This window comes from Colwellia sp. KS18-150, from assembly GCF_057551365.1.
This window is the reverse complement of record NZ_BAAJMC010000007.1, coordinates 115,344-170,727: the sequence shown is the minus strand read 5'-3', so window position 1 is coordinate 170,727 and position 55,384 is coordinate 115,344. Positions and strand designations below refer to the sequence as shown.

Below are 55,384 nucleotides of genomic sequence, written 5' to 3'. Positions count from 1 at the left end.
CGTCAACACTTCATCAAAATTTCAATCATAAGGCCAATAATGAAAACTATTAGTGATTTAACAACTTCTCCTAAACCTTGGCTACTTCTTGGAGTATCAGCATTAGGTTTAGAGTTTTGTGCGTTATTCTTTCAATACGCAATGGATTTAGCACCCTGCATTATGTGTGTATATCAACGCCTTGCTATTATGGCGATTATTGCAGCTGGCGTTATTGGCTTTGCTGGTCATCGTTATATGTTTACTAGAGTTATTGGTTATGGCCTATGGGGTACTGGCGCTGTTTGGGGATTTATAATTGCCCTTGAACATATTGAAATGCAGGCTAACAGTGGCTCACTGTTTTTTAGCTGTGAATTTATTCCAAACTTTCCAAGTTGGGCACCATTACATCAATGGTTTCCAGCTATATTTGAAGCTACAGGCGATTGTGGAGAGATAAGTTGGCAGTTTTTAGGTTACAGCATGCCACAATGGATGTTAGTGGTGTTTGGTATTTACAGTGCTATTTTTGTACTTGTCATTATCAATAGACTTGTACATGAAAAAAAATTATAGCAAAAATTGTTTGAGCGATAAGTTAATAATACTTACCGCTCAAATATAAAGGCTAGACTAAGATTGGCGCCGCAACACCTGCTGCAACATAAGGGATTACTTGCTTGATAACACCGGCAATATCAACCTGGCGATCAAAATCATTTTGAGCAATATCAATTAATGCATCGCTTGAAGACATAGTAAAAACAATAGTTCCCATGGTAAAATGTAAGCGCCAAAACATCTCTTCTGCGCTTAATTCTGGATAGGCTTTTTGTACTGCAACGGTAAAGTTCGCAAATACATTAGGGTATTGTGTGGTTAGAAACCAACGTAAAAAACCTTGGCTGTCTGTATAGCCTCGGCCTAATAATTGTAAAAAAGTACTAGTGCCATTCTCTTTAAATTCATTTAAGTATAATAATGGCTCAATGAAAGCAGAGAAAACTTCAATCAAAGTCGGTTGAACGTCGTCCTGGCACAATGCACTTAACGCTGACTCTAATCGTGGTGATAATTCATTCATGTACCGTGACATCACAGCTTTAATCAATTCTTTTTTAGAGCCAAAGTGATAATTTACTGCCGCTAAATTAACTTCCCCTAAACTTGTTATTTCTCGTAGCGATGTACCATTAAAGCCATTATCAGCAAAGAGTAGCTCTGCAGCATCTAAAATTTTATTTTTTGTACTCATGCTTATTGTTACCAGTAATCAAACGTCAAATTCAAACAGTTGTTTAAAATAACGTATTTATCCTCATTTGGTCAAGTGGATTCCAACGTTAAACAATTATATACCTACCTAACGGATAATTTTTGAACTAATTATAATATTAACACTCAAATCTTTTGTACATGAAAACTCCCTGACTCAGTGGCCTGATCTGTCAATCTGCTCTGAGTCTTTTTTTATCTCATTCTCCCAACTAGTACGTTACCTCATCTTACTTCATTAATTGGTTAGTAAATTACAAATTATTACTTAATCTCAACAGTTAAAAACAGGAAATACCGATATGATTGTTTCACTTTTCAAAGGTAGAAGCTTGAAATGTACTCCCTTGTTATTATGTTTTTTCATGTTGTAACTTTAGCTCATTCACCTTGAATGAGCTTTTTTTTGTCTTTAATTTCTAAACAATACTTGTCTTTGTATTTTTACAAACTGTTACTGACTCGTAACAGTAAAAAACAGTCGGATTGGATATGATGGTTTCACGTTTTAAGAATAAACACTTAAAACATCCCCCCTTTGTTATTATGTTTTTCATGTTGTAGTTTGGCTCATTCACTTTGAATGAGCCTTTTTTTATCCTTATTTTCTTAACTATCTAGTCAGAAATTACAAACTGTTACGGATCCTATACAGTAAAAAACAACCATTTTGGCTATTATAATCGCATGTTCAACGCTTAGCTTCCCCGAGCAAAAGCGCATGAGCATTAGTTTTACACTCCCTTGTAAACATTGTATTTCATGTTGTTTATTTTGCTCATTCATCTTTGAATGAGCTTTTTTTTGCCTATAATTTAATTAACCGTGCCCACTTTGAATTATTAACGAGTTTCAATATACTGATTTATCCTTTTAACAGTCTTTTGAACTCAAATGAAAAAAATAACAAATACCTTTAAGTTTACCGCTATAGCTCTAGTTGTTGCAGGAGCTTTATCAGCCTGTAGTCAAGATGCAAAAAAAACGACCACTGACGAAAACAAGCAAACAACAGCCACTAAAGTATTATCTAGCCAAGATGCCCAAGTATTTTTAGATGCTGTTGAAAAAGAAATGGTCGCTTTAGGCAAGTCTGGCGCCAGAGCCGCTTGGATTTACGCTAACTTTATCACAGAAGATACCGCTTCACTCGCTGCAGAAGCCGATCAGAAATCAACTGAAGCAGGTGTTCGCTTTGCAATGCAGGCTGCTAAATTTGATAATGTTGATGTGAGTGAAACTCAACGTCGCAAGCTGAATATTCTTAAGCAGTCACTAGTATTGCCCGCACCACAAGACTCAGAAAAGTCAGCTGAGCTTGCGACAATTGGCGCAGAGCTTGGCAGTATTTATGGTAAAGGCTCGTACACCACAGCAGCGGGTGAAAAACTGAGCCTTGGAGATATGACATCAACCATGGCTACCTCTCGAGATTACGATGAGTTACTAGATATGTGGCAAGGGTGGCGACAAATTAGTCCACCAATGAAAACCTTATATACACGCCAAGCAGAATTGGCTAACGAAGGTGCCAATGGTCTAGGTTATAAAAATTTAGGGGCTATGTGGCGTTCAAACTATGATATGCCAGCTGATGATTTTGCCAATGAATTAGACAGATTATGGGGACAGGTAAAACCTCTCTATGATGATTTGCACTGTTATGTTCGTAGCGAGTTAGGTGAAGAATATGGCACTGATAAGGTGCCACAAGACAAACCAATTCCTGCGCATTTGTTAGGTAATATGTGGGCACAATCTTGGGGAAATATTTATGATGTGGTTGCCCCAGAAAATGCAGATCCTGGTTATGATGTAACTAAGCAATTAGCTGCTCATGATTACGACGAAATAAAAATGGTCAAAGGTGCTGAGAAGTTTTTCACTTCACTGGGATTTGATGCTTTACCAGAAACATTTTGGACTCGCTCACTATTTACTAAACCAGAAGATAGAGACGTTATCTGCCATGCCTCGGCATGGGATTTAGATGCCAAAGATGATTTACGCATAAAAATGTGTATTCAAAAAACCGGCGAAGAGTTTTCAGTTATCCATCATGAGTTAGGTCATAACTTCTACCAACGTGCCTATAAAGATCAACCCGTCTACTTCCAGAATAGTGCTAATGATGGCTTCCATGAGGCTATCGGTGACACAATTGCCTTATCTGTAACGCCTAAATATTTAAAAGAAATAGGCTTAATTGATTCAATACCTGATGAATCAAAAGATATCGGCTTATTAATGAAAATGGCATTAGATAAAGTTGCCTTTATTCCATTTGGATTGTTAGTTGATCAATGGCGCTGGAAAGTATACTCAGGCGAAATTACACCTGAAAATTACAACACGGCTTGGTGGGAGCTGCGTGAAAAATACCAAGGTGTTGCAGCACCAATTGCTCGTGATGCTCAAGCATTTGACCCTGGTGCTAAATACCACGTTCCTGGTGGCGTTCCGTATAGCCGATACTTTTTAGCACATATTCAGCAGTTTGAATTTCATCGTGCTTTATGTGAAATATCAGGCAATACTGATCCAATACATCGCTGTTCTATTTATAACAATAAAGAAGCAGGTACAGCTCTTAATACCATGTTAGAAATGGGCTCAAGCCAACCATGGCAGCAGGCTTATAAAGTATTAACTGGTAATGAACAAATGGATGCTAGCGCTATTTTAGATTACTTTGCTCCACTACACGTGTGGTTAAAAGATAAAAACCAAGGTAAACAATGTGGTTTCTAGAATAATTTAGGGTTAATTCATTAATCTTTTGAAAAGCAAAGGCCTAATATTCCAGATATTAGGCCTTTTTAGTATATTAGAACCTTAAATTTTAAATGGTCTGATATAAACTTAACGCTCTATGCCATATAACCTTAACTTCATCGCTATTTTGTTGTGTGAAACATTTAATCGCTGCGCTAATTTTCGTGTTGTTGGAAATAGTGGCAAGAGCTGCCTTAATAAATTTTCCTCGAAATCAGCTTGAGCACATGCCCAGTCTTTTACTGATATATTAGTCGTAGACAGTGTTGTTCTTTGATTTAAATTTTCATCACCACCAGCTGAAAATTTAGCTAAGGCCTGAGTGATATCTTGCTCGTCAATAACGTCCCCAACGGTAAGTGCTACAACCGAAAATAAAATATTTTGTAACTGACGTATATTTCCTGGCCATTGATATTGCTGTAATAACGCTAATGCTGACTCGCTTAATGTTATCGTTTGAGATCTTGCATGAGGTAGGTGTTTTACTTGCATTGAGGCATTTTCAATAAAGTGATTAGCCAATAAGATAATATCGTCAGCTCGTTCTCTTAACGGAGGCAAATGTAAATTAAGTACATTTAAACGATAAAATAAATCCTCTCTAAACGTTTGATTTTTTAATCCTTGGCTTAAGTCTTGATGGCTCGCGCTGATGATCCTAACATTTGCATGGAGTTCACTAGTGCCACCAACACGACGATAAGAGAAGTCTTGCAAAAAGCGTAATAGTTTTGCTTGCAGATAAATAGACATTTCAGCGATTTCATCGAGAAATACACTACCTCCTTCAGCTAGTTCAATTAAACCCGGCTTTCCGGATTTCTTTGCGCCAGTAAACGCACCACCGCTATAACCAAATAATTCACTTTCTAATAAATGTTCGGGCAATGCAGCGCAGTTTATCGCTAAAAATGGTGCTTTAGCGCGATCACTTTTTTGATGTAAAGCACGAGCAACCAGCTCCTTTCCGGTTCCTGTTTCACCGGCAATTAATATCGGTAAATCCAACTTTGCGAAGCGCTCACCCTGCTCTTTAATTTTTTGTATTTGAGCTGAGCAACCAATTATATTTTCAAAACTATGCTCTTGATGGCTTTGCATTAACGAAAGCTGTCTACCAACAATCGTCATAGAGCGTAATGTTATCATAGCGCCTGTTAATTGCTTATTATGACTGATAACTGGGCTGATATCGGCCATATAAGTCTTACCATTAAATGACAATGAGTGTGTACTGGCTTTATCGGTAAGTAAATTCTGAACTTCTTGGTCAATATAGTGAGCTATTGGTTGCTCAATCATGTTAGCAGCATCTTTTTGACCATGAGTTGCTAACAATTTTCTTGCCGCTAAGTTAACGGCTAAGATGATCCCTTGATGGTCAATATCTATCATGGGATCAGGTAACCTATCTAACAAAGATTGTAGGTGATTCTCTCTTTGTTCAATGGGTAATAAACTAATTTCTTTAATACTGATAATACCTGAAATCGTCTCTAAACAATTACTGATATTAGCCAGTTCAATACCATCTTGGTCTATGTGGACATAAGTATAAAAACTTGTCACTTCAACAGCAGTCAAGTTCCACGCTTGCATAGCAAATGCTGTTAATATTTCTTGGCTAATACCAATTCTATCGCTAGATTGAATTTCAATTCTCATGGCAGACGTCACAACTAATGTAATAAATATATTACTAGTAATAATATTAGTACAATCAAACTAAGTCCAATAAAAATAGGTAATTACCAGTAATTACAGCTTTTCATCATATTCCACAGTTACATTCGTAATAAATTTATTACAACCCAATTGGTATTCAAACACATAAACAAGATAAGTAATTGTTAAATAAACAAAAATCATTATTGGCAGTTAATTTGCAATTATCAAATTACACTTGAATTCAGTCGAGACCTTAATGAAAAATAATAACAATGTTTTTAGCCAGAAGCCTGCCATAGAAACACAAGCCATCCATGCTGGGCGTATTAATGACGAACAGTTTGGCTCATTAGCTACACCGCTATATCAAACTTCTACCTTTATATTTGATGATGCCCAGCAAGGCGCTGATAGATTTGCTGGAGAAAGTGAAGGTTACATTTACACACGACTAGGTAACCCTACTACACGTCAATTAGAAAGGCGCGTTGCCAGTATGGAAGGTATGGAAGATGCCGCTGCGACGGCCACTGGCATGGCTGCTGTTTCAGCGGCCTTATTAACCAATTTACAAGCGGGCGATCATATGATTTCTTCAAAAGCGGTTTATGGCTGCTCGTTCGCATTAATGAATCATATGCTGAAAAAGTTTGCCATTGAAGTCACGTTTGTCGATATGACTGAGCCTGAAAATATTGTCAATGCCATCCAAGATAATACTAAGCTGGTCTTTTTAGAAACACCGATAAATCCAAACTTAGTCGTATTAGATTTAGAAAAGATCTGCGTAATAACTAAAAAGCATCAACTGATCAGTGTCGTTGATAACACGTTTCTTACTCCTATTTTACAGCAACCAGCTAAATTTGGTGCTGATATAGTCATTCATAGTGCGACTAAGTACCTAAATGGTCATGGCGATGTGGTAGCAGGTATTGTTTGTGGTACCAATGAAATGATCAATGACATCAAGCTAACTACCTTAAAGGACATTGGCGGCACAATGAGCCCACACGATGCTTGGCTTATTATGCGAGGCATAAAAACCTTACCTATTAGAATGGAGCGACATTGCAGCAACGCACAAACCGTTGCCGAATTTTTAGAGCAAGATGAGGCCGTGAAACAAGTGTATTACCCAGGGCTCACTTCCCATCCTGGGCACAAATTCATAGGCAAGCAAATGAAATCTGCCGGTGGTGTCATCGCTTTTGAGCTAAACACTGACTTAGAAGGCGGCGCCGATTTTATCAATAATATGCAATTATTTTCTATCGCGGTCAGCTTAGGTGATGCTGAGTCATTAATTCAACATCCAGCCTCAATGACACACTCTCCTTACGAGCCAGAAGAGCGAGCAAAAGCAGGCATTACCGATTCATTAATTAGAATATCTGTCGGCTTAGAAAATGTTGAAGATATTATTGTCGATTTACGTCAGGCTTTAGCCAAGGTAAAAATTAAAAGCACTAAAGAGGCAGAGCATGCTGCCTAATCATTAAATAAGTAATTAAAGACTCGCTAAAATGACTTCTAGCTGAGGTAATAGCTTTTCTTTCAATATCGTTAATTCTTCATCTTTATACGGAATTAATGCTTGTTGGCCCCATATCGGTTTAGGCCAACAAGCATCACTTTTATAGCGAACCACATGATGGACATGTAATTGATCAACCACATTTCCAAGTGCCGCAACATTCATTTTATCACCTGAAAATACTTGCATAAGTAGTTCACTTAATAAACTCGACTCATTTAATAACTGTTGCTGTTGTTGCCAGTCTAATTGATAAATATCAGTGATATCGCTAACTTTGGGTACTAAGATAAACCAAGGATAACTACTGTCATTACAGAGTAATAGTTTACTTAACGGAAACTCAGCTAATTCGAAGCAGTCTAAAGCCAGCTGTGGGTGTAGAGTAAATGATGTGTCTTGATCTGTTACTTGCGTAGGCGTAGTAGTCATGATTATTTCCTTTTATTTTTTCTGCCACGGCCGCGAGCGAGTTTTTTCGCTTCACGAGCTGCCAGTTTCTTTGCTTCTACTTCGGCAAAATGATGATTTTCTTTCTCAATATTTTCCGGCATTTCAAAAGTAATAGCCCCTAAGGTTTTATCGCGTATTTCATTGATTAAAATGACAGAAGCTTTGTGCATATCAACATGGCCACCGCTGCGAACACAACCTCGATTTCGACCTATAGCTTCAATTAAGTCTTCTTCGTGTTGGGGTAGCTCATTCAATTTATAACGTTCAAGTAATCGCTCAGGGTACGTTGCAAGTAAGTATTCAGCGGCAAAATAAGCAATGTCATCATGATCAAAGGCCGTATCTTTAACTGCTCCTGATACAGCCAGTCGGTAACCACTGTTTTCATTGGCTATCTTAGGCCATAACATGCCAGGAGTATCAAAGAGATAAAGACCTTCAGCCAATTTTATCCGTTGCTGCCCTTTAGTCACAGCAGGCTCATTCCCTACTTTCGCTTTAGCTTTACCCACCAGGGTATTGATTAATGTCGATTTACCGACATTTGGGATCCCCATAATAACCGCATTAATCTGCTTTCCTTCGGCATCTTTATTGGGCACCAACTTTTTAATCAAACCTGGTATCGTTTTCGCTGTTGCAGAATTTTCAGTGGTTAATGCTATCGCTTTTACATTGTGCTGTGACTCAAGATAATCAAGCCAGCGTTGAGTTTTACTCTCATCCGCTAAATCACTTTTGTTGAGGATTTTTATCAGTGGTTTATCACCTCTTATTTCAGTGATCATTGGGTTTTCACTGCTAAAAGGTAAACGTGCATCACACACCTCTATCACGACATCAATTTGTGGCAATATTTCTTTAATTTCTTTTTGCGCTTTATGCATATGGCCGGGAAACCAGTTAATTGCCATTAAAATTCCTAATCTATCACTCTATTTATAACTAGATCTTAACAAGCTTTAACTATAGGACAAAGTCTTAAACGTTTTTCTGAACAAAAATTAAACTTTTAGTAACTCGTGCCGATTAAATATTAAGCAACACATGATGATAATAATAAGTTTAAATGATAATAGTTAAAAATTAAGGGATTAGGATATGAAATATATAAGCGAGTTAGCTTATGCCAGTCATATTGCACAAACCAATAGAACGGCTAGAGATAAAAAACAAAAGAATAAATATCAGCAAAGTAAATTACTTGTTAATGACTTAATGGATGAATTTGATGAGAAAACCCAAAACTTAATTGACGATATAAACGCTAGTTGTTGGGATGGCGAAGATAGACGCGTAGGTAATGATAGACGTGAAACTAATTTAAATAGAGGACGCTACCTTGAATCAAGAGCAAAAAAGGATCGTCGTTATAGCGCTGAACTTTATGTAAAAATATAAGTAATTAAGTTCAAAGTCATTAGTTTACTAGGTTTTTCATTTTATATTGTCTCGGCGTTACCCCATAAAACTGCTTAAAGCAGCGACTAAAATGGCTAGCATTATTAAAGCCTAAGTCAAAACTAGTTTGGGTAATTTGTTGCCCCTGTTTAATGCGCTCTGCTGCTAACTTTAATCGTAACTGCTGCTGAAAGGCGACGGGACTACAGCCAAAATGGTTACGAAAACTATTGAAGAATGTTGTCCGCCCCATACAGGCGATACGTGCTAAAACATCCACATCTAAGCTCTCACCTAAATGTTGCTCGATATAATTAACCACTGCCGTCAAGCCATTGTTATCCGGCTCACGTTGACAAAAAGACAGCATAAAATCTCGAGTTTGATGTCGTAATAATCGAATAGTGAGCTCAGAAACCGCTAATGAAATCATCGCACTTCTATCTTGATGATTTTCACCGTAAATTTGGACAATACGATTGAGTAACCCTTGAGTTTGTTGATTATGGTGTGTATGTACTAATTGATTATTATAGTGCCAATGCCCAAAGGCTTGGTCTAATGGTGCATGTTCATTTAAGCTGCTTGCTACTTGTAAAATTCTATCGGTAGAAATTTCTATCGCCAAACAAGTTGTTGGTTTGATGAGCTCAGCGGTAGGAAAATCAATCTCAACCATACTGTCTGGTGCCATAACAAAAGACTCATGCGGTAAAAATTCACTATCAAAGTGTTCCTGTTCACTATGCATCACTTTTTTACCTGTCACCATGGCGCAAAATAGTAATTGATCAGACTTAAGCTGAACTTTTTCGGCTTGTTCATAAGTATCATAAATACTGAGTTCAGATTCAGGCCCTGCGAATGTCACTTTATTTTCAACAAGTACCCTAGGTGAGCTTCTTTTATTTTCTATAAGCGGTGAAATCATAATCTTTTTTATTAATTAAAAAATATGAACTAGTAGATAAGTTTTTTGAATTTTCAGCATAGTTAAACAAATCATAACTAACTAAAGTAAAACCACCCGGCGAAAAAAACAACTAAAAAAGTAAAATAAAGAAGGAAATTATTATGATTTATGCAATACCAAACTCAGACAATGCTGTTATAAGCTTTAAAGAGCGTTATCAAAACTTCATTGGCGGTCAATGGACAGAGCCAAAAAATGGCAATTACTTTGATAATGTCAGCCCAGTAAATGGTAGAGTTTTCTGTCAAATTCCACGTTCAGATGCTGATGACATAAATTTAGCCCTTGACGCGGCACATCAAGCCAAAGACGCATGGGGAACCACCTCGGTTACTGAGCGCTCAAATACCTTGTTAAAAATTGCCGATATTATTGAACAAAACCTTGAAATGCTCGCCGTTGCCGAAACTTGGGATAATGGTAAAGCTGTGCGTGAAACGCTAGCCGCAGATATTCCACTTGCTGTCGATCACTTTAGATATTTCGCCGGCTGTTTACGCTCACAAGAAGGCTCCATTGGCGAAATTGATGAGAACACTGTTTCTTATCATTTTCATGAACCACTAGGTGTGGTTGGACAAATTATTCCTTGGAACTTCCCTATTTTAATGGCGGCTTGGAAACTTGCTCCAGCGTTAGCCGCGGGAAACTGTGTGGTACTTAAACCTGCAGAGCAAACTCCTGCCTCCATTCTAGTATTGATGGAGTTAATTGAAGGCATACTGCCTGCTGGTGTATTAAACATAGTAAATGGCTACGGTAAAGAAGCAGGTGAAGCTCTCGCTACCAGTAAACGAATTGCAAAAATTGCCTTTACAGGCTCAACCCCTGTTGGTGCTCATATTCTAAAATGTGCGGCAGAAAACATTATTCCATCAACCGTAGAGCTTGGCGGAAAATCTCCAAATATATTCTTTAATGATGTCATTGCACAGGAAGATGAGTATTTAAGTAAATGTATCGAAGGCGCTATTCTAGCCTATTTCAACCAAGGTGAAGTTTGTACTTGTCCTTCGAGGTTATTAATTCAAGAAGATGCTTACCCCAAGTTTGTCGAGATGGTGATAGAGCGAACTAAGGCAATAAAGCGTGGTAATCCACTTGATACAGAAACTATGGTGGGCGCACAAGCCTCTCAACAACAATACGAGAAAATATTATCTTATATTGATATTGGTAAAGCAGAAGGTGCTGAAGTACTAATGGGCGGTGGTGTTGAGCCTGTTGCTAATGACATAAGTGCAGGTTTTTACATTCAACCGACTTTACTCAAAGGCACCAATGACATGCGTGTATTCCAAGAAGAAATTTTTGGCCCAGTAATTTCAATGACCACCTTCAAAGATGAAGCGGAAGCACTAGCAATTGCCAATGATTCTGAATTTGGTCTAGGGGCTGGAGTCTGGACACGAGATACAAACCTTGCTTATAGAATGGGGCGTAAAATACAAGCAGGCCGAGTATGGACCAACTGTTACCACATGTACCCCGCTCATGCTGCTTTTGGTGGTTATAAAAAATCAGGTGTGGGCCGTGAAACACATAAAATGGCGCTCGAGCATTATCAGCAAACTAAAAACTTATTGGTAAGCTATGATGTTAACCCGCTAGGTTTCTTCTAAAACTGAAATACAAACAATTTAACAAGCTATCAAAAGAGCGATAACAATTACCTTGTTATCGCTCTTTTTTCTGGCTTTGGGGAAGATTATTGATAATAATAGCAATCATAAATATCAATAAAAACAACGCTAATATTAAGTGTGTTTTACCAATAAAAGAGTGTTATGAGTAAGAAATTTTATGTAGTGTGGAAAGGTGCTAAAACAGGCGTATTTTCAACGTGGAGTGACGTGCAAAGCCATACCCAAGGACGCTCTGATGCACAGTTTATGGGGTTTCCTTCAAAAGCTGAAGCTGAAGCTGCTTATGCTTCAACCTATACTAAAGCGTTAATGAAACGCTCTTTAAGCAGCAAAAGCTCAACGACCAGCAAAAAAACTGCAACCAAGAAAAGTACCGCTAGCCCTCAAGGCGAAAGTGCTGATATTCAAATTTATTGTGATGGTGCATGCTCACCTAACCCAGGAAAATCAGGAACAGGCGTAGCATTATACAAGCAAGGAGTCCCAACAGCACTTTATTATGGTTTATATAATGCTAACGGCACTAATAACACAGCAGAGCTATATGGCATGTTAGTGTCATTTAAATTAGCACAAAAACAGCTTAAATCTGCCGATAAGGTTCAAATTTTATCAGACTCGAAATACTCTATAGATTGTATTACCAAGTGGGCAAAAGGTTGGCAAGCGAAGGGCTGGACACGTGGTAAAGGAGAAGAAATCAAAAATATTGAGTTAATTAAAGAATGTTTTGCTTTGTATCAAACACTGAAAAGCCAGCTAATAATTTCTCATGTTAAAGGACATGCCAATATCGAAGGTAATGAATTGGCAGATAGAATGGCGGTATTAGCTAGAATAGAGCAACAAAAACCACTAGTTCAATATAAAGAAACACTTAATATAAAAACAATACTGGCTATGGAATCAGGTTAGTTAATGCCAACTATGATTTTATTAACTTTAGTATTAATTATACTGAGCGCGTTCCTATTATCTCGTAAGTTTAATTTACCTAAAAATGTTTGGCTATTATTTATGGCCCAGCCATTAATTATGTGCTCAGCACCAATAGTCGTCTTTATTGGCGGCATACTATCTAGCCAAATGACCACGACTCCTTCACTAGCAACCTTACCTATCACGTTAATGATTTTAGGCGTGGCGACTGGGGTTATTCCTGCAGCAATGATAGCAAAAAAACAAGGCCGGAAATTCGCGGCTTTTAGTGGTTTAACTTGTCTAATTGTCGCATCCTTAATAGCTATGGCGTCAGCAAGAATAGCTTCTTTTGAACTATTTACCCTCGCAAGTTTTATGATAGGTATTGGCGGAGCCTTTACTCAACAGCTCAGGTTTGCAGCTATCGAAAGCACCAGCAACAAGGCAGATATCCCGAAAATTTTATCGATACTCATGTTAAGTGGTGTCTTTGCCGCCTTTTTAGGGCCGGAAATTGCTGTAGTTGCTAAGGACTGGTTAACCTCACCCCATGGTTATGCTGGCTCATTTCTGCTGTTAGCTGTATTTCTTCTCATTGCAGTTTTTATTATGGGCTTTTTTCAAAACCCAGAGAGTAAAGAGGAAGTTAGCTCAGGTGTTGCTAGACCTTTATCGACTATAATTAAACAGCCTATTTTCATTGTTGCTATTTGCAGTGCAACCATCGGCTTTGCTTTAATGAGTTATTTAATGACAGCGACGCCACTTAGTATGCATCATATGCAAGGGCATAGCCTTAATGATACAAAATGGGTTATTCAAAGCCATATTGCTGCCATGTATTTGCCATCGTTGATAACACCGTTCTTAATTAAACGTATCGCCCTTAAAGGCTTGTTAATGGTTGGTTGCTCTGTTTATGTCATTGTCGCAATTATTGCCTTATCAGGACAACATGTCGTTCATTATTGGTGGGCATTACTACTATTAGGAATTGGTTGGAATTTCTTGTTTTTAACGGGAACTTCGTTATTACCGCAAAGTTATGAAGCTTGTGAGCGCCATAAGGTGCAAGCCACTAATGATTTTGTATTATTCGGTTTTCAAGCATTCGCTTCACTCATGGCTGGTTGGGTATTATTTAACGCTGGTTGGTATTGGGTAGTTATATCAAGTTTACCTTTTATCGTTAGTTTATTTATTGTTGCTTGGTATTATCAAGGCTATGCTAAACAACAAGCCTAGGCGATAAAATAATGCTAAGGTATTAATTTATTAGTAATATATTAAGTAATATTTTGAAGGGGTTTTTATGAGTACGTCGGTAATGGTCATTGTTATTGTGTCGGTGGTTTTCGGCATTATTTTTGAAATGTATAAAAAGCATCTTGAATTTAAAGCGAAAACACTTGCTCATAATAATGAAAGTGATGAAGCAACCACAGAGCTTAAACAACAAGTTGAGCACTTAACTCAGCGAGTACAAGTATTAGAAAAAATAGTTACTGACGAAGGATATCAGGTACAAAAAGATATCAATAACTTATAGCTGTAAATAAACAATGAAACTGATCATGAAAACCGAGTTTGATAACCTCAGAAATAACAATCTCCACTGTTATGAAACTGACTCTAACGGCGATAAGCAGGTGGTAAAAATCTATTGTGGTGAGTCATTAATTGCCAAAAAGCTCACCATGAAAAAGTCAGTTCGCTATTTTGGCATTAAAGGTTATCAGCAGTATTTGCTAACAGAGTGATAGTTTACATTTCATTATGAGACTTGCTATAACACTTACTTTTTAAGCATAGATTTTAGATCTGCAAAAGGGTTGTAAGTAGCAGTATCTTGGTTACTCTCTCCTGCTTTCACTTCCGTCTGATAATTAGCATGTTCAGTATACTTAGCATGTTCATTATCGTGGCAATATATACACAATAATTCCCAGTTGCTGCCATCGTTAGGGTTGTTGGTGTGATCATGGTCAATATGATGTACCGTCAACTCTTTAATATTTGAGTAAACAAATTCACGTGCACATCGACCACATACCCAAGGGTAAAGTTTTAATGCGCGATCACGATAACCTTGCTCTTTTTGTTTATAATTAGCACTAGTGCCAAAACGATCTGAGGACATGTGAGTAATCTAAGATAAATGATACTGATATTGTATGGCTATGCTTTAACCTTATCAACCACTGTATTAGCACTTATTGACGAAAGCTAGACATTCAATTTATTAATTTCTATTTCAGTTTGCTTGGTTAACTCATCGAGTGTTTTACCATGAGGGATAGGTTTACGAGAGACGGGATCGACTTGTACAAAAACAATATCATCAGCCAAACAGATGGTTTTTTTAGTCGCTTTATTTCGTACTAAACAAGTAACGGTAATAGATGTTTTGCCTACCTTTTTGGTTGCCAAGCCAAACTCAACTACGTCACCTTGCATTGCAGCTGATTCGAAGCTAATTTCACCAATATGTTTGGTTACTAAACAATTGGTTTCTAACTGACAAATCGCAAAAATAGCCGCTTCTTCATCAATCCACTCCAGTGCTCGACCACCAAATAAAGAGTTTGCATAATTTAAATCGTTTGGCATAACCAAACGACGAGAGAGAAAGCGCATAATCTAGCCTGTAAACAAAATTTCAATGGCATAATTATAGCGTTAATCTCTTATTGTCTCTATGCAAACCATCGAAAAGACGCTGTTTATGAGAACATTTTCTTTAAACTATTCGCCATATCAACAAACTTTTCTTTCACACTACGTTTGATCTCAATATCAACACCACTAAAGATTGAAAGCCCTTCAATAATAATAGTCGGGGCACCATTGTTGGGTAAGGCGTTAGTGGCCACTGAATTATCTATGCTACCAAAGATACAAAATGCTTTGGATATGACATTGACGTTTTCAGGAACATAAATGGAGTCACCGCTAAATAAGCTAAAGATTTTAATACGAACAATATCTTGGCAAAACTGGGCGTGGGTTAAGTCAATATCGGTACCACTAAATATACTAATATAACGTAATTCTTTTGGTAATTTAAAAGCACCGCCGCGGGTGCTACCACTAAAGATATTAACCATATAATCTAGATCTTCTGTCTCCCCTTGAACAAAATTAGGCGCTAAGTCTTGTTTTTTATTCTCAACAAAAGCTTTATCTACGGTTAATGGTAAGTCTTCAGCAAGTGCTACCAATGATTTATTACATTGCAATTCCATTGCTTGATCCAGTCGTCTTTCAAACGCTTCATAAGACAATTCACCGTGGCTATAATTCATGATCAGTTGATCAATGACTTCACTACGAACTGTTTCTGTTGGCCTGTCTTCTAAAGTTACTGACATTCTTATTTCCTTTTTATACGTTAGTTTCATAATACGAACTTAATTCTATGCTTAAAAAAGCAAATACCAAGCCAATATATTTTTCCTTAAAATACAATACACTAAAAACGATACGCTCTTAGTGTGTGAAAATAAAACTATGTTTTGGTATAAATTGCTACAAGTTAGTATATTTTAACACCCTACAAATCACGAATTTTCACTGCCGGATTACCAGCATAAAAGCCATTTTCGTCAATACTTTTAGTAACAATACTCCCTGCCCCAACAACGCAATTATCACCGATGGTGACACCCGCAAGTACAATAACACCGCCACCTAACCAAACATTATCACCAATATTAATATTTTCACTAAAATTGGCTTTTGTTAATCTAGCTTTTGGATTTAAATCATGAGAAACCGCCAGTAATTGTACGTTTGGACCAATTAAACAATCATTACCGATATTAATGGTATTTTCAGTAGAGTTAGCGCCATCAATTATCGTGCAGTTAGCATTTATAAAGCTTCTATCCCCTACTGAAATTCCATCGCCATAATCCATATGAAAACCATATTCTATAAATACCCCTTCACCACAATGTTGAAACAAAGCTTTCAATCGTTTCAAGTTGCCTTTACTAGGGCTACGTGAAAACTGGCGACAAGTATCATGCACCAATTTTCTTCGGCTGATTAGTGCCGGTGTGATGCTATCAAAACGTGTTTTCATTAGATGGCGTTAAACATATGAATTAATGCAGCACCGCTTTAATAGGTAAGTTTTTACATATTTCAGCTTCCGCAATTAAGATTTCTTCAAGGCGTTCATCAACTTGTGCTTTATCAAAATATTCATACGCTAATTCAACGAATAAATTTTTATGCTTTTCTTCTGATTTAGCTATGGCGACATATAAATCTTTATCTTTACCTTCAGGTAAGGCTTGTGAAACTAACCAAAATTTTTCATAGCCGCGTGCTTCAATAACAGCAGCTACCAATAATCTGTCCATTAAAAACAAGTTAGTACCATTGCGAAAAAGCTGTCTGATCTGATTGATGTAAGGATCTTTTTTATCTTGTCCTAAGGTGACATCTCGAGCGACTAATAACTTTAACACTTGCTTAAAGTGGATTAGCTCTTCGATGGCTAAATCTGTCATGGCGCGAACAAGTTTCGCTTTATCAGGGTAATGAGACAGCATAGCCATTGCCATACCTGAGGCTTTTTTCTCAGCTGCAGCATGGTCTTGTAAAAAACTTGGAAAGTCAGCCAGTACCGCATCAGTCCAGGCTTGGGTAGTATCGTATTTTAATTCAAACATTTAAGGTATTTCATTTAATTTAATGTATAACGTGGATTTTACAGATGATGTCCGTATTAATAAAGTACCTTATCAATACGACCTTTTTTGGTCGATTCAATTTTCAATACATTATTAATATCTTGCCAAGCTCTAACTTTGCCGCCGATATTGATTTGTTTAAAGTTATTTTTATTGTCTATCGGCAATTCAATACCCAAAAACGCTAATAATTGCTGATAACTCTTTTCATCACTGACATCTATGGTCAATAAATCCTTAGCTCGGTTTTTAAAGTAATGATTAATGCTCTGCTGATGACGCTGATAGCACTGTAATAAGAATTCATCCTGATTAATATTTTCGGCTGTTAATGGTGAAAACACCTCATGATAACAACGTTTAAGATGAGGATTAAAGCCGCCATCACTACGTTGTAAATTTACAATCATGCGTTGTAGCAATTGTTTTATTGAAGGTAGCCATTTGTCGGCATCACGCGTTAAATAAATAAATTTGCTGTTGGGAAAGTGTTTATCAAGCTGTTGATAGTCACAAAATATCGGTGTATCAGCAAGGACTTCAGCCTCACTAAAGCATTGTTGAGTATAAGCGTTGTGTGCGGTTTTAAATCCGAGCGCTAACGTTGCTACACAAACACTGGTTGTCGCTGTTCGTGGTAATCCGATGATAAATATTTTACTTGAAGTCACTACATATCCGAAGGTAATCTTTTAATAAACAGATTGTACCATTGACTATGATCAATGAATATTTTGTTCGCTAAGTCATACTTAAGGCTAATAGCTAATGTATATATAAAGTGTTTTAATTTAATTGAGGTTAATGTGCTTTTCATTAGGAAAATTATTCAAACTAGCCAGCAATAGGAACTTTAATGTCTAGACACGATGAAAAACGAGACAGTATTAATTGGCAAGATTATTTAAAATCTGGCAACCGAATATTTATCGGCTCTAATGCCGCTGTGCCTAATGCCTTAATAGATGATTTGATTAAAAATTCTAAACAATTACACGATATTGAAACCGTTCATATCCTTACCTTATCAGATAATGAATGGGCAAAAGCTGAGCATAAAGATCTCTTTAAAGTAAATAGCTTATTTATCGGTGGTAAAAACATTCGAGAGGCTATAGCAGAAGGTCGTGGTGATTATACTCCGTGCTTTATTTCAGATATTCCGCGTTTATTTAATGAAAACAGTTTACCGTTAGATGCGGCGCTAATTATGGTAAGTCCACCCGATGAATATGGTTATTGCTCTTTAGGTGTTAGTGTCGATATAGTTTCCGCCGCAGTAAAAGCTGCAAAATACGTTATTGCACAAATAAACCCTAAAATGCCTCGGACCAATGGCCATAGTTTTGTCCATATCAATCAAATTGATGCATGGATGAACGCCGAACAAACCCTACCACAAGTAATACCACCAGAGCTTGATAGGCGCAGTGAACAAATAGGTCAATATGCCGCAATGCTGATTGAAAATGGCGCTACTTTACAAATTGGGATAGGGAAAATTCCTGAAGCGGTATTGCGTTATTTAGCCAACCATAAAGATTTAGGTATTCACAGCGAAATGATCTCTGACGGTATTATTGATTTAATGCTAAAGGGCGTCATTAATAACCGCAAAAAAACTTATCATAAAGGTAAAGCGGTCGTTACTTTTTGTATTGGAAGCCAGAGGTTATATGATTTTGTTGATGGGAATCCTCATATTGAATTTTATCCATCCGAGCATGTAAACTCGCCAGTCAAAATTGCTAAAAATGACAACATGGTTTCGATAAATAGCGCCATAGAAGTTGATTTAACCGGACAAGTGGTTTCTGACTCTATCGGTTATCAATTTTACAGTGGCATCGGTGGCCAAGTAGACTTTATTCGTGGCTCTTCGTTAAGTAAAGGAGGCAAACCGATAATTGCATTACCCTCCACCACTCGAGACAGTAAAATATCTCGTATAGTGGCCCATATCACCGAAGGTGGTGGTGTCGTAACTTCTCGTGGTCATGTCGCCTATGTTGTTACAGAGTTTGGTATAGCTTCACTGCAAGGGAAAAGTATCCGTGAGCGAGCCTTAGAGCTTATTCGCATTGCTCACCCTAAGTTTCGTGAACAACTACTCGCCGACGTACGTAAACATTATTGGGTGCCTGAGTATCAAGAAAGCTCACCTAGCTCAGTGCCTGAATTAGGTAATGTAGAAATGAAGAAATTCACTTTTGCTAATGTAAATTATATCCTAAGACCACTAGCACCTGCTGATGAGCGTAAGTTACAAGAGTTCTTTTATTCACACAATAAAGAAACCTTGATCATGCGATATAACCACCACGTAACACAAATGACTCGAGAGAAGTCGTGTAATTTAGTGAGTGTTAATCAACATGTTGATTTAGCCTTATGTTTCACTCGTAAAGATTATTTAGGTGAAGCAATTCAAGCGGTTGCTCGGTATTATTATATTGAGAACATTAATGCTGGTGAAGTAGCCTTTGTGATAAAAGAAAGTCTTCGAGGTCGAGGAATGGCGACTACTTTATTGGGTGAAATGATCGCTATTGCAAAAATCCGCAAGCTTGATAGTTTAATTGCCTGCGTACGCAGAGATAATGCCTCTATGCTCAAGGTTTTTGAAAGATCTGGCTTTGTTCGTCAACCAAGCGAAGACTATGATGAAGTTAGTCTACAGTTAAATTTAAAAGACACAGACAATAGTTAATTAAGAGAAATATCATGACAGTAGGAATAATAGGTCACTACAAATGTGGTGAGCATGACATGGGTGAACACCATCCTGAAAATGGTAAACGCTTAACGGCTATTTCAGATCAACTGATCCGAAGTGGTCTTGACTATGTCGTTCGACAGTTTGACGCTAACCCCATAGATCCTTCATTGATATCGTTAGCGCATACTCAAGATTATATCGACTATGTATTTAGTAACGCCCCCACCGAAGACGATGAACATTTTTCTGTTGGTGAAGATGCTTTAATGAATTCAAAAACATTAAGCTCTATTTTATTGTCTGCTGGCGCCGCTATCGATGGTGTTGATTTGGTGATGGATAAAACCCTAACTAGTGCTTTTTGTGCAACTCGTCCACCAGGTCATCATGCTGAGCATAATAAAGGCATGGGCTTTTGTTTTTTCAATAATGTTGCCATTGCTGCAGCCTATGCCAAACAAAAATATCAATTAAAACGCATCGCTATTGTTGATTTTGATGTCCATCATGGCAATGGTACAGAAGACATAGTGAAAAATTACTTTCCTAAAGTTGATCAAAACTACGAAGGCAGTTATTTGTTTTGCTCAAGCTATCAATACCCTTTTTATCCTTTTGATATTAGAGAAAGTAATACGCCACCCATTATAAATACACCATTGGCAGCAACCACCAAAGGTGAAGAGTTTCGCCAAGCTATTACCGAAAATTGGTTACCAGCATTACAAAAATTTAAACCAGAAATGATTTTTATATCTGCCGGTTTTGATGCTCATATCGAAGATGATATGTCACACGTTAGCTTAACCGAAAGTGATTACCGCTGGGTGACTGATGAAATAAAAGCTATCGCAGATGAACATGCACAAGGACGAATAGTATCTGTACTTGAAGGAGGTTATCACTTAGGCGCTTTAGGTCGAAGTGTTGTGGCCCATATCAATGGGCTTATTGGCAACTAACTTAGCAATGAAAAAGGACCACTATAATGTTAAGTCGTTCTTTTTGCTAAATAGCCTTGATAGTCAGGAATACGGGCGTGATAACTTTCGTTAATATGGCTTGAATCAAGTATAAAATCAGCCGTGGCAATATTAGTAGCAACCGGAATATTCCAAACCGCAGCTAACCTCAGTAACGCCTTTACATCAGGATCGTGTGGCGCAGCGTTCATAGGATCCCAAAAGAAAATCAAAATATCAATTTGACCTTCAGCAATCTTAGCGCCAAGCTGTTGATCACCTCCCATTGGGCCAGAAAGTAAACTCGTGACCGGTAACTTCAACTCTTTAGTTAATAATGTGCCCGTCGTACCGGTAGCATATAGATGATGATGTTTTAAAAGTTCAAACCTTTCTCTAGCCCAGGTAAGTAACTCACTTTTCATATGATCATGTGCTACTAGGGCGATACGTTTATTTTCTGCTAACTCTCTCGTCGTATATTCCATCAGTAAATCCTAAATATGCTTAGTTTATGGCAATTAAGTTAAATGATATTAACATTGCAAAACCAAAAGTAACGGTAAAAAGTGATAATAATGTTGAAATTATAATTATTTTAGCCGCTAAGTCACTATTGCCCTTCATCGCTTTTACCATGATAAAGCTTGCGGTTGCCGTTGGTGACGCTGCTAAGAAAAAGAGTACACCAGCGGAGATTGGATCAATTGGCCAAATGAGCATCAAAGCTATTAAGATAACCGGACTTAAGATTATTTTCCATACACTAGCGACCAAAGCAGGTTTTATATTTTCTCTGAGTTGTAAAAAGTTTAGTGAGCCACCAATACCAATAAGCGCTAGTGGTAATGTCATTTTAGCAAGGTAAAGGTTCGTTTCCATTATGATATTAGGTATGGGTAAATTAACAACATTAACAAGTAAGCCAGCGCAAATACCTATGATTAACGGATTTTTAATAATATCTTCAAGATTCTTTCTTAAAGAGAACTTCTTGTGATGTAGACTGGCGTTTAACGTATAAATAGAAAATAAATTATAAACGATAATAATCACCGCCATGGGTAACGTTGCAATAGCGACACCTTGCTCACCATAGGCATTGGCGCAAAGTGCTAAACCAATAATGATTAAGTTACCTCGAAAAGCTCCCTGAACAAAAACACCTTTATCTTCAGGGGCTTTTACAATGTACTTACCACTTACACTTGTCAGGAAAAACACGATAAGTGTTGTCGCTAGTAATATAATAATATGTTGAATATTTACCAGTTTTTGAAAATCATATGACGCTGTGCTGGTAAATAACATCACAGGTAAACCGATATTAAAAATAAGTTTAGAAGAGGTTTGAATAAACTCTTGGTTAATAATCTTTTTGTTATTTAACCATGCTCCTAAAGTAATAATTAAGAAAATAGGTGCGGTAACACTAAAGGCTACATTTAATAAAGCATAAAAGTCGACTAATGAGGGCATTCGTTACTACTATATTTGTTAATATTTTCAACAAGGAGTATACCACTTCTTATTGGCTAAATTTCCTTCACCCTAGAATGATTTTTAAGGTTTTAGATTATTTTCAAATGTAAATTACTACAATTTTATCTTTAGTTTGCTGACATATACCTTTGCCGGTTTAGTAATGAAAGTTAATAATAATTCAACTAAACACCTAGTTTGTTCATTACTTAACCATTTGCTAGAATGATGTATCACACCTCAAGTTCAGCCATTAATCATTCTAATATCATGAAAACAAATTGTTTTTATTTATCGATATCAAGTTATATTTTTGCAATATTGGTAAGCTCTTCTCATGCATTAGCCTATAACCCAACAAAACAGTTTGAAGAGGCATTTGCTACGGCCGTGCTCATTACTGATAGTGATACCATCAGTTTAGGCATAGCAAATTTTGATCCTGAAGTGCTATTAAAACCAACTCAATCACATTTGTTAAAACATCTCACTGAGGGAGAATCAGTAGAGCTGAGAAACCAATTAACCAATTTTAGTGTCCCTTACACTTATACTTTCGATAACAAAAACAAATTGTGGTCAGATACTCTCACTCTACATCTGGGCTACTTTAAGCAAGACAGCTCTCATAGTTTGTATGAAGAAACAGATATAGTGCCAGACGATAATATCGATACTGTGTTTTCAGGTTATATTGGCTATAGCCGTTTTTATCCTTTATCTAAGCGATGGAAACTAAGGTTGAGATTGGGTAGTTACTTAATGCATTATAAAAATAAACATAATTTCAATAACTTACTATCACAGTCGATTCAAGAACAGTATGATCAAGTTTATTTTAATACCCAAGCCAATGCATTTCTCATTGAACCTAATGTTCGATTTACTTACATATCAGAAAAGAATTGGGGTAAATGGGAGTTTTATACAGATGTGAACTATTTTGCTGGTAAAACTATTTCTGGCTCGCCATCAAGTGAAGATGCAAAACCCAATGGCTGGCGTGTAAACAATACCCTTAAACTTCATTACAGTATGAATCAATCAAGGTTTCATGCTGAATCATTGTATGTAAAATTTCAGCGCTCAGATATCAGCGACGATGTTGTAAAGGCCTTAGATACCGATCACTTTTATGAAGCGGGTATTGGTGTATTACTTGATACCCGTAAATTGACCGACTGGATTGACAACATTGGTATAGGAATTAACATAAATTACGGTAGTGCCTTAAATGGCGGCAGCATTGTTTTTTATTTTAATGAGTTTTAGACATCACTTGCAATCTATCACTTACTGATAGCACTACTAACGCCAAGTTTTTCTGCATCTTTAACAACATGTGCTATTAAGCGTTCAACGGTAGGAATACCTGAAGCAGGAGCGGTACCTGAGTGTTTAGCCATAAATACATAACCTTGAACTTTATCTCCTGCTTTATTTATCCCTTGTGAAGGAATCGCTACAAGCTCTATTTTGTCGGTATCTCCGCCCCAATCTACGCTTGAGTGATAACCTAACCGTGAATCAGATAATGTTTCAATTGTCCCGGTACTAAACTCTGATTTCATTGCCGATAACATCAACCTTTTAGCTAACGCTTCAGGAATGATATACACATGTCCTTTTCCCTCTCCTCCATCATCGAGAGAGCTGACAGTGCCAGAGCAACTCGTTACAAAAAATATTACGGCAATTAAACACAGACTTTGGTAAATTTCTTTCATTGTTAATCCTTTACTTAATACTTGAAACTTATTATTCACACAAAACTCGAACTTTGGTCATAGCATGATCTATTTCATCATCGGTTTTCGCCGTCAATGCATCATGTCTTGCCTTATCGCATGCTTTAGCTTGAGATTGTTGTTGAGCGATTACATCTCCCTCACTTAACGCTTTGTGTTGTGGGTTTAAACAAAAACTTGTGGAAACACTTCTTAAATTAACATGTTTTTTAGTCGTTTCTAACGCTACACATTGACCTTCACTTAAACCGCCTTCTTCCATCACCACTTTTATAGGCTTACCATTAACATCGACCGTATATAGAAAAACGCGTCTGTCACCTTCAAGTGCCGAAGTAATTGCATAACTATAAGCGGCGCCACCTAGTGCCCCTGAAAAATCATGGCCAACAACACCACCGACAACACCGCCAATAATAGCGTTTTGCAACACTTTAGAATCTGGTGTAGTAATAACCACTGACGAAATGTTGCCATAGCTTATTGTTGGTGGCTGTTTAGCAGCAACATTTATACTAAAAAGTGCAAAAGTAGATAAAACAAAGATATTGATAATATTCATATAAATCCTTGTTAAGAAGTTAAACTAATGAGCGTTTGGCTAAAATGTCCTTTTTAATATTATTCATTTAGTCGGCTAAGTTAATCTTGCTGATCTAAACTTTTTAAATCAGTGGTATCGACATTTTTCACAGCATCATTCGCCACCTTATCAAAGTCTCTATTTTTATTAACTTCTTTGGTTATTTGAGAAGTACTGTAAGCATTACCTGCAGCATTGCCGACAGAAGTTGCTTGCGCTTGTAATTTTTTACCTTCCATTTCTCCTGCTAACCAACCTGACTGATAGCTAGTATCAGCGGCGAATCGCTCGGTATCTTTTATATAATGCTCAAATGCATTCCCTCCTTCACTCATGCCGCTATGTCTACCATCATGAAAGCCTTGAATATAAGCTTCATTCTTACCTGCTTTACGTAAACTATCATCGGTAGTGCCACAGGCGCTTAACATGAGTACTGATGTAACCATTAAAATTATTGCTTTAATATTCATTTTTTTGTCCTATTATTTTTCTTCAAGGAAATATTCAATTTTATAAATAACTTACTGTATTGCTTTTACTTTTTCAGCAATATATTCAAACGACTCTTTATGATCAGGGAATCGTGTTAAACCTTCTTCGACAAAAGCTGCTGACGTAGTTTTGTTATCCCATAATAAAAAAGCGAGTGAAGTAAACCAAGTTTGATCTTCTTTAGAGTCTAGTGGAATACGTTGATAGCTTGGATCTTCACTGGCTGCTTTAGCAATGACCATAATTTCTTTTTCAAACAGTTTTACTACTGCAGGATCATTGGCATCGGCAATAGCCTGATTAACCGATAAGCTTGCACACGACATAAGCAATGTAGATAACAGCACAGCAACAAGTACCCAACTGCGTGCATAGCGTAATAACATTTCTAAAAATATCGCTATGGTTACACCTATAGCAAGTACAGTTGCCGTGCCATAACTTTGGTTAGGTAATATACGGTCATAGATTTGCAGCATGGTAAAAGGCAATGCTAAGGAGAGTAAATTGATAAAAATTGAAGCAAGGGAGAGTTGAGTAAACGAGCGTGTATTATTAAGCAAGGTGAAAGCTTGGCTCATGAGTATTGTTTTCCTTAACTGCAAATAGTAGTTAAAAATGTAGCCTAAATATTCTCCACAGACAACGCAATAATTACAGGTTAGTTACAATAAATTTACGATTTAAATGACAGAAACTAAATTGATAACGTTGAAGTAAGTAATTGAATATTATTAGATTCTGTTAAGAAAAATAAATTAACTTAGGATTAGATTTAGAAAGGAATTTTTCGAGGTTCTATAGTAGCTATCAACATGAGAATAATCATAAGACTCTTGTTGATAGCACTGTAGCTGAAATGAGGTTAAGAGTCGGTATTTCGGTAGTAAACCATGAGTGCACCAGAAACTTTTCCAACATTGACGTCTTTAACATATTGATAATTAACTTCTTCAAAGAAACGTCTAAATTTCCCTGACGTTGCATAAACAGCAACCCCTTCGCTTTCACCATGCTCTTCTAGCACAGTATTAACGGCTGCCATTAAGTATTGTCCAAAACCATGGTGTTGATGCAAAGGATGAATAGCTATGAAGGAGAGCATATGAAATTTTTTCAATGGCACAGCTTCAATAACTTTATTCTCTTTCTCGATCATTTGCTTGGTACTAAAGTAGCCGGCACTGAGTAACATTTTAAGGCGCCAATGCCAGAACCTGTCGCTTGTCACACTCTCATCAGGGCTATTTAAACAAGCCACTCCCACCATTGATTCACCTAAATATAAACCAACCATAGGTTGCTTTGCTTGCCAAAAACTTGATAACTCTTCTCTGATCGAGGCTCTAAGTCTTTGCTCATATCCGTCTTTGTCACTATTAAAGATTTCAAGAAATACAGGATCGTCATGATATGCCTGAAACAGCAATGATGCCGCTAGCTTAAGCTCTTCAGCACTGAGGTAAGTAGCTCTTATATCAAGGTTACTATCTGTTGCAACTGCATCAGTCATTTAGCTCTCCAAATCGGTATAGGTCAATAAACAATCGCTTACCTTAGCAGCTTTTTAAAAAGTAGGTCAAACAGAAGTCGTTCGTAGAACGTCTAATTATATGTAGACTCATGTACAAAAAAGCTGACATAACGTGATGTTATGCCAGCTTTTGCAAAAATAGATATTTTTTGTTAAATGTTTTTACTTAGCGGCTATTTTTTTATATTCACCGCCGTTACCTGTTTGTACTAATTCGCCGTTTACAAACTCTAAATAAGTACATTCATCTTTGGTGGTTAAACCATCTTTATGTTTACGCTGAGTGCGGTAATATAAAACACGAACTTCCTGATTATTTACAGTATAAACTTCTGAAAAGTCTGCTACACCGAGTTTATCTTGCATATCTTTAATGCTTGAGCTTAATTGAATGCTATCCAGCTTCTTACGGTTTTTATAACTTCTGTCTTCTTGGCTTGAACCAAAGCCATGCTCAACACCATCATCATTAATCTTAACAACACAGCCTGATAATCCCATCGTTAACGGGGCAGCAATAATTAGTGCAAGGATTGTTTTTTTCATGTGTAACTCCATATCGATTTTTTTGAGTGCTTCTTTTAATTAGCAATTTTATTTCAATCTTATGTAGCAAAAAATAAACCAAAAGATAAAAAACATTTAACACTATGATTTTTAAGTAAAATAAAATACATCAAAATATTAACAGAAGACAAAGATAGTTATTTACACTAAAATATAGCTAGTTTTGCAAGGAGTTAATCAAAATGACAATTAATGATGAAATAGTAATCTTAGCTAATCAATTAGCAAATCAAGGCAAAAAACCAACCGTTGCGTTAATAAAGGCTAAATTAACGAATAGCGCTCCTTTACCAACAATTATTTCAACGCTAAAATCCTGGCAACACGATCCAAAGTTAATTGCTCTCCCCAAAGAAAAGAGTGCGGGCTCAGTTAAACATGAGAATACTAGTTCGGAAACTGAGAAGCTACACGAACGACTCAATGAAGAGCTTGCCCAAATGAAAGAGGAAATTAGCGAATTAAAACAGTTAATACACCAGTTAATAGCACAACAAAAAAAATAACTTTTCGTCTGATTATTAAACTACAGGGTTAAGTTGGCTAATAAATTCAGCAACTGAATTTGCTAATTTTTTATGAGGGTTGCACCCTACTCGTTCAACCCACACTTCTCCAGTATCGTTGACGATAGAAATGATGGTATCTTCTTCATCGGTAACGGCAAAGAAAATAGTTTCTCCTTGCTTTAATCTTTGTTTCATTAAGATATGACCAATAATGTTTTCTTGTAGACGTTGGAAGTCATCATAATTCCAAGCAAACAGTAAAGATAACTCTCCTTCTTCACACACTGCATTAAGGCTTTCACTATATAGCGTAGTAAAATAAGCTTTTATATCGTCGTGTAAAGTTAATGTTAGGGCTGATTCAACATTATCAAAGCTAAGCTTTTGCTCTTCAACAATTACAGGTTGCCAATGAACAATGCCATTCTTTAGCGTATTAGATTGTTCGCAGTCCGAGGGCCACTGTTCATCTTGCTCTATGCTCGGCAAGTGCCCATGCTTTTTTTGATGAACACTTATATATTGATTGATAAACGCTTTTAAGCTGTTTGAGACACTATTGTCTGCATTAAGAGAATTTGATGATGTCATCTAACACTAAGATCCTTTAAAATAACCACTGAAAATTTTATTTGGCAAAAGATAGTCATGGCAACATACCAAAACGCAAAAGCACTAAGTAAACTTACCCTTGGAAAAACTACCGAATATTGCAGTGAATATAACCCAGATTTACTCCAAGGTGTACCAAGAAGCTTAAATAGAGATGATTTAGCCCTTTCAAACGATAACTTACCTTTTATCGGTGAGGATGTTTGGTACGGTTATGAGTTATCTTGGTTAAATACAAAAGGTAAGCCTGTCGTCGCCGTTGCTGAATTTCGCTTTCCATGTACCAGTCCTAATATTGTTGAGTCTAAATCTTTCAAGCTGTATTTAAATAGCTTTAATCAAAGTAAGTTTGCTAGCAATGAAGTGGTGGCCAAACTGTTGATTAAAGATTTATCAGCTATCGCAGGTAGTGAAGCTAAGGTAACGCTTTTCAACGTTGATAACTGCCCTGCTTTAGCCATAAATGATGACACGTCAAATAATCATTGTATTGATAATGAAGAGGTAGAAATTGATAATTATCAATTCTCTGCGGAGTTATTAAATAAGGCACAATCCTCAGACTCTCAAGCAGAAGTACTCAACGAAAGATTAGTCAGTCATTTATTGAAATCTAATTGCTTAATCACTAATCAGCCCGATTGGGCAAGTGTCTATATTGACTACAAAGGTAAAACCATTAGTCACTCAGCTTTATTAAAATATTTAATTTCATTTCGTCAACACAATGAATTTCACGAACAATGTGTTGAACGAATTTTCTGTGACTTACAAAAGTATTGTCAATTAGAAGAGTTAACCGTATTTGCTCGATATACTCGCCGTGGGGGGTTAGATATAAACCCTTTTAGGAGCACACATATTAGTAATGCTCCTTTGACCAGAACGTTAAGGCAATAAAGTAAGTAATAAACTCAATTACTTACTTGGGAAGTTTATACCTGTCCATTGCTTGAAAAATGCTTTTTGTTTATCAGAGGCATTTTTCAATGGCACAACTTTCAACTTGTTTTTAGGTATTTCACCTAAGATTACCATGCGAGTTACCAGCTCATCACGACGGAAGAAAGTAACACTCATTCTGTCTTTAGGTTTAAGGTTTTTCAAGGTAACGGATAAATCTTTATCTTTCATACGTAGACCATCAACGGCAACAATCACATCTTCTAGCGTTAAACCTGCTTGCCAAGCTGGGCTGTTTTTCTCAACCGCGGTGATTTCTAAACCATTAGTAGCAGTTTTCGTTTTTATACCCGACCACGCTTGCTGCTTTATCTTATCATCGTCACCGTATGTCATTGTTAAACCAGCTTTAGCAAGTAACTTATCAAAATCAGGATCGGCATAACCATTGACGTTTTCTTGCCACCATTGGTTGTAGTCCTCATTAGTTACAGACTTTAAAATAGTCAGTAAATCAGCTTCATCAAAATCTTTGGGGATTTTATGGTTTTGATATAATAGGTTATGCACATCACGATAGCTCTTGTTAAGGTTGGTTTTTTCGATGATTGAAAAGTCTAATAACCAAGAAACTAAAAAACCTTCAGAATAGATGTTAACGCTATGATTATTATCGTAATCTCCACCTTGAGATGACCATTTATCGAAACTACTTTCAGCTACCGTTTGACTTTTTCTTCCTGGTTTATGCAAATACCCTGTGATACGTTTTGCTAAGTTATCTAGAAACTCTTTACTAGACATAAGCTCGCCACGTAATAATAAATGATCTTGCAAATAACTGGTTGATCCTTCACTTAACCATAATAACGTTGAATAATTTTCTTGCTGGTAATCATAAGGAACTAAGCCTTTAGGACGGTACTGCTTCACATTCCAGGTATGTACAAACTCATGAGCGGCCGTAGAAATAAAACGCAAGTAATCTTTTCTATCGGCAAACTTATAGCGAGATGTTTGTATAATGGTTGAATTTAAATGTTCAGTTGCCCCTCTTGCACCACTGGTGGCATGTACCATAAATACATAACGTTTAAATGGATAATCATCCCAAATATGCTTACTTTGTTGAACTAACACTTTCAGATCAGCTACTATTTGTTGGCTATCAAAATTACCTTTCCCCCAAATAACTAATTCATACTCTAGGCCATCAACAGTAAACTGGTGATGTTCATTAATTCCCGTCTCGATTGGTGAGTCCACTAGTACATCATAATTTTGAGCAATAAATTGATGGCTGTTTTCACCTACTGTTAAGCCAGAGACACTCCGCCAGGTTTCTGGCACAGTTAAATTAATCACATGTTTATCTGCTCGGGTAATATCGCTATACATCACAACGGCAGAAGCATCGAGAAAAGCATGGCTATCGTCAATATGTCGAGTACGTAAACCTAATTGATTAGCATAAACCTGATAGCTAATACTAATATGTTTACCTAGAGTATTATTCACTTGCCAGCTGTCTTTATCTACTTTGTGCCAATCTAGCTGATTACCTTTGCCATCAACGGCAGAAAACTCACGAATACCGTTGGCAAGGTTTAAGATTTCATATCGCCCTGTACGCCAAGTGGGTAATTTAAATACCGCCTGCTCTTTAGCATATTTTTCATAAGTGAGGGTTACTTTTGCATAATGGTGTTGTGGTTGCTCAATATCGATAGCCACAGAAACAGTGGGGGTTTGGGCATTTGCTAACACACTAAAAAAAAGAGCTGGTAGGATACTAAATATTGGCAAAATAAAACGCGCTATTTTCATCATTTTTAACTAAACTTCCTTTAGTAAAATTAAATTGGAACGGTATACACAAAAAACATTACATGACTAACTTGTATATACGTGAAAGTGTATACAGTGTACCTTGCACCTCTTAATTAAGTAAATCAAAAGCGAAATAATTATAGCTATTTTACAAAACTGACTAACAATATCCTTGATTATGTTGTAAATTATCATAGAAGGTTACTATGATAATAATAGTAGTATCAGATTAGATATTGGATAAGGATTTGCCTTTAATATGAATACAAAAACTGTTGCTGTTGATCAAATGAAAGCAATGAAAAGTAAACTTAATGCAGCAATAGAATCGAGAGCGTCGCTTGAAGAAGACTTTAATGCCCAATCAAGCTTACTTATCCAGTTTATTAATAAACTATCTCATGTTTCCAAAGGCTTAAACCTAGAGCTAGACAATCGTTTAGCTCAACTACGAGTGCTACTGACTAAATCTGCTCCAATTGCTGATATTGAAGAAAAAATTTCAGACATATCAAAACTATTACAACGTCACACCGTCACTAATGAACAAAATATATCCAAAGTTCACCAGCAATTTAATGATGCTGGCAAAAGCCTGCAAAAAATAAACGGCTTGCCTGATGATTTACGCCGAAAATTGCGAATACTTTTAAAAGATACTGAGTCGACTAAAGACAGCCTGACGCAATATATTCCGTTATTTTCTCAATTAATTGAGTTTTATGATTTTTCATTAAAATCAAAAGATGCTATTCCTAAAGGTGGCTTATTAGGCGCTATCACGTCACCTGCCAAAGCAAGCACTGGTATTCAAAATAATGCGAATAGCTCAGATGTAAATGCCGCATTGATTGAAAAGATTTCAACTTGTTTGAGTAAATTACAACTCTCGACCCAGCACACCAAAGAGCTACTAGCAATAAATAAAAAGCTTGTTACTGAAACATCTAATGATGATGTTTTGCAGCACTTTATTGAAATATTTGATGTTATTGTTGCCGACTTAAAAGATGAGCGCGATAGCGCTAAAGTATTTTTAACAACGTTAAGTGACACATTAACTACAGTACAAAGCGCGGTTAAAAAAACCTTATTAACATGTAAAAAATCACAAGATACCAACGACAAGATAAATAGTAAATTACAAGATCAATTGCTTGATATGACTAGCACGGTCAAACAAGCAATGTCTTTAGAACAAGTAAGAGTAGATATAAATGGTAAGCTACAAACTATTGCCACAACGCTAGAGCAAAAGTCTAAGTTTGAACAGCAAAGCCAAAGTAACCTTGCCGCACAATTAGAAGAAATGGCCAGTAAAGTAGAAAAACTAGAAATTCAAAGTCATGAGTTTGAAGAAAAACTTGCTGAACAACAAAGAAAAAGCATGCAAGATGCATTAACAAAGCTCAGTAACAGAGCGGCTTTTGATGATTACTTTACAAAAGCTATGGTGCGCTTTCACCATAACCCTTATGACTTCGCATTAGTGGTAGCAGACATTGATGATTTTAAAAGTATTAATGACACATACGGACACACTGCCGGCGATAAAACACTCCAAGTAATTGCTAACACCATTCAAAAGAATGTTGGTGATAATGTTTTTGTGGCTCGTTATGGCGGTGAAGAATTTGTACTCATATATTCAGGTGTTAAAAAAGAGCAATTAGTAAAAGAGTTAAATACATTAAACAAAAACATAGCACGATTACCTTTTAAATTTAAAAATAATAAGGTGAGCATTACCTTATCAATGGGGGTCACTCATATTAAACCCGATGATAATATTCATATTGCCTTTGAACGCTCTGATGAGGCCATGTACAAAGCTAAAGCACAAGGAAAGAATCAAGTTATATACCTACCCTAGACTCACTCAATAACCAACCTATAAGGAAGCAGTTATGCATACACAGCTTAACCCCGTTGGTACAATGAATATCCTCTCTCAAGCAGAGGTTGATCAACTTCAAAAATCATCAACTAGCGAGCTTTATAATTTATACCGAAATTGTTCACTCGCTGTTTTAAATGCCGGTAGCCATTCGGATGATGCAGAATTTATTTATCAGCAGCATGAAGATTTTAATATTCAAGTACTTCGCATAGAGCGCGGAGTAAAAATTGAACTTGAAAACCCGCCAGAGCATGCGTTTGTTGATGGCAAAATAATTAGAGGGATTAGAGAACACCTTTCAGCCGTATTACGTGATATTTTATTTATAAACAATCGCTACCAGAACATGCACTGTGTCCCTGATACGCTTACAGATTCAACATTTGGTATATTGCGAAATGCTAACGCCATTTTACCTGAAACTGAGCCACGCTTAGTTACCTGCTGGGGCGGACATTCTATTAAGCAAAATGAATATAAATACACCAAAGCCGTAGGGTATGAGCTTGGCTTACGTAATTTTAATATTTGTACTGGCTGTGGTCCCGGCGCTATGAAAGGCCCGATGAAGGGAGCGACTATTGGCCATGCAAAACAACGTCATAAATCAGGAAGATATATTGGCTTAACTGAGCCAAGTATCATTGCTGCCGAGCCTCCTAATGCGATTGTCAATGAACTAGTGATCATGCCTGACATTGAAAAACGATTAGAAGCATTTGTTCGTCTTTCTCATAGTCTGATTATTTTTCCTGGTGGTGCAGGTACTGCTGAAGAGTTATTGTATATTTTAGGCATATTACTCAATGAAAATAATCAAAGCCAGGTTTTACCAATCATTTTAACAGGCCCTAGTAGCGCTAGTGAATATTTTACTGAAATAGATGCCTTTATTGGAGCAACACTTGGCGAAAAAGCACAACAGCTCTATAAAATCATTATCGATGATGCAGAGCTTGTTGCAAAAGAAATAACAGCAGGTACCGCGAAAGTGTTAGCTAACCGAAAAAAAACAGGGGATGCTTATCACTTTAACTGGTCATTGGAGATAACTGATGATTTTCAAAAACCTTTTGAGCCAAATCATGAGAACATGTCTTCCCTTAACATAAGCCATGAGCTTTCTACGGCAGAATTAGCCGCAAACTTACGCAGAGTTTTTTCTGGTATAGTAGCGGGTAATGTTAAATCAAACGGCATCAAAGCCATAAGAGAACATGGCCCATTTCAAATTTCTGGTGATAAAAAAATAATGAAATTAATGGATAGGCTACTCGCCTCTTTTGTTAGCCAACAACGTATGAAGTTACCCGGCAGTGAATACGTTCCTTGCTATAAGGTAGTTGAGGAATAATTAGTGTCAGCTCATTTAGTGTTAATAGATGCTTTAAATTTAATTCGCCGAATATACGCCGTTCAAGAACGTCCATTTGTGCAAAATAAAATTCAAGCAGAGGATGAGCTGGCTGATAAAACTAAACAGCAGGTATTATTCAATACACAAAATGCCTGCGTAAAAGCATTGGAAAATATATTATCGCTCCAGCAACCTAGCCATATTCTCGCGGTATTTGATAGCCAATTACCTTGTTGGCGATATAAGTTATACCCTGACTACAAAAAAGGCCGCAAGAAAATGCCTGCACATTTAGCCAATGAATTAAGTACAATTCAAGATGCTTTTATGCAGCATGGTGTAGACTCATTAGTTTCTGAAGAAGATGAAGCAGACGATCTCATCGCCACTTTGGCAACCAAAATGGCGCTGCACAATAAAAACGTTACCATTATCTCGACGGACAAAGGCTTTCTTTCGCTATTAAGTGCCAATATTCGTGTTTATGACTATTTCAACCGTCGTTATCTGGATGAAGAACATATAAAAAATAAATTTGATGTAAAACCGTCACAACTTATTGATTTATGGACTCTGACAGGCGACAACACCAATAAAATCCCTGGTGTTGCTGGCATAGGACAAATCACTGCAGCCAGTTTATTAAATCAATACGGCTCCTTAAATGCGATAGTAAATAGTGATGAAATAAAACCAGCGATTAAGGTAAAACTAGAAGAAAGTGAAGAGCAAATATCATTATCTAGGAAATTACTGACTTTTAAGCAAGATATTCCGTTAGGTTTCAATTTAAAGGATATACGCTTAAAAGAGAGTTGTACTGAAGAATCAATTACAGCCTCATCACCTTGTGAAACCTATGAACAACAGTAACTAATACTTTAAACTTTACTCGTAACTCGTTATTATTCTTAGTGGTATAATTAGCACTTAATTTTTAGAGACATTCAATGAACAAAAAAGTTATTTCTCGTATCCTTCTTGCGCTTGCAGCTTATGGAGTTTTTGTCGTTTTAGTATTTGTTTTCTATGATGATAGTCCTGATAAAATGGCATGGGAAGATAGAGAGGCATACAACCGTCAATTTATTGCAAAATTACAACTTGAACAATTTACCTTTGAACAAGCCATTAATCAGCTTGGCAGCCCAGATATCACTGAAGCCAAAAAAGTGGCAAACGATAATTTTCAAGTTATGTTTTACCGAACTCAACACGTAAAATCCGATGGTATTACGACACAAGACGAATGTACTTTCTTATTATTTGTAAACGGTGTTCTTAAAGAAATTGGACTAGGCGATAATTACCCAAAAAACTGGGGCATCATCGATAGTCATCAAACAGGAAATAAAGCATCACCACTATAGACTAAAGTCACCTTGATGCAACTCACATTTCCACCTACTATTAAGTGATAAACTACAGTAAATAAAAGTTATCTGTAAAACTTTCAAACTCGCAAACATAGTTTGTACATGGTATAAAGCGCTCCATAAATCGACTAAGCAGACCACTTAGTATCGACTATGTTAGCGTTTGCGCTTTTGGCTGGATATTTTACTCACACTTACGCTGGCTTTACTCATTCAAACAAGCCAATTTTGGCAGGTTACCCTACATATATTACAAGGTATAAAAATGACTCAACAAACTATCACTGTGATCCCAGGCGACGGCATAGGCCCAAGCATTATCGATGCTGCCATAAAGGTATTAGACAAAGCAGGATGTAATTTTAATTATGAGTTTGCCGATGCTGGTTTAACAGCGCTAGAAAACCATGGTGAATTAGTTCCTCAAGAAACCATGGACTTAATAGAAAAAAACAAAATAACCTTAAAAGGCCCATTAACAACCCCAGTTGGTGAAGGTTTTACCTCTATTAATGTCACGTTAAGAAAGCAATTTAAATTATATGCAAACTTACGCCCGGTTCTTTCTTTTAAAGGCACTAAAGCTCGTTATGAGAATATCGATATTTTAACCGTACGTGAAAATACTCAAGGTATGTACTCTGGTGCAGGCCAAGTAACTTCAGAAGACGGTACACAAGCTGAAGCTATGAGTATCATTACTCGTGAAGGTGCTGAAAAGATATTAACTTTTGCTTATGAAACTGCTCGCAAAGAAGGTCGTAAAAAAGTGACTGCGGTACATAAAGCAAACATCTTAAAATCAACCTCAGGTTTATTCTTAAAAGTTGCTCGTGAAGTAGCTGAGCGTTACCCTGAGATTGAATCAACAGAAATGATTGTTGATAATTGCTGTATGCAATTAGTGATGAAGCCTGAGCAGTTTGACGTTATTGTAACGACCAACTTATTTGGTGATATTTTATCTGATCTTTGTGCTGGCCTAGTCGGCGGCTTAGGCATGGCTCCTGGTGCAAACATTGGTGAAGACTGTGCAATTTTTGAAGCTGTTCACGGTAGTGCACCTGATATTGCCGGTAAAAACTTAGCTAACCCTACTTCTGTTATTTTAGCTTCATTACAAATGCTTGAATATTTAGAAATGGCTGACAAAGCTGAGAAAATTAGAAATGCTTTAATTGACGTTATTGCCAGTGGCGATCGTACAACAGCCGATCTTGGTGGTACACACGGTACCACTGATTTCACTGAAGCTTTACTTGAAAGACTATAGTCATTAACTAAATCAATGGCAAGATGCGCTCAAAGTGCTTCTTGCCATTTTTATTTGAATAGTTAGCCTTAGTCGACTAGTTAGCTAAACAAGGCCACTTCTTGTGACGTTAATGGTCGCCAATCACCTGGCGGTAGATCTGCCAGTTTGATCTCACCAATTTGTTCTCTATGTAAACCTACAACTCTATTTCCCACGGCAGCAAACATACGCTTAACTTGGTGATACTTGCCTTCTGTAATCGTTAATAAGACTTCATTCTCAACATCAGTATCGGTAACTAATTCCAATATAGCAGGACGTGTTAATGATGATTCTCCTTGTAATTGAATACCTTGTTTAAAGTGTTCAATTAACTCATCAGCTTTACTATTATCTATCACGTCCCTTAACCATACTCGGTAAGTTTTTTTACAGTCCTTTTTAGGGGAAATAACATTATGTGACCAACGACCATCATCAGTTATTAATACTAATCCTGTAGTATCAGCATCAAGGCGACCTGCAATATGTAAATCAAACGCTTTATCAACTTCTAAAAAATGTAACACCGAAGGGTATACTTCATCCACATTTGAACAAATTGAATCAACAACCTTATGCAACATATAGTAACGAGAAGTTCTTGCCGTCAACTCATTACCATCTACAGTAATACTATTATTTTCATGTACTTGCATAGCAGGATCTTTAGCAACCTCACCATTGACACGAACTTCACCACCTTTAAGTAGCTTTTTAGCTTCATTTCGGGTGAGTTCAGTACTTTTGCAAATAAATTTATCGAGACGCATGGTAATTCCTACTAATGCTATTGTGCTTCAACCCAAAACCAATAACCTTGATCCAATAAATCAGTCATCAGAGCAACAAAACTCTCATTTTCACGCCACTGAGATAATGCTTCAGGCATAACAACGACATTGTCACAAAGTGTCTTGATAACAGGTGCAATTTCACTGGCAAAATTAACTTGCTCGCCATTGATATAGCATATGCCTTGCTCAATGGTATCTTCAAAATAAAAAGCTCGTAAACCACCTAAGCGTTTAATGCCATGGATAGATAATAACTCACGAACTTCGTCATGAGTAAAAGGCTCTTCACTAGGCATTAAATCTAGCTCATGTTTAGCATTCGTTAAAAAGTTACCGACAAAGTGATTAAATACCGCGTCATCATCTAAAAGATTTTGCAGTTGCTGTTTAATATTGGACAAATCAGAGCTCGTCACCTCTCCGCTATGGGTAGTGCTCTGCCTAGTTGGGTCTTCAAGCAACTGAGTACCTAAATCATGATCAATAAGATGATCTGCAAAGCCACTTAATAAATTGATGGCTGAATTAGCTCGAAAGCCAATAGAGAAACTCATCGATGCTTCTAATGCTACTCCTTCATGAGGAAAACCTGGTGGGATATATAAGATATCGCCTGGCTCGAGATCGACATCAATAATGGCTTCAAAAGGCTCTACATGTAATAGCGCTTCATGAGCAATCACTTCAGCTTGTTGACTATTATCCCCTACTCGCCAATGACGCTTTCCTGAGCCTTGGCAAATAAACACATCATAGTTATCTACATGTGGACCAACACTACCACCTTCAGTAGCAAAACTTGCCATTAAGTCATCTAAGCGCCAATGAGGTAAAAAACGAAAAGGCTCAATCAACTCCGCCGCTTCTTCTGAAAAATTATCAAGTGCTTGGATCACCAATGACCAATCTCGAGAGCCTAGGTGATCATAACTTTCAAATGGACCAAACTCAGCTTGCCATTGACCATCCTTTTTGGATATCAATCGAGATTGTACAGACTCTTCCATCGCAATACCGGCAAATTCATCGATAGAAATAGGATCTTGAAAGTCCTTAAAACCTTGACGAATTACAACTGGCTTTTTTTGCCAATACTTCGTTAAGAATTCGTTCGCACTCAGTTGGTTTAAATCTAGGGTATACATATTATTCTCTTTTATAATGGCAGCACAGCTACGCTAGGGTAAAGGTAACTACTTACTGTTTCATGCCACCGACATACCAGCAATTTTATGCCAGAAACCATTGCATTCTTTCACATCATCCAATGTGTACTTTTGCGGCGTTACTAATTGCTGTTTAAATTTATCTAATTGACTAAAGGCTTGTTCACTATCGCTACTAATGCGAATTACATCAACACCCATGTCATTTAGCTGATTCACTTCGTTAATGAGATTATACTGGTAAGCAGACATAGTTTGAATCCCATTAAGCACAAAAACTTGCTCACCTTCACGAGAATTCATTATTCGTCCTTGAGGATAGTTAATGCAACAATATTGACAATCATCTTTGGCTCGATCTTCTGAGCGAGCAGTGAAACATCGAGCGGAGTATGCAAGCGGTAAGTAGCCCCACGAAAACACTTCACATTCAAACCTATCCCGTATTCCTTCATTTTGTGCTTGAGTTAATATTGTTTTTAACCAATCTCCTGAAAGTTCGACTGGCATTAACCAGCGCATCATACCCTGCTTGATAAGTAATTTTAAAGTAGAAAGGTTGTAACAGTTGATCGCAGGCCCCACGACAAACTGCAAGTTTAAATCACTCATTATTTGTACAGCACTTAAATCATTAGCTTCTATGAGTAAGTCTCCATTGTCGCAAAGCTTTTTCATCGTCATAAGCTCTGCTGGCGATTCAAGCAATGTCATGGTTGATATTACAATTTGTTTATCTGTATTTTGTGCTAATTCTCGCCCTAGCATCAACCAATCTTTGGCTCTTAATTCACGCCTTTTTGAACAAACAGTTTCCCCCAAATAGATAATATCTGCACTAGAGTTTTTTGCTTGTTGATAAAATTTTTCTACATCATTTTTTGGCCAAAAGAATAGATTAGGTCCAAGTGAGAATTTCATAAGTTTTCCTAAATTTAATGTTAGCGATGCCTTATTTGATAAAGAGTGTGCAATGGGAGGAATTTATTGCCATTTTCTATGATAGGCACCTAGCGTTGTCTGGCTACCTTCTGATAAATTAGTCAATGTTTGCATCCAACTGCCTTCTACCGCATAGCCCTGTGGATTTTGTTTATATCGGTCTAAAGCCATTCTCCATGTTTTTGTCACCTGCTCCACATAAGCGGGGCTGCGCTGTCTGCCTTCTATTTTTACTGACACTATTCCCATCGCCATTAACTCAGGAATAAGCTCTAACGTATTTAAGCTGGTGGGCTCTTCTAAAGCATGGTAAACATCACCATCAACATCAAAACGTCCTTTACAAAGAGTAGGATAACCGGCATTTTCATGCGCTTGATACCTATCAATTAACACGTTATTTAAGCGAGATTCTAAGCCTTGTGACGTTTCTTGCCAGCGAACATATTTAGCAGGAGAGCAAGCGCCAACAGTATTGGGTGATTCGCCTGTCATGTAAGACGATAAATAACAGCGCCCTTCAGCCATAATGCATAAGCTTCCAAAAGCAAAAACTTCTAATGGGACTGGGCTAGATTTAGCGAGCTGACGTACTTGTTGAACCGAAAGAACACGTGGTAAGACAACACGTTGCACATCAAAATTATTATGAAAAAATTTAATCGCCTCTAGGTTGGTAGTGGAGGCTTGCACAGACACATGTCGCTCTACATCAGGATATGTCGAGGCGGCATAATCTAGCACACCTAAATCAGCAATAATTAATGCATCAGTTCCAATGGATACGGCATCATCAACCGCCTTTTTCCAACGCTCTTCGCCATTAGCATGTGCAAAAGTGTTTATAGCAACATGAAGTTTTTTCCCTCGGTCATGCACATAATCAGCAGCTTTTGCTAATTTACCGTCATTAAAGTTAAGCCCCGCAAAATGCCTCGCATTAGTATCATCTTTAAGGCCAATATACACAGCATCGGCACCATTATTTATCGCTGTTTTTAAAGCAGGTAAATTACCCGCTGGACACAATAACTCCACTTAGTGCTCCCAAGCATCTAGAAATAGAAAAGTAAGAATTTTCCAGATAGTCTAGGTGGATATGCGCAAACATTTATTGATATACATTAAGAAAGTTTGATCTGGTACAGTGACCGCTCTCACGTCAGTGCTAGACTAACTTAACTTTAATAACCACTGAGAAGAACATTGTTTAATTTCTTATCTAACCAACATACTCTTCTGCCAGCTACAGCAATTGAAAAATTTCCGCTACAGGTGCGAAGTCGCTTAGTATCAACAATGCCTATGTTATTAAGGCCTAGCTTAAAGTTCTTACCCTACAAAGCTCAAAAGTCATTATTACTCTCTGCATTGTCATCTGTTTTTCAAGAAGCACTTGAAGACGGGGATTTTGAGTTTCTTCAAGATAAATGGTTAAAAATTGCCATCACAGATTTAGAATTAACCTGGTGGTTAAGTTTTAATAACAATAAATTAGTGATGGCTTCAAAGAAGGAAATGCAAGAAAACAGTCATAATGAAGATGTCAGCTTTAATGCAACAGGCGATGATTTGATACTTATTGCCGGAAGAAAACAAGATCCTGACACCTTATTTTTTCAAAGGCGTTTAAAAGTTGAAGGAGATACAGAGCTAGGATTAGAGGTAAAAAACTTAATTGATGCTATAGATATTGAACAATTACCCAGTAGTGTTCATTCTTTGGTGCAATTTAGCGCTAACCTTATACAAAATACTCGTGATGAGTTAGCGCGAAGAGATAATTAATTAAGTGTTGCTGCGTACTCTCTTGCTTTGGCAAGATCTTCAGGTGTATCAACGCCCTCAACAGGAACATTACTTTTAGCAACCTCAACATGAATATGCTCTCCTTGATAAAGTACTCTTAGTTGCTCAAGCGCTTCAATTTGCTCTAATTGGCTAGTAGGCCAGTTGACATAATCTTTAATAAAACCTGCTCGGTAGGCATAAATTCCAACATGACGTAAATAAAAATCACCAATAGCATTAATATTATTATTACCTAAGTACCTTTCTCTATCATAAGGAATTGTTGCTCGACTAAAGTAAAGAGCATAACCATCTTTATCGGTGAGCACTTTTACTGCATTGGCATTAAATGCCTCTGTAACCGAATCAATATTTATCGCTAAAGTCGACATTCGAGCAAGCTTACCTTGGCTACTATTGTCTTGCGCCGCTAAATTATCAGCAACCTGAGCAATATTTTCAGGGGGAATAAATGGCTCATCTCCTTGAACGTTAACAATAATCTCATCGTCATTAAATTGATATTGCTCCATGACTTCGGCTAAACGCTCGGTGCCAGATTGATGATCCGCGCGTGTTTTACAAACCTCGCCACCAAAGCCTTTGACTACTTGCTCAACTTCATCGTTATCTGTAGCCACAATCACTTTACTCGCACCACTTAATAATGCTTTTTCAACTACCCACTGGATCATCGGCTTGCCACCGATATCAGCTAACACTTTACCCGGTAGTCTTGAGGATTGATAGCGAGCAGGGATCACAACAATAAAGGCGTTGTTATTTTCAGTAGGTTTAGTGGCTATAGTCATTGATTACTGATCCTGCTCAATATTCGCATTAGTCTGTTCTGAGCTGTCTTCAGCGATACTTCTAGCTTCATTTTCTAACAACACAGGGATATCTTGATCTATGGTATAAGCAAGCTTATCAAATTTACAAATAAGCTCTTGCGCTGCTTTGTCATAGTCTAGTTTTCCTTTACATACTGGACATGCCAGTATTTCCATCAATTTGGTATCAAAAGCCATGATTAGTTCTCTATAGTTATATTATGTTGTTGTGTTGGGTAAAACCTTTTGTAAACATGCCATTAATGCTTGTTCATCTTGCTCTGAAAAATGAGCATTTACGGGTAAGTACCACCAGTTATCTTGTGCAAAGGATTGACATTTTACCGCATCTTTCTCTGTCATTAATAGCGGTAAGTCATTTTTAAACTGATAAAAATCATCAAGCGTAAACGCTTTGTGATCAATAAACCCTTGTTGCTTGGATAACGTAAAACCAAGTATTGATAAGGTATCAAAAAAACGCTTAGGATCGCCAATACCAGCTACGGCATTAACACTTTGCCACTGCAGTAAAAAACTGTTTAATGGTTTTGTCTCTGCGGTTTTAACATTGATAACCTCTGTTGCCAAAAGCTTCATCAAAAGTGAAGGCTGACTGGTTAACTTATCCCGCGACTGAGGTTGGCTACCATTATAAATGAGTATGTCAGCTTGTGATAAACGCCATTGCCCTTCTCTAAGCGGTCCTGAAGGTAATAATAAGCCATTACCAAATAAACGTTTGCCATCAATAACAATGATCTCTATATCTCGTTGCAATCGATAATGCTGTAAGCCATCATCACTAATAATAATATCACAGTCTTGCAAAACTAAACTGTTCGCATTGGCAACACGATCGGGTCCAACAACTACGGGGATCTGACAACGCTGATAAATAAGTATTGGCTCATCGCCAGCCTGTTCAGAAGTGCTACTATCATCAAGTAAATAAGGATAAGCGCTTGCGTTACCGCCATATCCTCTAGATATAACACCAGGCTTTAGCCCAAGCTTTTTACATAACTCAACTAAATGTACAACGACTGGCGTTTTACCATTCCCACCTACACCAATGTTGCCGACAACTATGACGGGCTTAGCTATGTGATAAGACTTTTTTAGTCCGCAACGAAAAGCTGTCCTTCTGAGTAAACTAACTAAGTAGAACAATACGGTAAATGGCATCAATAAAGGGACAAGCCAATATTTAGCGTGATGGCCGCTAAACCATACTTTTTCAATTAATCGCACAATTGCTCTACTTTAATATCTGATGAGATAAAACTCATAACGTTATTGCTCAAATTGAAAACTATGTAACTGGGCATAAGCACCATTTTCATCAAGTAACGATTGATGAGTACCTTGTTCAACAATTTTGCCCTGCTCCATCACGATAATTTTATCTGCGCTTTCAATAGTTGATAAGCGATGAGCAATAACAATAGAAGTACGGTTTTTCTGTAGCGTTTGTAAAGCATCTTGAATATGACGCTCAGACTCAGTATCTAAAGCGCTTGTGGCTTCATCTAGAATTAGAAATGGTGCATCACATAACAGTGCACGAGCAATCGCAACTCGCTGTCGTTGACCACCCGAAAGTAAAGCACCATTTTCACCGATATTGGTTTCTAATCCTTGTGCCATTTGTTGTGCAAATTCCATCACATGAGCACTTTTCGCTGCCGCAATAATGTCATCTTTACTTGCCTCTGGGTTACCATAAGCAATATTGTTAGCTAAGGTATCGTTAAAAAGCACCACTTGTTGAGAAACGTAGGCAAACTGGTGACGTAAGTCTTTTAAATGATAATGCTCTATATTAATACCATCAATTAACACCTCACCTTCACTGGCATCATAAAAGCGCAATAAAAGTGAGCTAGCCGTTGATTTGCCACTACCAGAGCGCCCAACAAAGGCGAGGGTTTCACCTGGGCTTAAATCAAATGAAATACCCTCAAGTGCCCAGTTATTTTCTTTACTATTGACTTGATAGTCGTAGGAGAAGTTAACATTTTTAAAGGCTATCTCGCCTCTAGCTTTACTAATATGCTCTGTACCTGTATCTTTTTCTTTTTCTTGATCTAACACTGAAAATATACTCACACAAGCTGCCATACCTTTTTGAAACTCGCTGTTAACATTAGTTAGCATTTTTAATGGTCTTAACAACATGGTCATATAAGTAATAACACTGACAAAACTGCCCGCAGAAATACTGTCTCGTAAACTTTCGGAGTTTACAGCATAGAAGACAAAGGCTAAGGCAAAAGAGGCTATGATTTGTATTACCGGTACACTGCCAGCCTTGGTCGCGACTAACTTCATCCGTTGCTGACGATTGTTTTTATTGATTTGTTCAAAACGTTTAAATTCTTGTTTTTGTCCACCGAAAGTAAGCACTACTTTATGACCATTAAAAGTTTGCTCTGCCGCGGTAGTCACCTCGCCCATCGCCCCTTGAATATTCTTACTGACTTTACGAAAGCGCTTTGAAACTATACTAACAATAATGGCAATCAACGGCGTTATAAGTAGAAATATTACTGATAATTGCCAACTGATATAAAACATCAAACCAATCAAACCAAGCACAAAGGCACTTTGCTGAACAATCACTAAAATGGATTTACTTACTGAATTTAATACTTGTTCGGTATCAAAAGTAAGTTTTGAAATTAAGCTACCGGTGGACTCTTGATCATGAAACGCAACCGGCATAGTCATAATATGTTCGAACAAATGCTGTTTTAAATCGGTAACAACATGGTTCCCGACCCACGCTAAACAATAATTAGCGACAAAATGAAACATTCCTCTAAAAACGAATGCTACCACCACAAATATAGGGGCCCATTTCATAAAATCAGGATTTGCCCCTTCTAAACCTTCATCTATCAATGGTTGTAATTTAGATAAAAAATAAACATCAATTGCAGCGTAACCTAACATACCAATAATGGCAGCCACAAACCCCAATTTATAAGGCTTTGCATAGCTAAGTAGACGTTTGAAATTTTGCCAAGTCGTGGCTGTTAACGGTTTTGCCATGAGGGAAGTGGTCTCAATGCTTTAGTATATTTTTAAATTAGATTGATTTTAACGTGATTCCTTTTCAACAACCAACTATTTCGAATTAGTGCATTGATTTAGCAAACCAAAATGGCCATAAATCATCACGATAGCTGTTTATGTTTACACCTTGCGTTGAAAAATTGATATTTATTTGTCCGAGTTTGGCTGTATTAACTAGCTTTACCCCATTAAAATGGTAACGCTCTACAACTTCTTCTACTGGCATTTTCCAGCGATTTAAATAACCAGCACTTACCAAGGCTATTTGTGGAGATAGTTGCTCAATAAATACTTTACTCGAGGAAGTTTTTGAGCCGTGGTGAGGTACGACTAATACATCGATTGTCAATTGCGGATATTTTGCTAACAACTTGGCCTCAACTTTCGAGGAGATATCTCCAGTAAAGAGAACTTTATAACGACCATCAGAGATCAGTAGTACACAGGAGTCATCATTTTCTTTGCCAACTACTTGTTCAGGCCAAAGCATCTCGACTTTTAACCCTTGCCAATTCATCACCTTACCTTGTAAACAATGACCAGTATTTATATTTTGATTGCTGTTATCAATGACTTCTTTGATAGCTATCAGCTCTTGTAACTGTGCTAATCCGCCAGCATGATCATTATCACTGTGACTAATGATGACCTTGTCTAACACCTTTATTCCAACATGCTGTAAATATGGACTCACCACTGCATCAATCATATTAAACCCGCTTGGGTATGATGCCCCTGTGTCATATAAAATGGCCTTACCTTGCTTTTCTATTAAAACAGAAAGTCCTTGACCGACATCGAAAATTGCTAACTGCCAATCATTGTTGCTGTGCACAGCTTCATCCGTAGAAGAAACTTGCTCTTGCGTCGTTATAGATGAGAAAGAAGCACTGCCCAGTAGTAATACCAAACTGCCAGAAATCAATATCTTTTGTTTGTTATTAATTGTCACTTTATACTGAAAAAACAAGTAATAAACACTAATAATACTCGCTGCAATCAGCCATTTAATATCAACACTGCTTAACGTCATTATTGCAAAAGGTTGAGCCGCAAAATAGCTTAAATAGTGCCATATAAGCTGTAGTGACTGTAAAGAAAAGAAGATAAAGTATTGGGATAACACCTCTGACATTGGCATGACAAGTACAGACAATAAACAAAGAGGAATACTAATAAAACTCATCCATGGTACCGCAATGATATTAGCCAGCAAGGCGATAAGTGAGATTTGATGAAAGAAAATGGCGCTGATAGGAAGTAACATCAAGGTTAAGCTTAGCTGAATAACAACTAATCCTTTAACAAAACACCACAGTGGCTCACCTTTACCAATAAAGTCTCTAAATCGCCATAAAGAAAGAAAAATTATCGATACGGCATACACTGATAGCCAGAAACTTGCGGTGAATAAACTAAAAGGTGTAGTGAGCACTAACAAAAATAATGTTATAAGAAACCAGCGACTAACGGATAACTTTATTGACAACAATCGGGTACACCAATAAATGCTCAACATCAACAAAGCTCGCACCGTTGGCAGTGAGAAACCCGCTAAATAACCATAACTCAATGCAATTAACATACTAAGAGCAATAGCAACATAACGAACATTGATGACTTGAAAGCAATTGCTTTTACAAAATAATCTTAGTGGTAAAGCTCGAATAATTAACATGATAAAAAAATAACTACCGGTGGCGACTAAACCTATATGTAAGCCTGAAATAGCAATTAAATGACCTGTTCCTGTAGCTTGTAATACCTGCCACAGCTCTTGGCTTAATTCACTTCGTGAGCCAAAACCTAAAGCGAGTAATAGCGGAGCAATCGACTCTTGCGGCAATAACTGTTGGTATTGAGAAAATAGCGCTTGTCTTACTGTAGCTTTAGGGTTTGATATCCGATTAGCTTTATTATTTATCACATAACCTGTGGCACTAATTTTATTGCTATTTAGCCATGTTTGATAACTAAAGCCTCCCAAGTTAGCTAAACCGTGGGCAGGCTTAAATTTAACTTTCAAGCTAACATTTTGCCCCTGCAACACAGTAAAATCAGGATTTTTCCAACTTAAACGTAGTAAAATGGGAGTTACTAACGTTTGATTATTGATATGACTTACACGAAAACTAAATCGCAAGCGCTTTTCTTTAGGGTTACCTTGGCTCACTTTAGATGCGACTTGGTCATCCCAAGTTTGTAAGCTCAATACTTTTCCCTGCACCCATTGAACTTTACTGGCTAATGAAATAGCATCCAAATTATTTTTTTGCCAAAGCTGCTCAAAAGAATAGGCATTAAATAATAACCAAAGCATTCCAAACAATAATCCTGAGCTTAAACGTGTAGGTTTTAACCACAAAAAACTGATAGAGGCTAAGAGAAGTAAAAATAGCGTAAAAAGATCTGGCACTATGGGCGAAAATAGTGACAATATAGCACCTAGAAAGAAACTCGCTAACCACCAATCCATAGTGAATGTAATACTTCCTGTATTATTGGATAGAAAAGAAAACTAAAAGAAGTATTAGTATATGCCAAAAAAATTAATTAAGCGTTTGATGCCTGATCATCAAAGTATTAAAGATAATAAGCATTTGAAAATTTTTGGCAGTTTGTTACACAATCCTCACCTGTGGCATATGAATCGTCACTCTGTCGCGAAAGCGTTTGCTGTTGGGTTATTCTTTGCTTTTATTCCAGTACCATTTCAAATGATTTTAGCGGCGGGTATAGCAATAATGATCCATGCTAATTTACCGTTATCAATCGCCCTAGTCTGGATCACTAACCCGTTAACCATGCCTGCGATATTCTATGCCTGTTATATTGTCGGTACTTGGATCGTTGGCACACCCGCACAAGAATTTGTCTTTGAAGCTAGCTGGCAATGGGTAGTAGAAAGTTTATCCACTATAGGACCGGCATTTTTATTAGGCTGCGGAGTATTGGCGATTACTTTTGGTATTATTGGTTATTTAGGTATTCAAGCACTTTGGCGTTATAGCGTTGCTAAAGCTTGGCAGCAACGCAAAGATAGGTAAGCTGAACTCGGTTGAAGAGATATTTAACTAGTTGAAATAGAATAAAAGATTAATCCTAATATATTTCTAGCTTGAGAGTTTTACTTAATTCAAGAAAAAGTCAGTAAAAATAGCTGTTAGAAAAACATATGTTAAGCGGATCTCAAATTAGATAGCCTTACTCTGTAGGCCTTGTAATAGAGAAATGTTCATAAGCTCTATCTGTCGCAATACGGCCACGAGGAGTTCGTTGTAAAAAGCCTTGTTGGATTAAAAAAGGCTCTAATACATCTTCAATCGTTTCTCGCTCTTCACCAATAGCAGCAGCGACATTATCAAGGCCAACAGGTCCCCCCATAAATTTATCGATGATGGCATGAAGTAATTTTCTGTCCATGATATCAAAGCCTTCGTTATCGACTTCTAACATATCAAGTGCTGCGGCGGCCGTTTCTTGATTTACCATACCGTGCGTTTTAACGTCAGCGTAATCTCTAACTCGGCGTAATAATCGGTTAGCAATACGAGGCGTTCCTCTGGAACGTTTAGCCACTTCATAAGCACCTTGCTCATCGATATTTAAATTTAAAAAATGTGCAGAGCGTTTAACGATAGACGTTAAGTCCTGTACATTATAAAACTCTAGACGCTGAACTATGCCAAATCTATCTCGCAAGGGTGATGTTAAAGCGCCAGCACGAGTCGTCGCACCGATAAGCGTAAAAGGAGGAAGGTCTAGTTTTATAGAGCGTGCCGCAGGCCCCTCTCCTATCATAATATCTAACTGATAATCCTCCATCGCAGGGTAAAGAACTTCTTCAACGACAGGACTTAAGCGATGAATTTCATCAATAAATAAAATATCATTTTCTTCTAAATTCGTTAACAAGGCAGCTAAGTCACCGGCTTTCTCTAATACAGGACCTGACGTGGTACGGATATTAACGCCCATTTCGTTGGCAACAATATTCGCCAAAGTGGTTTTACCTAAACCCGGAGGGCCAAAAATAAGTAAATGATCCAGAGGCTCGCCACGCTTTTTCGCTGCCGGAATAAAGATTTCCATTTGCGCATTAACATGCGACTGACCAGTATAATCCACCAACATTTTAGGTCGAATAGCACGGTCAACCCCTTCATCTTCAATCGTGGCTGCTGGTTCAATTAAGCGATCTGCTTCTATCATTTATATTCCCGAATTTTTAAATTAACGCTAGTTTAAGCTGTATTTCATTACTGTTTGATAAATCCTTAGAAAATTACAACATGGATTTTAGCGCCAAGCGTATTATATCTTCACTGGTCATGCCGTCACTATAAACCAGTTTCACCGCTTTATCTGCCTGCATTTGTTTATAACCCAGAGAGATTAGTGCATTTATAGCGTCACCTTTATGATCGTTAAAAGCATTAACAAAGGTTTGCTCTGTACTTAGCTGCACTGGCATTGCATCGGTTGCAGGTGTAGCAGAAGTAATTTTCCAGTCTTTTAATCGGTCACGCATCTCTATCAACAATCGCTCAGCAGTTTTTTTACCTACCCCTGGGATTTTAACTATGCCTGAAACATCATCATGGGCAACACAACTAACAAATTGATCAGCTGACATTGCAGAGAGAACCGCTAAAGCTAGCTTAGGTCCAACGCCATTCACTTTAATTAATAAGCGAAATAACTTTCGCTCCGTGGTATTGGCAAAACCATATAATAATTGCGCATCTTCTCTTACAACAAAGTGTGTGTAGATCACCGCCTGCTCGTTAAGATCAGGAAGCGCATAAATACTTGTCATTGGCATAGTGACTTCATAACCAACGCCTGCACACTCGATAAGGATTTCAGGTGGGAACTTTTCGGCTAACGTGCCAGATAATCGACCGATCAAAGGGAATACCAAATAATGATTATTAATTGGCAAAATCATACCACTAGATATTTATACAGTAAACTACTTTTTTGCTAACTAGCATCATAGCTAGAAAAGATTGAATTTTTCAATTTACTTGGCAAAAGTGTCACTTTTCTACCGTTTTATCTCTTGTTGTAAGGTTTTAATATCACTGATTAAATGATTAACTGAAGTTTTATTTAAACCATTGTAAATACCACGAATATGTCGATTTTGGTCTACTAGCACCAAGTTTTCTGTATGTAAAAAGTCTTGGTTGCTAACAAACTCACCTAAATCTTCATTGGCAAAGTATGCATTACGAGCAATATCATAAATATCATCACGTTCGCCTGTGACTAAATGCCATTTACCAGAGATAACACCATGCTCATCGGCATATTTTTTTAACACTGAAACGGTATCATTACTTGGCTGAATAGAATGAGAAATGATGTTCACTTGCTCATCGTTGACAAAAGCTTGTTGAACTTTAAACAGTTGTGAGCGCATCTTAGGACAAATACCTGGGCAAGAGGTAAAGAAGAAACTAGCGACATACAACTTATTTTCTAAAGTATTCTGACTGACATACTCTCCATCTTGATTGAGAAAAGAAAAGTTACTCACCTTATGAAAATCATCAAGCTTAACACTCTGTGGAGTTAACCAATGAGGGGTAAACTCGCCTGAATTATAATAGGGCAAAGTTAAGCTTTCTTTAGCACTTCCATAGGATTTCAAAGTGACTAAAAAAGTTAATACTAGCAATAAAACCTTTACACTATTCAATTCGGCTTTCCTCATTTTGTACAAATACATTTTCATCTTCTAACTCCACGCACATATTGGCTCGTTTTAAACCAAAAATTCTGCCATTAACATATTCATAATTACTAAACAGTTTTCCGTTGCGGCGCCAAGCTTGCTGTAAGCCAACTTCTTTACCCTTTTCATAATGCATTTTTTTAAATATCTCGCCAGACGAATACCACTGGAAGCTATCACCATTGATTTTCCCGTGCTCAAAAAGAGTGATCGAGCGCTTATTGCCATTACCCCACCAACTTTGCGATATTCCATGTAATATTCCGGCTTGATATTCAGCGCTAAAACCTAGTTCACCATGCTTAAACCACTGTTTTAATAGTCCATGACGTAAACCTGATTGGTAACTCGATAATTTAGCCAACTGCCCTGAAGGGTAATAACTCACTACATTACCGGTATAAGGCTCTCCTTTATACAGCCTCAAACCACTGGTAGTAGAAAGCACAATATCCTTTTGATTAACCAGAGCTACATCAGCACTGCCAGTTCGAATTTGAGTAGTGAATTTTTGCTTTGCAACGACATCAAACGTAGTAACAGTTAATAAGAATATCGCCAAACAATTAACTAAGGTTTTAGTTAATTGCACTGGCTGAGCCTTGGTAATCACCAGGGAAAAGAATGTAATAACTGCCTATGTATAACTCATTTTGGATGTGATAATGGTATTCAGCTTCATCAGCGTACTGTGTAATGCTCGTATGACCGCCAGACTCATCTAAATCGCTAGGGTAATCTCCTGTTGAATTACACTTACGACCATAGAGAAAAAAACCATCGGCAATCACACCAATAAGATTACTATCGTCATCAGAAAATGATACCGGCTCTAAGTGATAATGATAACTTTGCGGGCCTGTATGAGCACCATTAAAGTCTAAACTACCTGCCGCATCATCTAAGGGAACTCCTGGACCTTCTTCGTCGTTATAAATTACAGAGCCACTTACTGCAATACCTATCGCGCCCAAACCGGTTGCTGAGGAGCTAGTTGCTTTAGTTGGTTCGTTAGCGACAGTTAATGTATAAGTTCCCACAAACTCATCAATATTACCCGGCGCCATTTCATTGAAGTTGGTGACTGTTGGCTCAACAAATAACTCATGGTTTGATGACCAATAGGGTGAAGTATGATTTGGTAGGCCGTTGGTTTCTATAATAACGTTATCACCACTAAGGACTACTGCTACGTTATCACTGTCAAATTGTGCATAGGCGTTATGCAATAAACCTGTCGTTAGCGTTTCATCTGTTGAAGTGGAAGTCGACGTTGTCGTTTCAGTAGCTTCATCATCATTACTTAAACTATTACTTTCTGAGCCACAAGCAACTAAACCAAGTGAAATTAGTACTAAGAAAATATTAAAGTGTTTATTTGAATGCATAGTTTTTTCCAACAGCGAGTTAATGTAATTAACACGAGTCTATAAACCAATTGTGCAAATAAAGTGTAAATATTTCGAAAAATGAAATTCTTTGTGTTTTTAAAAAGTAATCAGAAATGTTTTATATGTTTTTAAACGATAAAGCTTAGAAGGCTAAAGGCTAACGTAATCGTCGTCTAACAACTTTTTTCGCTTGGCCAGCAAGCTTTTCTAAACTTTCATGACTATTCGCATGACAGAGCGCTACAGCAAGTGCATCAGCAGCATCAGCTTGGGGAGTACCCGGTAGTTTTAGAATAGTTTTAACCATATGCTGCACTTGAGTTTTATCTGCGCCACCAGTACCAACTACGGCTTGCTTGATTTGTCGTGCGGAATATTCACTAATGGATAAGCCATTATTGGTGGCAGCGACAATCGCAGCACCACGAGCTTGACCTAACTTCAGAGCTGAGTCAGGATTTTTTGCCATAAAGACTTGCTCTATGGCAAACATGTCGGGGTTGAATTGCAAAATAATTTCCGACACACCAGCAAAGATAGTTTGTAGACGAGAGCCAAGATCTTCACCTTGACTGAGGGCTTTAATGCAACCACTACCTAGGTAACTAAAAGTTCGACCTTGTTGCTTGATGACACCATAACCAGTGAAACGTGAACCAGGGTCTATACCTAATATTATCGTCATTAACGTCCTTTGTGATCAAATGAAGTTTCAGCAGTATAAAGTCGCTGAAACTTCACGTATACCATTACAAGCTTAATAGCTTACGATGATTCTTTCTCTTGAGAGATTGTTGCCACACCCAATTCAGCTAATTGCGCTGGATTTGCATTACCCGGTGCATTAGTTAATGGACATGCCGCTGTAGTGGTTTTTGGAAAAGCCATTACTTCACGAATAGAGCTAGCACCTGTCATTAACATCACAAGTCTATCTAAACCAAACGCAAGTCCAGCGTGTGGTGGAGCGCCATATTGTAGTGCTTCAAGTAAGAAACCAAACTTCTCTTGCGCTTCTTCTTCATCAATACCTAAAATTCTAAAGGCAGCTGATTGCATTGCCTGATCATGAATACGTACTGAGCCACCACCTAATTCACAACCATTAAGTACCATATCATAAGCATCAGACAAAGCCCCTAGAGGGTTAGCTTCAAGCTCTTCAGGTGTTAAGTTAGTTGGTGCAGTAAACGGATGATGAAGCGCGTGCATGCCACCATCAATTTCTTCAAACATAGGGAAATCTACAACCCAAAGTGGTTTCCACTCACCTTGAAGTAAATTAAGATCTTCACCAATTTTTAAACGTAATGCACCTAACGCTTCAGTTACAACATTATAAGTATCTGAGCCGAAGAAAATAATGTCACCTGTTTGCGCCTTAGTTCTTTCAAGTAACGCATTAACAGCTTCTTCATTTAAGAATTTTAAAATAGGTGATTGTAAACCTTCTAAGCCTTTTTCCAGATCATTTACTTTTAACCAAGGCATACCTTTAGCACCGTAAATGCCAACAAACTTGGTTAGGTCATCAATTTTCTTACGTGAAAATTGACTTGCACCTTGAGGTACACAGATAACAGATACTCGACCTTTTTCATCATTAGCTGGAACTGAAAAAACTTTAAATTCAACATCTTTTAAAATATCAGCAACATCTACGATTTCTAACGGGTTACGTAAATCAGGTTTATCTGAGCCAAAACGAGCCATTGCTTCAGAGTAAGGCATACGTGGGAAGTCGCCTAAATCTACGTCGAGCATTTCTTTAAATAATTCACGGATCATGGTTTCTGTCACTTCCATCACCTGATCGCTAGACATGAATGAAGTTTCAATATCTATTTGCGTAAACTCTGGTTGTCTATCGGCACGTAAATCTTCATCACGGAAACATTTAACAATTTGGTAATAACGCTCCATGCCAGACATCATTAGTAATTGCTTAAATAATTGTGGCGATTGCGGCAGTGCGAAGAATTTACCTTTATGAGTTCGACTTGGCACTAAATAATCGCGTGCACCTTCTGGAGTAGCAGCAGTAAGAATAGGCGTCTCAATGTCTAAAAAGCCTTGTGATTCAAGTGAACTACGTACTTTAGAAGTAACTTTAGCGCGAAAACGCATACGTTCGGTCATTTCAACACGACGTAAATCAAGGTAGCGATACTTTAAGCGTTGTTCTTCTGAGTTGTTTTGGTTTGAATCAAGCGGTAATGGTGCAGATTTATTCAAAATAGTAAGCTCTAAGCCTAATACTTCGATAGCACCTGTTTTCATGTCTTTATTCGTTTGTCCTTCAGGACGTGCACGCACTTTACCTTTAAGCTGTACACAAAACTCATTACGTAAGGTATTGGCAACGGCAAGTACTTCAGGTAAATCTGGATCATAAACAACTTGTACTAAACCTTCACGGTCACGAAGAT

Annotated in this window: 58 protein-coding genes (1 of these 58 running past the window's edge); 21 read left to right on the top strand and 37 right to left on the bottom strand. The window is 37.4% G+C overall.

All coding sequences use genetic code 11. The features are described from left to right. A partial coding sequence (gene dsbB / locus AC27IF_RS11505) for a disulfide bond formation protein DsbB (RefSeq protein WP_487054469.1) occupies positions 1-558 on the top strand: 558 nt, incomplete at its 5' end. A gap of 52 nt (positions 559-610) precedes the next feature. On the opposite strand, the gene psrA is transcribed toward dsbB, so the two are convergent. Beyond that, positions 611-1,237 (bottom strand): TetR family transcriptional repressor PsrA, encoded by a 627-nt coding sequence (psrA, locus tag AC27IF_RS11500; RefSeq protein WP_487054468.1) that lies wholly within the window; start codon positions 1,235-1,237, stop codon positions 611-613. Between the two features lie 914 nt (positions 1,238-2,151). On the opposite strand from psrA, the gene AC27IF_RS11495 reads away from it, so the two are divergent. Further along, entirely contained in the window at positions 2,152-4,008 is a 1,857-nt protein-coding gene (locus AC27IF_RS11495; RefSeq protein WP_487054467.1) for a M2 family metallopeptidase, read from the top strand. A gap of 111 nt (positions 4,009-4,119) precedes the next feature. Here the strand turns inward: AC27IF_RS11495 and AC27IF_RS11490 are convergent, their stop codons facing one another. Further along, positions 4,120-5,700, bottom strand: a complete 1,581-nt coding sequence (locus tag AC27IF_RS11490) for a sigma 54-interacting transcriptional regulator (protein WP_487054466.1) — start codon at positions 5,698-5,700, stop codon at positions 4,120-4,122. 259 nt (positions 5,701-5,959) lie between these two features. On the opposite strand from AC27IF_RS11490, the gene megL reads away from it, so the two are divergent. After that, entirely contained in the window at positions 5,960-7,198 is a 1,239-nt protein-coding gene (megL, locus tag AC27IF_RS11485) for a methionine gamma-lyase (protein WP_487054465.1), read from the top strand. Between the two features lie 15 nt (positions 7,199-7,213). On the opposite strand, the gene AC27IF_RS11480 is transcribed toward megL, so the two are convergent. Next, entirely contained in the window at positions 7,214-7,672 is a 459-nt protein-coding gene (locus AC27IF_RS11480; protein WP_487054464.1) for an HIT domain-containing protein, read from the bottom strand. 2 nt (positions 7,673-7,674) lie between these two features. Continuing rightward, positions 7,675-8,610 (bottom strand): ribosome biogenesis GTPase YlqF, encoded by a 936-nt coding sequence (gene ylqF, locus AC27IF_RS11475; RefSeq protein WP_487054463.1) that lies wholly within the window; start codon positions 8,608-8,610, stop codon positions 7,675-7,677. A gap of 187 nt (positions 8,611-8,797) precedes the next feature. On the opposite strand from ylqF, the gene AC27IF_RS11470 reads away from it, so the two are divergent. Then, on the top strand, positions 8,798-9,097 hold the full coding sequence (locus AC27IF_RS11470; RefSeq protein WP_487054462.1) for a hypothetical protein: 300 nt from the start codon (positions 8,798-8,800) through the stop codon (positions 9,095-9,097). Positions 9,098-9,116: 19 nt separating this feature from the next. Here the strand turns inward: AC27IF_RS11470 and AC27IF_RS11465 are convergent, their stop codons facing one another. Next, on the bottom strand, positions 9,117-10,028 hold the full coding sequence (locus AC27IF_RS11465; RefSeq protein WP_487054461.1) for a helix-turn-helix domain-containing protein: 912 nt from the start codon (positions 10,026-10,028) through the stop codon (positions 9,117-9,119). 143 nt (positions 10,029-10,171) lie between these two features. On the opposite strand from AC27IF_RS11465, the gene exaC reads away from it, so the two are divergent. From exaC to AC27IF_RS11440, 5 genes are all read left to right on the top strand, one after another. Next, complete coding sequence (exaC, locus tag AC27IF_RS11460; RefSeq protein ID WP_487054460.1) at positions 10,172-11,692, top strand: acetaldehyde dehydrogenase ExaC; 1,521 nt, start codon at positions 10,172-10,174, stop codon at positions 11,690-11,692. A gap of 165 nt (positions 11,693-11,857) precedes the next feature. Further along, positions 11,858-12,631, top strand: a complete 774-nt coding sequence (locus AC27IF_RS11455; RefSeq protein WP_487054459.1) for a ribonuclease H family protein — start codon at positions 11,858-11,860, stop codon at positions 12,629-12,631. A gap of 102 nt (positions 12,632-12,733) precedes the next feature. Next, positions 12,734-13,882 carry an MFS transporter gene (locus AC27IF_RS11450; RefSeq protein ID WP_487054458.1) on the top strand — a complete coding sequence of 383 codons (1,149 nt, stop codon included), beginning with the start codon at positions 12,734-12,736 and terminating at the stop codon, positions 13,880-13,882. Between the two features lie 67 nt (positions 13,883-13,949). Further along, complete coding sequence (locus AC27IF_RS11445) at positions 13,950-14,186, top strand: hypothetical protein (RefSeq protein WP_487054457.1); 237 nt, start codon at positions 13,950-13,952, stop codon at positions 14,184-14,186. A 25-nt stretch (positions 14,187-14,211) separates the two neighbouring features. Continuing rightward, positions 14,212-14,397, top strand: coding sequence for a hypothetical protein (locus tag AC27IF_RS11440; RefSeq protein WP_487054456.1), 186 nt, complete (start codon positions 14,212-14,214; stop codon positions 14,395-14,397). A 35-nt stretch (positions 14,398-14,432) separates the two neighbouring features. On the opposite strand, the gene AC27IF_RS11435 is transcribed toward AC27IF_RS11440, so the two are convergent. The 6 genes from AC27IF_RS11435 to AC27IF_RS11410 all read right to left on the bottom strand — a co-directional run bounded on the left by AC27IF_RS11435 (position 14,433) and on the right by AC27IF_RS11410 (position 18,011). After that, positions 14,433-14,777, bottom strand: a complete 345-nt coding sequence (locus AC27IF_RS11435) for a YajD family HNH nuclease (protein WP_487054455.1) — start codon at positions 14,775-14,777, stop codon at positions 14,433-14,435. Positions 14,778-14,863: 86 nt separating this feature from the next. Next, positions 14,864-15,274 carry an acyl-CoA thioesterase gene (locus AC27IF_RS11430; protein ID WP_487054454.1) on the bottom strand — a complete coding sequence of 137 codons (411 nt, stop codon included), beginning with the start codon at positions 15,272-15,274 and terminating at the stop codon, positions 14,864-14,866. Positions 15,275-15,360: 86 nt separating this feature from the next. Then, complete coding sequence (locus tag AC27IF_RS11425; RefSeq protein WP_487054453.1) at positions 15,361-16,008, bottom strand: DUF1707 and DUF2154 domain-containing protein; 648 nt, start codon at positions 16,006-16,008, stop codon at positions 15,361-15,363. A 182-nt stretch (positions 16,009-16,190) separates the two neighbouring features. After that, entirely contained in the window at positions 16,191-16,724 is a 534-nt protein-coding gene (locus AC27IF_RS11420; protein ID WP_487054452.1) for a sugar O-acetyltransferase, read from the bottom strand. A 22-nt stretch (positions 16,725-16,746) separates the two neighbouring features. Continuing rightward, positions 16,747-17,319 carry a tRNA-(ms[2]io[6]A)-hydroxylase gene (locus tag AC27IF_RS11415; protein ID WP_487054451.1) on the bottom strand — a complete coding sequence of 191 codons (573 nt, stop codon included), beginning with the start codon at positions 17,317-17,319 and terminating at the stop codon, positions 16,747-16,749. Between the two features lie 56 nt (positions 17,320-17,375). Continuing rightward, positions 17,376-18,011 carry a sulfotransferase family protein gene (locus tag AC27IF_RS11410; RefSeq protein WP_487054450.1) on the bottom strand — a complete coding sequence of 212 codons (636 nt, stop codon included), beginning with the start codon at positions 18,009-18,011 and terminating at the stop codon, positions 17,376-17,378. A gap of 185 nt (positions 18,012-18,196) precedes the next feature. Here AC27IF_RS11410 and AC27IF_RS11405 point away from each other — a divergent pair, with 185 nt between their 5' ends. Together AC27IF_RS11405 and AC27IF_RS11400 are read left to right on the top strand one after the other, a co-directional pair. Next, positions 18,197-20,050 carry a GNAT family N-acetyltransferase gene (locus AC27IF_RS11405; protein WP_487054449.1) on the top strand — a complete coding sequence of 618 codons (1,854 nt, stop codon included), beginning with the start codon at positions 18,197-18,199 and terminating at the stop codon, positions 20,048-20,050. Positions 20,051-20,064: 14 nt separating this feature from the next. Then, on the top strand, positions 20,065-21,021 hold the full coding sequence (locus AC27IF_RS11400) for a histone deacetylase family protein (RefSeq protein WP_487054448.1): 957 nt from the start codon (positions 20,065-20,067) through the stop codon (positions 21,019-21,021). Between the two features lie 29 nt (positions 21,022-21,050). Here the strand turns inward: AC27IF_RS11400 and AC27IF_RS11395 are convergent, their stop codons facing one another. After that, on the bottom strand, positions 21,051-21,509 hold the full coding sequence (locus AC27IF_RS11395) for a methylglyoxal synthase (RefSeq protein WP_487054447.1): 459 nt from the start codon (positions 21,507-21,509) through the stop codon (positions 21,051-21,053). A gap of 19 nt (positions 21,510-21,528) precedes the next feature. Then, the gene (locus AC27IF_RS11390; RefSeq protein WP_487054446.1) at positions 21,529-22,500 is read right to left on the bottom strand and encodes an AEC family transporter; all 972 of its coding nucleotides are present in this window, start codon (positions 22,498-22,500) and stop codon (positions 21,529-21,531) included. Positions 22,501-22,773: 273 nt separating this feature from the next. Between AC27IF_RS11390 and AC27IF_RS11385 the strand changes: the two genes are divergently transcribed. Next, complete coding sequence (locus AC27IF_RS11385; RefSeq protein ID WP_487054445.1) at positions 22,774-23,775, top strand: Solitary outer membrane autotransporter beta-barrel domain; 1,002 nt, start codon at positions 22,774-22,776, stop codon at positions 23,773-23,775. Between the two features lie 17 nt (positions 23,776-23,792). Here the strand turns inward: AC27IF_RS11385 and AC27IF_RS11380 are convergent, their stop codons facing one another. The 6 genes from AC27IF_RS11380 to AC27IF_RS11355 all read right to left on the bottom strand — a co-directional run bounded on the left by AC27IF_RS11380 (position 23,793) and on the right by AC27IF_RS11355 (position 27,409). Next, positions 23,793-24,230 (bottom strand): hypothetical protein, encoded by a 438-nt coding sequence (locus AC27IF_RS11380; RefSeq protein ID WP_487054444.1) that lies wholly within the window; start codon positions 24,228-24,230, stop codon positions 23,793-23,795. Positions 24,231-24,261: 31 nt separating this feature from the next. Further along, complete coding sequence (locus AC27IF_RS11375; protein ID WP_487054443.1) at positions 24,262-24,813, bottom strand: hypothetical protein; 552 nt, start codon at positions 24,811-24,813, stop codon at positions 24,262-24,264. Between the two features lie 80 nt (positions 24,814-24,893). Then, a complete protein-coding gene (locus AC27IF_RS11370; RefSeq protein ID WP_487054442.1) occupies positions 24,894-25,307 on the bottom strand; it encodes a hypothetical protein in 414 nt (137 codons plus the stop codon). Between the two features lie 51 nt (positions 25,308-25,358). Continuing rightward, complete coding sequence (locus AC27IF_RS11365) at positions 25,359-25,910, bottom strand: hypothetical protein (protein WP_487054441.1); 552 nt, start codon at positions 25,908-25,910, stop codon at positions 25,359-25,361. Between the two features lie 284 nt (positions 25,911-26,194). Next, positions 26,195-26,842 (bottom strand): GNAT family N-acetyltransferase, encoded by a 648-nt coding sequence (locus tag AC27IF_RS11360; RefSeq protein WP_487054440.1) that lies wholly within the window; start codon positions 26,840-26,842, stop codon positions 26,195-26,197. A 183-nt stretch (positions 26,843-27,025) separates the two neighbouring features. Beyond that, complete coding sequence (locus AC27IF_RS11355; protein WP_487054439.1) at positions 27,026-27,409, bottom strand: DUF3192 domain-containing protein; 384 nt, start codon at positions 27,407-27,409, stop codon at positions 27,026-27,028. 203 nt (positions 27,410-27,612) lie between these two features. On the opposite strand from AC27IF_RS11355, the gene AC27IF_RS11350 reads away from it, so the two are divergent. Beyond that, positions 27,613-27,936: a hypothetical protein gene (locus tag AC27IF_RS11350; protein WP_487054438.1), complete on the top strand. Its 324-nt coding sequence runs from the start codon at positions 27,613-27,615 to the stop codon at positions 27,934-27,936. Between the two features lie 15 nt (positions 27,937-27,951). On the opposite strand, the gene syd is transcribed toward AC27IF_RS11350, so the two are convergent. Continuing rightward, positions 27,952-28,530 carry a SecY-interacting protein gene (gene syd, locus AC27IF_RS11345; RefSeq protein WP_487054437.1) on the bottom strand — a complete coding sequence of 193 codons (579 nt, stop codon included), beginning with the start codon at positions 28,528-28,530 and terminating at the stop codon, positions 27,952-27,954. 57 nt (positions 28,531-28,587) lie between these two features. On the opposite strand from syd, the gene queF reads away from it, so the two are divergent. Then, positions 28,588-29,451, top strand: a complete 864-nt coding sequence (gene queF, locus AC27IF_RS11340) for an NADPH-dependent 7-cyano-7-deazaguanine reductase QueF (protein WP_487054436.1) — start codon at positions 28,588-28,590, stop codon at positions 29,449-29,451. An 18-nt stretch (positions 29,452-29,469) separates the two neighbouring features. Here the strand turns inward: queF and AC27IF_RS11335 are convergent, their stop codons facing one another. Then, positions 29,470-31,281 (bottom strand): M61 family metallopeptidase, encoded by a 1,812-nt coding sequence (locus tag AC27IF_RS11335; RefSeq protein WP_487054479.1) that lies wholly within the window; start codon positions 31,279-31,281, stop codon positions 29,470-29,472. A gap of 262 nt (positions 31,282-31,543) precedes the next feature. Here AC27IF_RS11335 and AC27IF_RS11330 point away from each other — a divergent pair, with 262 nt between their 5' ends. The 5 genes from AC27IF_RS11330 to AC27IF_RS11310 all read left to right on the top strand — a co-directional run bounded on the left by AC27IF_RS11330 (position 31,544) and on the right by AC27IF_RS11310 (position 37,190). Next, positions 31,544-33,157, top strand: coding sequence for a GGDEF domain-containing protein (locus tag AC27IF_RS11330; RefSeq protein WP_487054435.1), 1,614 nt, complete (start codon positions 31,544-31,546; stop codon positions 33,155-33,157). 34 nt (positions 33,158-33,191) lie between these two features. Then, positions 33,192-34,538, top strand: coding sequence for a nucleotide 5'-monophosphate nucleosidase PpnN (gene ppnN, locus AC27IF_RS11325; RefSeq protein ID WP_487054434.1), 1,347 nt, complete (start codon positions 33,192-33,194; stop codon positions 34,536-34,538). A 3-nt stretch (positions 34,539-34,541) separates the two neighbouring features. After that, complete coding sequence (gene xni / locus AC27IF_RS11320) at positions 34,542-35,414, top strand: flap endonuclease Xni (RefSeq protein ID WP_487054433.1); 873 nt, start codon at positions 34,542-34,544, stop codon at positions 35,412-35,414. 77 nt (positions 35,415-35,491) lie between these two features. Continuing rightward, a complete protein-coding gene (locus AC27IF_RS11315; protein ID WP_487054432.1) occupies positions 35,492-35,911 on the top strand; it encodes a DUF3192 domain-containing protein in 420 nt (139 codons plus the stop codon). Between the two features lie 271 nt (positions 35,912-36,182). Continuing rightward, the gene (locus AC27IF_RS11310) at positions 36,183-37,190 is read left to right on the top strand and encodes an isocitrate dehydrogenase (RefSeq protein WP_487054431.1); all 1,008 of its coding nucleotides are present in this window, start codon (positions 36,183-36,185) and stop codon (positions 37,188-37,190) included. Positions 37,191-37,270: 80 nt separating this feature from the next. Here AC27IF_RS11310 and AC27IF_RS11305 read toward each other — a convergent pair whose 3' ends face one another. The 4 genes from AC27IF_RS11305 to ubiU form a co-directional block, all read right to left on the bottom strand. Beyond that, complete coding sequence (locus AC27IF_RS11305; RefSeq protein ID WP_487054430.1) at positions 37,271-37,984, bottom strand: pseudouridine synthase; 714 nt, start codon at positions 37,982-37,984, stop codon at positions 37,271-37,273. A 17-nt stretch (positions 37,985-38,001) separates the two neighbouring features. Next, on the bottom strand, positions 38,002-39,153 hold the full coding sequence (locus AC27IF_RS11300; protein ID WP_487054429.1) for a ribosomal protein uL16 3-hydroxylase: 1,152 nt from the start codon (positions 39,151-39,153) through the stop codon (positions 38,002-38,004). 60 nt (positions 39,154-39,213) lie between these two features. After that, the gene (locus AC27IF_RS11295) at positions 39,214-40,095 is read right to left on the bottom strand and encodes a U32 family peptidase (RefSeq protein ID WP_487054428.1); all 882 of its coding nucleotides are present in this window, start codon (positions 40,093-40,095) and stop codon (positions 39,214-39,216) included. 63 nt (positions 40,096-40,158) lie between these two features. Continuing rightward, a complete protein-coding gene (gene ubiU / locus AC27IF_RS11290) occupies positions 40,159-41,154 on the bottom strand; it encodes a ubiquinone anaerobic biosynthesis protein UbiU (RefSeq protein ID WP_487054427.1) in 996 nt (331 codons plus the stop codon). Between the two features lie 168 nt (positions 41,155-41,322). Here ubiU and ubiT point away from each other — a divergent pair, with 168 nt between their 5' ends. Continuing rightward, a complete protein-coding gene (ubiT, locus tag AC27IF_RS11285; RefSeq protein WP_487054426.1) occupies positions 41,323-41,904 on the top strand; it encodes a ubiquinone anaerobic biosynthesis accessory factor UbiT in 582 nt (193 codons plus the stop codon). Here ubiT and kdsB read toward each other — a convergent pair. The 5 genes from kdsB to AC27IF_RS11260 form a co-directional block, all read right to left on the bottom strand. Then, positions 41,901-42,719, bottom strand: coding sequence for a 3-deoxy-manno-octulosonate cytidylyltransferase (kdsB, locus tag AC27IF_RS11280; RefSeq protein ID WP_487054425.1), 819 nt, complete (start codon positions 42,717-42,719; stop codon positions 41,901-41,903). The genes ubiT and kdsB overlap by 4 nt on opposite strands. A gap of 3 nt (positions 42,720-42,722) precedes the next feature. Further along, positions 42,723-42,938, bottom strand: a complete 216-nt coding sequence (locus AC27IF_RS11275; RefSeq protein WP_487054424.1) for a Trm112 family protein — start codon at positions 42,936-42,938, stop codon at positions 42,723-42,725. A gap of 21 nt (positions 42,939-42,959) precedes the next feature. Then, positions 42,960-43,994, bottom strand: coding sequence for a tetraacyldisaccharide 4'-kinase (lpxK, locus tag AC27IF_RS11270; protein ID WP_487054423.1), 1,035 nt, complete (start codon positions 43,992-43,994; stop codon positions 42,960-42,962). Positions 43,995-44,036: 42 nt separating this feature from the next. After that, on the bottom strand, positions 44,037-45,797 hold the full coding sequence (gene msbA / locus AC27IF_RS11265) for a lipid A export permease/ATP-binding protein MsbA (protein ID WP_487054422.1): 1,761 nt from the start codon (positions 45,795-45,797) through the stop codon (positions 44,037-44,039). Positions 45,798-45,882: 85 nt separating this feature from the next. Then, positions 45,883-48,297: a DNA internalization-related competence protein ComEC/Rec2 gene (locus AC27IF_RS11260; protein ID WP_487054421.1), complete on the bottom strand. Its 2,415-nt coding sequence runs from the start codon at positions 48,295-48,297 to the stop codon at positions 45,883-45,885. Between the two features lie 61 nt (positions 48,298-48,358). Between AC27IF_RS11260 and AC27IF_RS11255 the strand changes: the two genes are divergently transcribed. Beyond that, on the top strand, positions 48,359-48,868 hold the full coding sequence (locus tag AC27IF_RS11255) for a DUF2062 domain-containing protein (protein WP_487054420.1): 510 nt from the start codon (positions 48,359-48,361) through the stop codon (positions 48,866-48,868). A gap of 157 nt (positions 48,869-49,025) precedes the next feature. Here the strand turns inward: AC27IF_RS11255 and ruvB are convergent, their stop codons facing one another. From ruvB to aspS, 7 genes are all read right to left on the bottom strand, one after another. Then, positions 49,026-50,033: a Holliday junction branch migration DNA helicase RuvB gene (gene ruvB / locus AC27IF_RS11250; protein WP_487054419.1), complete on the bottom strand. Its 1,008-nt coding sequence runs from the start codon at positions 50,031-50,033 to the stop codon at positions 49,026-49,028. Positions 50,034-50,106: 73 nt separating this feature from the next. Beyond that, a complete protein-coding gene (gene ruvA, locus AC27IF_RS11245) occupies positions 50,107-50,733 on the bottom strand; it encodes a Holliday junction branch migration protein RuvA (protein ID WP_487054478.1) in 627 nt (208 codons plus the stop codon). 138 nt (positions 50,734-50,871) lie between these two features. Continuing rightward, positions 50,872-51,528: an SCO family protein gene (locus AC27IF_RS11240; RefSeq protein WP_487054418.1), complete on the bottom strand. Its 657-nt coding sequence runs from the start codon at positions 51,526-51,528 to the stop codon at positions 50,872-50,874. After that, the gene (locus tag AC27IF_RS11235; protein WP_487054417.1) at positions 51,521-52,156 is read right to left on the bottom strand and encodes a toxin-antitoxin system YwqK family antitoxin; all 636 of its coding nucleotides are present in this window, start codon (positions 52,154-52,156) and stop codon (positions 51,521-51,523) included. Before AC27IF_RS11235 ends, AC27IF_RS11240 begins: the two co-directional genes overlap by 8 nt. After that, positions 52,143-52,952, bottom strand: coding sequence for a YHYH protein (locus AC27IF_RS11230; RefSeq protein WP_487054416.1), 810 nt, complete (start codon positions 52,950-52,952; stop codon positions 52,143-52,145). The genes AC27IF_RS11235 and AC27IF_RS11230 overlap by 14 nt, the downstream gene beginning before the upstream one ends. Before the next feature lie 160 nt (positions 52,953-53,112). Next, the gene (gene ruvC / locus AC27IF_RS11225; RefSeq protein WP_487054415.1) at positions 53,113-53,640 is read right to left on the bottom strand and encodes a crossover junction endodeoxyribonuclease RuvC; all 528 of its coding nucleotides are present in this window, start codon (positions 53,638-53,640) and stop codon (positions 53,113-53,115) included. A gap of 80 nt (positions 53,641-53,720) precedes the next feature. Next, on the bottom strand, positions 53,721-55,384 hold the 3' portion of the coding sequence (aspS, locus tag AC27IF_RS11220) for an aspartate--tRNA ligase (RefSeq protein WP_487054414.1). 109 nt of this gene lie beyond the right edge of the window; only the last 1,664 of its 1,773 coding nucleotides appear in the window; its start codon lies beyond the right edge, outside the window; it ends in the stop codon at positions 53,721-53,723.

Coding starts and splice junctions, on each gene's coding strand:
- msbA (WP_487054422.1), bottom strand. CDS start 45,797: ATGGCAAAACCGTTAACAGCCACGACTTGGCAAAATTTCAAACGTCTA.
- AC27IF_RS11425 (WP_487054453.1), bottom strand. CDS start 16,008: ATGTCAGTAACTTTAGAAGACAGGCCAACAGAAACAGTTCGTAGTGAA.
- AC27IF_RS11300 (WP_487054429.1), bottom strand. CDS start 39,153: ATGTATACCCTAGATTTAAACCAACTGAGTGCGAACGAATTCTTAACG.
- AC27IF_RS11480 (WP_487054464.1), bottom strand. CDS start 7,672: ATGACTACTACGCCTACGCAAGTAACAGATCAAGACACATCATTTACT.
- AC27IF_RS11455 (WP_487054459.1), top strand. CDS start 11,858: ATGAGTAAGAAATTTTATGTAGTGTGGAAAGGTGCTAAAACAGGCGTA.
- AC27IF_RS11310 (WP_487054431.1), top strand. CDS start 36,183: ATGACTCAACAAACTATCACTGTGATCCCAGGCGACGGCATAGGCCCA.
- AC27IF_RS11450 (WP_487054458.1), top strand. CDS start 12,734: ATGGCCCAGCCATTAATTATGTGCTCAGCACCAATAGTCGTCTTTATT.
- AC27IF_RS11405 (WP_487054449.1), top strand. CDS start 18,197: ATGTCTAGACACGATGAAAAACGAGACAGTATTAATTGGCAAGATTAT.
- AC27IF_RS11400 (WP_487054448.1), top strand. CDS start 20,065: ATGACAGTAGGAATAATAGGTCACTACAAATGTGGTGAGCATGACATG.
- AC27IF_RS11330 (WP_487054435.1), top strand. CDS start 31,544: ATGAATACAAAAACTGTTGCTGTTGATCAAATGAAAGCAATGAAAAGT.
- ylqF (WP_487054463.1), bottom strand. CDS start 8,610: ATGGCAATTAACTGGTTTCCCGGCCATATGCATAAAGCGCAAAAAGAA.
- AC27IF_RS11335 (WP_487054479.1), bottom strand. CDS start 31,281: ATGAAAATAGCGCGTTTTATTTTGCCAATATTTAGTATCCTACCAGCT.
- AC27IF_RS11430 (WP_487054454.1), bottom strand. CDS start 15,274: ATGCGCTTTCTCTCTCGTCGTTTGGTTATGCCAAACGATTTAAATTAT.
- AC27IF_RS11445 (WP_487054457.1), top strand. CDS start 13,950: ATGAGTACGTCGGTAATGGTCATTGTTATTGTGTCGGTGGTTTTCGGC.
- ruvB (WP_487054419.1), bottom strand. CDS start 50,033: ATGATAGAAGCAGATCGCTTAATTGAACCAGCAGCCACGATTGAAGAT.
- queF (WP_487054436.1), top strand. CDS start 28,588: ATGGCAACATACCAAAACGCAAAAGCACTAAGTAAACTTACCCTTGGA.
- AC27IF_RS11305 (WP_487054430.1), bottom strand. CDS start 37,984: ATGCGTCTCGATAAATTTATTTGCAAAAGTACTGAACTCACCCGAAAT.
- AC27IF_RS11395 (WP_487054447.1), bottom strand. CDS start 21,509: ATGGAATATACGACGAGAGAGTTAGCAGAAAATAAACGTATCGCCCTA.
- AC27IF_RS11380 (WP_487054444.1), bottom strand. CDS start 24,230: ATGAAAGAAATTTACCAAAGTCTGTGTTTAATTGCCGTAATATTTTTT.
- psrA (WP_487054468.1), bottom strand. CDS start 1,237: ATGAGTACAAAAAATAAAATTTTAGATGCTGCAGAGCTACTCTTTGCT.
- AC27IF_RS11470 (WP_487054462.1), top strand. CDS start 8,798: ATGAAATATATAAGCGAGTTAGCTTATGCCAGTCATATTGCACAAACC.
- AC27IF_RS11375 (WP_487054443.1), bottom strand. CDS start 24,813: ATGAATATTATCAATATCTTTGTTTTATCTACTTTTGCACTTTTTAGT.
- AC27IF_RS11495 (WP_487054467.1), top strand. CDS start 2,152: ATGAAAAAAATAACAAATACCTTTAAGTTTACCGCTATAGCTCTAGTT.
- AC27IF_RS11490 (WP_487054466.1), bottom strand. CDS start 5,700: ATGAGAATTGAAATTCAATCTAGCGATAGAATTGGTATTAGCCAAGAA.
- AC27IF_RS11420 (WP_487054452.1), bottom strand. CDS start 16,724: ATGAAAACACGTTTTGATAGCATCACACCGGCACTAATCAGCCGAAGA.
- AC27IF_RS11435 (WP_487054455.1), bottom strand. CDS start 14,777: ATGTCCTCAGATCGTTTTGGCACTAGTGCTAATTATAAACAAAAAGAG.
- kdsB (WP_487054425.1), bottom strand. CDS start 42,719: ATGACTATAGCCACTAAACCTACTGAAAATAACAACGCCTTTATTGTT.
- AC27IF_RS11390 (WP_487054446.1), bottom strand. CDS start 22,500: ATGCCCTCATTAGTCGACTTTTATGCTTTATTAAATGTAGCCTTTAGT.
- ppnN (WP_487054434.1), top strand. CDS start 33,192: ATGCATACACAGCTTAACCCCGTTGGTACAATGAATATCCTCTCTCAA.
- exaC (WP_487054460.1), top strand. CDS start 10,172: ATGATTTATGCAATACCAAACTCAGACAATGCTGTTATAAGCTTTAAA.
- ruvC (WP_487054415.1), bottom strand. CDS start 53,640: ATGACGATAATATTAGGTATAGACCCTGGTTCACGTTTCACTGGTTAT.
- AC27IF_RS11440 (WP_487054456.1), top strand. CDS start 14,212: ATGAAAACCGAGTTTGATAACCTCAGAAATAACAATCTCCACTGTTAT.
- AC27IF_RS11355 (WP_487054439.1), bottom strand. CDS start 27,409: ATGAAAAAAACAATCCTTGCACTAATTATTGCTGCCCCGTTAACGATG.
- AC27IF_RS11275 (WP_487054424.1), bottom strand. CDS start 42,938: ATGGCTTTTGATACCAAATTGATGGAAATACTGGCATGTCCAGTATGT.
- AC27IF_RS11350 (WP_487054438.1), top strand. CDS start 27,613: ATGACAATTAATGATGAAATAGTAATCTTAGCTAATCAATTAGCAAAT.
- AC27IF_RS11365 (WP_487054441.1), bottom strand. CDS start 25,910: ATGAGCCAAGCTTTCACCTTGCTTAATAATACACGCTCGTTTACTCAA.
- AC27IF_RS11315 (WP_487054432.1), top strand. CDS start 35,492: ATGAACAAAAAAGTTATTTCTCGTATCCTTCTTGCGCTTGCAGCTTAT.
- AC27IF_RS11360 (WP_487054440.1), bottom strand. CDS start 26,842: ATGACTGATGCAGTTGCAACAGATAGTAACCTTGATATAAGAGCTACT.
- AC27IF_RS11260 (WP_487054421.1), bottom strand. CDS start 48,297: ATGGATTGGTGGTTAGCGAGTTTCTTTCTAGGTGCTATATTGTCACTA.
- AC27IF_RS11255 (WP_487054420.1), top strand. CDS start 48,359: ATGCCAAAAAAATTAATTAAGCGTTTGATGCCTGATCATCAAAGTATT.
- AC27IF_RS11230 (WP_487054416.1), bottom strand. CDS start 52,952: ATGCATTCAAATAAACACTTTAATATTTTCTTAGTACTAATTTCACTT.
- AC27IF_RS11385 (WP_487054445.1), top strand. CDS start 22,774: ATGAAAACAAATTGTTTTTATTTATCGATATCAAGTTATATTTTTGCA.
- syd (WP_487054437.1), bottom strand. CDS start 28,530: ATGACATCATCAAATTCTCTTAATGCAGACAATAGTGTCTCAAACAGC.
- AC27IF_RS11295 (WP_487054428.1), bottom strand. CDS start 40,095: ATGAAATTCTCACTTGGACCTAATCTATTCTTTTGGCCAAAAAATGAT.
- AC27IF_RS11370 (WP_487054442.1), bottom strand. CDS start 25,307: ATGAATATTAAAGCAATAATTTTAATGGTTACATCAGTACTCATGTTA.
- megL (WP_487054465.1), top strand. CDS start 5,960: ATGAAAAATAATAACAATGTTTTTAGCCAGAAGCCTGCCATAGAAACA.
- AC27IF_RS11415 (WP_487054451.1), bottom strand. CDS start 17,319: ATGTTTGAATTAAAATACGATACTACCCAAGCCTGGACTGATGCGGTA.
- AC27IF_RS11465 (WP_487054461.1), bottom strand. CDS start 10,028: ATGATTTCACCGCTTATAGAAAATAAAAGAAGCTCACCTAGGGTACTT.